The organism is Afipia sp. GW823-FHT06G09 (genome assembly GCF_058794875.1).
In genome coordinates this window covers 171731-228826 of record NZ_JBXAHF010000005.1, presented here as the reverse complement: position 1 = coordinate 228826, position 57096 = coordinate 171731, and the positions used below count along the sequence as shown (strand labels likewise).

Sequence of the window (57096 nt, the reverse complement as noted above, 5' to 3'; positions counted from 1 at the left end):
GTTTCTGGTCCCAACATCAGGCCGCATCCGGCTGGAAGGGGCCGATGTGACGACGGAGCAGCCAGCTGCGCTTGCTCGCCTTGGTCTTGTACGTTCATTCCAGATATCAGCGGTTTTTCCGCATCTTTCGGTCAGCGAGAACATCGCAATCGCACTTCAGCAGAGGTTTGTATCGCCCTCGAAATTCTGGCGGGGCGGACTCCGGCCCGACGACATGTCCGAGCGCATTTGCGGTCTGCTCGGTCAAGTTGATCTGAGTGCGTTCGCGCAAACCCGCGCTGGAGACCTGGCTTACGGCCGTAAGCGGGCGCTCGAACTCGCGACGACGCTAGCGACCGAACCGAAGGTCATGCTTCTCGACGAGCCTACTCAGGGACTGGGACATGAGGATGTTGAGCGCGTCACGGACCTCATCAAGCAAGCGGCGATTGGCCGCACGGTCGTCATGGTCGAGCACAACATGAAGATGGTTGCACGAATTGCCGACAGGATCAGCGTGCTGCGCCGTGGTGAAATCATTGCGGAAGGACCTTACCACGAGGTGTCCAGAAATCCGCAGGTGATCGAATCCTACCTAGGCTCACGTTCGCGTACGGCGGGAAAAGCGTCATGAGTGGAGACATGAAAGGACCGGCTGCTGGCGAAATTCTTGCTATAGACAAGCTACAGGCTTGGTACGGCGAGTCGCATGTTCTTCACGGTATGTCGTTTTCCCTGCAGCGCGGCGAGGTAGTTGCACTTCTCGGCCGCAACGGGAGCGGTCGCACGACAACGCTACGCGCAATCGTCGGGTTGATCGACAAGCGGCAGGGATCAATCCGAATCGGCGGCAAGGACACCATTCGTCTCGCGCCTCACATGATTGCCCGCATGGGCGTCGGTTACTGTCCTGAAGAGCGCGGCATCTTCGCCAGTCTGTCTTGTGAAGAAAACTTGCTGTTACCGCCCAAGCAGTCCGAGGGCGGTATGCCCCTCGATGAAATCTACTCTTTGCTTCCCAATCTTGCCGAACGCCGGAGCACACCTGGAACAAGGCTTTCAGGAGGCGAGCAGCAGATGCTGGCGATCGCGCGAATCTTACGCACCGGTGCCAGGCTATTGCTGCTCGACGAGATATCCGAGGGGCTTGCCCCGGTGATCGTTGATCGCCTTTTCGATCTTATCACCGAACTGAAGTCTCGCGGTTACACGATCCTTCTCGTTGAGCAGAACAAGTATTTCGCCGCGCCGCTCGCGGACAGATTTCTGGTCGTGGAGCACGGCGACATCACGATGCGGTTAACTGCGGCCGAGCTTGAAGCGAAGGCCGAGCTCGTTGATCGAAGCCTGGGGGTTTGAGAATCGCGATGTTTGACATTCCCGCACAAGTTCTGCTCGGTCAGATCACGATTGGTCTCGTGAACGGCTCCTTCTACGCGATTCTGAGCCTCGGTCTCGCGTTGATCTTTGGATTGCTCAACATCATCAACTTTGCTCACGGCGCGCTCTATATGCTCGGCGCATTTGGCGTCTATCTCGCTATGCAAAAGTTTGGCATCAACTACTGGTGGTCATTGTTTCTCGTGCCAATCGTAATTGGCGGGTTTGGAGTGTTGATCGAGCGACTTCTGCTGCGTCGGTTGGCTGGCCTCGATCATCTCTACGGCCTGTTGTTTACGTTCGGACTTGCGCTAGTGCTTGAAGGGATTTTTCGCGACATCTATGGCTCTGCGGGCCTTCCTTATCAAACACCTCAGGCGCTGCGCGGGCTGGTCGACCTCGGCTTCATGAGAATGCCGATCTATCGGATATGGATTGTCGGTGTTTCTCTGTTTGTCTGCCTTGTTATCTGGTTCCTCATCGAGAAAACGAGGCTTGGATCGTATTTGCGCGCAGGCACAGAGAATGCGCGGCTGGTACAGGCTCTCGGGATAAACGTCCCATTGATGGTGACTTTCGTCTATGCGCTTGGCGCAGCGTTGGCGGCTTTCGCCGGCGTGCTGGCTGCGCCGATCTATCAAGTCCAGCCGCTGATGGGGTCGAACATCCTGATCATCACGTTTGCGGTGGTGGTCATTGGCGGGCTGGGATCGACAGCCGGTGCGATTGCGACAGGACTCGCGCTCGGCGTGATCGAAGGTCTCTCGAAGGTATTCTATCCGGAAGTGTCATCGACAATCGTGTTCATTGTCATGGCGCTTGTTCTGCTTGTCAGGCCTGCCGGGCTGTTTGGGCGTGAAGCGTGAGCATCATGAACATGAAATCGTCGACCATTCTGCTCCTTGGTCTGGCCGCTATCGGCATCCTTGCGCCATTTGCGGGCCTGTATGCGCAGTTTCTGATGAAGTGCGTGGCGTTCGCGCTATTCGCGGTGGCATTCAATTTCTTTACGGGAAATGTGGGGCTTCTCTCGATCGGTCATGCCGCTTTCTTTGGCTTTGGTGCGTATGCGGCGGGTTACGTAACCAAATCCTGGGGCTTCACGCCGGAGCTTGCGCTGGGAGTTAGCCTTATCATTGGCGTTGTGCTCGGTGCAGTCATGGGCGGAATGGCCATTCGGAGGCAAGGGATCTACTTTGCCATGATCACGCTGGCGCTTGCGCAGATGATCTATTTCATTTGCGTACAAGCGCCTTTTACCGGTGCGGAAGATGGTCTTCAGCGGATTCCGCGACGCGCCCTGTTCGGACTGTTCGATCTTTCAAATGACCACGCAATGTATGCGTTCTCACTCGTGGTGATGCTTCTTGCAGTCTGGGGATTTCAGCGGATCATGGAAGCACCCTTCGGGCAGGTGCTTCTTGCCATTCGCGATAACGAGCCGCGGGCCATTTCACTGGGCTACGATGTTCAGAGTTATAAACTATCGGCATTCACGATGTCCGCAGCGGTCGCAGGTCTTGCGGGCGGCCTGAAGGCCCTGACCCTGGGGTTTGCGGGGCTGCCTGATGCACATTGGACCCAGTCTGGAAACGTCATCCTGATGTGTCTGCTCGGCGGATTGGGAACGCCTCTTGGGCCTATCGTCGGCGCGATCCTGGTTGTGACCCTCGAAAGCAAGCTCGCCAGCCTCGGTGTGGTTCAAGTGGGACCTCTTGCAGTCGACCTCTCGAGCAAAGTCCCGATCGTCATCGGACTGATTTTCATGATCTGCGTCATGCTTTTCCGGCGCGGGATCGTTGGAGAAATCAGTGCGACTTTCGCAGCCGCGAAGATCAACCGGGTTTCGCAGGAGAATGCTGAAAACGCATTCAACCGAGTTGACATCGCCTCTAAAAATTAGTCTAGTTATGCAAGTTACTATTCTGAGATGAAGAAGCCCATAACGCCTCGCCACTCGGAGCGGTCATTTCAGCGAGCTGGTCTCTGGTAGAGCGGCGATCTTCGCGAACGTAAAACGGAGCTTGCGGTGCAAGGGTTTGTTTTTCAGTCAACAAAATCAATCCTGGTCGAGCCGGGGAGTTCGTCGCGTATCGGCGAACTCGCCAAGGGCCTTGGATGCAAGTCCGTGCTTCTGGTCACTGATGCTGGTGTCAAGTCGGCGGGGCTGCTGCAGGCTGGTTTGCACGGGCTGGAACAGCAGGGAGTTGCAGTTACGCTATTCACGGATGTTGAGGCCGATCCTCCGGTTCATGTAATCGATGCTGCGGTCAAGGCTGCAATCGAAGCGGAGGTCGACGGTGTCGTTTCAATCGGCGGCGGTAGTTCAATGGACGTCGCCAAGCTGGTTGCATTGTTGGCGGTTGGGAAGGAAAAGCTCGCGGATATCTACGGCGTCGGCATGGCCAAAGGTCCGCGTTTGCCTCTGGTGCTTGCACCTACTACTGCTGGCACCGGTTCGGAGGTGACGCCGATTTCAATCGTGACCACCGGTGAAGGGGAAAAGAAGGGTGTCGTATCTCCCATCTTGTTGCCCGACTGGGCGGTCCTGGATGCGGAGTTGACGCTCGGATTGCCTCCAGCGGTAACAGCCGCTACCGGCATTGACGCGATGGTTCACGCTATCGAAGCCTACACCAGCAAGCGGCTGAAGAATCCGCTGTCCGATGCATTGGCCCGCGAAGCCCTCAGGCTTCTTGGGGCCAATATCTATGAGGTTTGCCGTAACGGGACTAATCGCGACGCGCGCCACAATATGCTCCTCGGCTCGATGCTCGCCGGAATGGCATTTGCGAACGCGCCGGTGGCGGCTGTGCATGCGTTGGCTTATCCGGTTGGTGCGCGATTCCACGTCCCGCACGGGCTGTCGAACTCCTTGGTGTTGCCGCAGGTTATCCAATTCAATGCGAGCTCCGCGGAGGCTTACTACGGCGAGCTCGGTGCTATTCTGACGCCGCAGGCGACCGGAGGCGCGCCCGATCGGACAAGGGCGCTTGTAAAAATGCTATCCAATCTTCCGGTCGAACTCGGGCTCCCCACGCGTCTGCGCGATGTCGGAATCGCGCAGACGGATGTGGCAATGCTTGCCGACGATGCGATGAAGCAGACGCGCCTTCTGGTCAACAACCCTCGCAAAGTCACCCACGCTGATGCGCTCGCGATCTATGAGGCATCGTTATGACGGCGCGAGCCAGGCCTGAATTACGTAGCGGGTATGTTCACTTTCAGGTCATGACGACGCGTTGGATGGACAACGATGTCTATCGCCACATGAACAACACGACGTACTATTCGTTCTTCGACACGCTTGTCTGCCAGTATCTTATCGAAAGGGGAGCGCTCGATATCGAGAAGAGTTCGGTGATTGGCCTTGTCGCTGAAACCACCTGCCGTTTCTTCAAGTCGATTGCTTTTCCTTCGAAGATCAATGCCGGTCTTCGCGTCGGGCATCAGGGCAACAGCAGTATTCGCTACGAAATCGGCCTCTTCAAGGACGACGAGAGCGTTGCATCTGCTCAAGGACATTTCGTGCACGTCTATGTCGATCGCGCGAACAGCAGGCCTGTCACCTTGCCGGAGGCTGTGAGGCTGGCGGTTGCACCGTTGCTCATTGCCGGCGTGCATTCGGCGGTCGCCGAATAGCTGAGGGCGTTGAAGGAGTAATCGCATGGAAATGTCGGGACAAACGACTCTGAATGCTTCACAGGCCGATGTCTGGGCGGCGCTTAACGACCCCGGTATTCTTAAGCAGGCCATCCCGGGTTGCGAGGCGCTTGATATGACGTCGGAAACGGACTTCTCGGCATCGGTTGTCCTGAAGGTGGGGCCAATCAAGGCCAAGTTTCTCGGCCGCGTCACGCTGTCCGATATCATCCCGCCGGAAGGCTATACCATCACGGGTCAGGGGCAGGGTGGCATTGCCGGCTTTGCCGAGGGAGGTGCCACTGTCAGACTCAAAGCGCTGGATTCAACCCATACTGTCCTTCACTATGAAGTCCAGGCAAAGGTTGGTGGCAAGATCGCGCAGCTTGGCGCGCGGCTGATTGATTCGACAGCGAAGAAGCTTGCCGGACAATTCTTCGATCGGTTTGGGGAACTGGTTAGCAGCAACCCGGAAGAGTCCAGGAACGAAGCAAGCAAGGGAAGCCGGGCAGCAGTCTAGATCGCCCGCGGGAGAGAGACGTTGGCAAACATCGAGGTCACGATTGATAACGCGGTTGCCGTGGTTAGGTTGAACAGGCCGGCTGAACGCAATGCCATGACGCTTGCGATGTGGCGCGACGTGGCTCGAATTTTCAGTGAACTCGGTCGCGCCCCAACCGTGCGAGCGATTGTCCTTACAGGGGCTGGCGGCAACTTTAGTGTGGGCGCGGACGTCTCGGAGTTCGCCGCTGTTCGTTCGAACGCCGAAAGCAGCGCCGCGTATGAAGTCGCCGTCGATGCGTCGTCGGATGCTATCGCGGGTGTGCCAAAGCCGGTGATCGCGGTTATCGAAGGTTATTGTCTTGGCGGTGGATGTCACCTGTCGATGGCGTGTGACTTCCGATTTACGCATTCTGATGCGTCGATAGGTATTCCGGCGGCAAAGCTGTCGATCGTTTACGGTATTCGCAGTACACAGCGCCTCTTGTCGCTGGTCGGACTCACCAATGCGAAGCGCATTCTCTACAGCGCCGAGCGGTTTGGAGCAGCTGAAGCTGAGAAGATGGGTTTCTCGGATCGCGTATCGGACAACCCGATGCGTGATGCCAAGGTCTTTGCGGCTAGCATCGCCATGTTGGCTCCTTTGTCGGTGGCCGGAGCGAAGTTGATCCTGACAGATCTGACAATGGGGCAAGGCGCACTGGAGACGAAGGCTGCACAAAGCTTTATCGATCAAGTTTCCGCGAGCGAGGACTACGAAGAAGGTCGCAGAGCCTTCGCTGAGAAACGTCCAGCGATATTCAAGGGGCGCTGAGCAGATGAAGCCCGCCGCCTTCGATTATGTCGTCGCCGATAGCGTGGAAGCTGCAGTGTCCGCACTTGCAGCTGCGGACGGGGACGGCAAGATTATCGCTGGCGGTCAAAGTCTTGTGCCGATGCTCAACTTCCGTTTGCTTCGGCCTTCGGTGCTGGTCGATATCAATCGAATTACCGGTCTTGCAGGCGTCGAGGATTGTGGGGAGTCGATTAGAGTCGGCGCCTTGACGCGTCACGTCACGCTCGAAACATCGCCCATTGTTGCCGAACATTTTCCCGTGTTGCATGAAGCGATGACCTTTGTCGCTCACCTCGCTATCCGCAACCGTGGCACGATTGGCGGTAGCCTGTCTCATGCAGATCCGGCCGCCGAGTTGCCAATGATGTCATTATTACTCAATGCAAGGCTGGGTATCACATCAAGCACCGGTCGACGGACCGTCGATCCGGTCGATTTCTTTCTCGGCGCGCTGACTACGGATTTGGCTGACGATGATCTTTTGACTGACATCGAGTTTCCGAAATTGCCGCCGAAAACTGGCTGGGGATTCGAGGAAGTGGCCCGGCGATCCGGCGACTTCGCGCTCGCCTGTGTCGCAGCGACGATTTCACTGGTCGATGATACGGCAGGAGAAGTACGGATCGGGATGATGGGGATTGGTGAGACAGCAATGCGGGCGTCCGATGCCGAGGGTCTTCTTGCCGGCCAAAAATTGTCCGACGAATTGCTGGACGAAGCCGTGGCCTTGATCCGGGCGGCCGTCGAACCTAACACGGACCTGCACGCATCATCGGATTATCGGCGTCATCTCGTTGGTGTGCTGGCGCGTCGCGCGCTTATGTCGGCATGGCAACGCGCCGGGAGGGCGGTTGCATGACCATTTCTCGCAGTATCACGGTGACGGTGAACGGCGTTGTGCACGAGAGGAGCGTCGAGCCGCGCCTCCTGCTGGCGGATTTTTTGCGAAGTACGCTCGCACTGACCGGAACCCATGTCGGATGCGAACATGGAGTCTGCGGTGCGTGCACGATCATTGTAAACGGCGACAGTGTCCGATCATGTCTCCTGCTGGCGGTTCAGGTGGATGGTTGCGAGGTCGAAACCGTCGAAGGCCTCGGGACCATTCATAACATGGGTGCGATCCAAAACGCATTTCAGGAGCATCACGCCCTGCAGTGCGGCTTCTGTACGCCGGGTATGCTGATGACGGCAAAGGATTTGATCGCCAAGCATCCTCTTGCGACGGAGAAAGATATTCGCGAAGGCCTGTCAGGAAATCTTTGCCGTTGCACCGGCTATGAGAACATCGTTCGTGCTGTGCGCTCGGCGTCAGTTGCGCTGAAGGAGAAGACGTCATGAAGATGCATGTTTTGTCTGGTGGTCGTCTTCGAATGAAAAGGAGCACCTATTTTCCGGATGCTGATCGTAGCGAAATGATTGATCTGCCGGTGTCCTGCATGCTGATGCGGCACGTCCAGGGGAATGTACTATTTGATACAGGATGTCATCCGCAAGTGGCTGAGAACCCTGTGGCGCGGCTGGGCGGGCTCGCGAAATTCATGACACCTATCATGCCGCCCGGTGAACACGTCCTCAGTGGTCTTAAGTCTGTCGGGCTGGGGGCCGACGATGTCGATGTTGTGGTTTGCTCGCACTTTCATACCGACCACTGCGGCTGCAATGAATTCTTCAAGAAAGCCACGATCTTTGTTCACGCCCTTGAGCTTGAAGCGGCGAAGGCCCCGGATGCGGTGAGTAACGGCTATCTTGCGGTTGACTGGGATCATCCGATCCCTCTGAACGTCATTGACAAGCAAACGGATATTTTTGGCGACGGAAAGATCACCTTGATTCCGCTGCCAGGGCATACGCCAGGGACGGTCGGCGCGTTGGTCAAGCTCGACCGGAGCGGCGAGTTTCTGTTGACTTCGGATGCGGTGAGTATTCGCGCCAATCTCGATACGGATGCCGTCCCGCGTAATACCAAAAATCCCGAATTATTTTTGAGATCATTCGCCGAAATCCGCAAGATCGAATCCGGAGGCGCAACCGTCATATGTAGTCACGATAGCGCGCAGTGGAATCAACTGCGCAAGGGACCTGACGCGTATGACTGACAAGGTTCGGACCTTCAGAAAGGACATGCGAGACGTCGAGGATCTTGCGGCGCGACCGAAGATGGTCGGTGCACGCGTGAAGCGCACGGAAGATCCGCGTCTTCTGACGGGGAATGGTAGCTACGTCGACGACCGGCAGTCGGCGAGAATGCTTCACGTCGCGTTTCGGCGAAGCGATCATTCTCACGCTCGTATTCGCTCAATCGACTGCGAGGCAGCCCTTCGGTCGCCAGGCGTAATTGCCGTATTTACCGGTGCGGACTTAGAGGGGAAGATCAAGCCGCTTCTCGCAACGTCCCGCATGGCGAATTATCACGCCACTCCGCTGGTCGCGCTTGCTCAGGGAAAGGTTCGCTACGTCGGGGAGCCTGTCGTCGCGGTGGTCGCCGAGAGTAGGTATCTCGCGGAGGATGCTATCGAGCTGGTCGAGATCGATTTCGAGGCTCTTCCGATCGTGATAGACCCCGAATCTGCTGCTCAGTCAGATGCGCCGCTGCTGCATGAAAGTATCGGCACGAACGTTTTGCTTTCTCGTGAATTCAAGCGCGGCGATGTCGATGCGGAGATGGAGAAAGCGGCTGTTCGCGTGTCAGGTCGCTTTCGGATGCGGCGAAAGACACCGCTCGCAATGGAAAATCGCTCGTACGTCGCCGAGTATTCGGCCGGGCAGGACGCCATCACTCTCTATTCGGCGACGCAGATTCCAGGAATTATCCGGGATGCGTTGTCGGAAGCGCTCGACACGCCAGGCAATCGGCTGCGCGTTATTGCACCGGACGTTGGTGGCGGATTTGGCGGTAAGGCATCGCTTTATCCTGAAGAGCTCTTCGTCACCTTCGCAGCGCGCCATCTAGCTTGCGCGGTAAAATGGACAAGCGATCGTCTCGAAGATCTTGCTGCGACAAGTCAGGGTTTCGACGAGATCATGGAGGCCGAGCTCGGCTTCGACCAAGATGGCCTTGCGGTTGCGTTGCGTGCTGACGTTATCGGCGATGTCGGGGCGTATTCGATTTACCCATGGACGGCTGTGCTTGAGCCGGTTCAGGTGGTGAGCTTCTTGCCTGGGCCATACAAGATCCAGCACTATCGTGGCCGTGTGCGGGGAGTGGCAACCTCGAAGCCGCCGATGGGGCCATATCGCGGCGTCGGCCGTCCTGCATCGACATTCGTGACCGAACGCCTGATGGATATGGCCGCGCGCAAATTGGGCGTTGATCCGAAATCCCTTCGGCTGAAAAACATGATTCAGCCTGACGAGTTTCCGCATAGGATCGGCTCCGGTATTGTCTGGGATCAATGCAGCTTTACAGAGTGTCTCGAGGCAGCTTGCGAGACGATCGGCTACGTCGCGTTGCGTGAGCGTCAGGTAAAAGCGCGGGCCGAAGGCCGATGGTTCGGCATCGGTATGGCATGCTACGCCGAATTGACAGGCATTGGCTCGCGTATTTCTGTTGCGCCGGGCATGCCGATCAATACGGGAACTGAAACAGCCAAGATACTGATCGATTCCACCGGCGCTGTGACCGTTGCTGTTGGCACGGCAGCTCACGGGCAGGGGCATGAAACGACGTTTGCCCAAGTCGTGGCTGAGCACCTTGGAGCGCGGCTGCAGGATATTCTCGTCGTTCATGGCGACAGCGCCGCTGTTCCGAATGCAACAGGCTCTTATGCAAGCCGTAGTGCGGTACTTGCTGGTGGTGCCGCGACGCTCGCAGCGCAGGACGTCAAGAAGAAGGTGCTGCGCGCCGCATCGCATCTCCTGGAAACCTCGGCAGCAGACCTGACGGTCGAGGACGGAAGGATTGTCGTTGCAGGTACCGACCGGGCCATGACATTTCGCGAGTTGGCGCGTGCGGTCTATTCAGAAATGGGACGTATTCCCAGCAATCAACGCGAAGAATTGTCGTCCACGAAAACCTATGACCCGGTGTTCGGGACGGCCGCTACGGCAGCTCACATTGCTGTGCTGGAAATCGATCCTGAGACTTATCAGGTGAAGCTGGAGCGATTCCTCGTTGCTGAGGATTGCGGGAAACTCATTAACCCGATGATTGTTGATGGTCAGGTGCATGGCGGCGTCGCGCAGGGCATCGGTGCAGCGCTTTATGAGGAAGTGATCTACAACGACGAAGGCCAGAATGTAACCGCCAGTCTCGTTGATTATGTCGTTCCCTCGGCCAGCGAAATTCCGTCGATTACTGTCGTTCATATCGAGGCTGAGTCCAAAACCACGCTGGGCGGGTTCCGCGGGATGGGCGAAGGCGGAACGATTGGAGCGCCGGCGGCGGTGGCCAATGCCATTTCGGACGCGCTGGCTCCACTCAGTATCGATGTCTTTGAACTTCCGGTGACGCCGGAGAGGCTGTTTCGCCTGATCGAAAACGCAAAAGCAAACTCTTGAGGAGCAAGAAAAATGGACATGCAGTTGAAGGGGAAGGTGGCGCTTGTCACCGGCGGCGCGCGTGATGTGGGGCGCGAGATCGCACTCAGTCTCGCTGCGGAAGGCGCTACGGTCGCAGTAAATTATAATGGATCGCGCAGCGGCGCCGAAGCTGTGGTCGCCGAGATCGAGAAGCGGGGCGGACGAGCCAAGGCATACAAGGCCGATGTCGCGAGTTTCGACGAGGTCAACGCCATGGTTGCCTCGATCGCATCGGATTTTAGCGGGCTGAATATCGTCGTTAACAACGCCGGCGTCGCGCTTCGAAATCGTTTCGTCGAAACCACTCCGGAGGAGTGGCAAAAACAGATCAACATCTGTCTGTATGGAGCGATCCATGTTTCAAAAGCTGCTGCGCCACATCTTGAGAAAGCCGGCGACGGCCGAATCATTGCGCTGGTTGGCGACTCGTCGCGCGTTGGAGAATCAGGTCTAGCCATCGTGGCCGCCGCGCGCGCCGGTGTAATTGCGCTAATGAAGTCGCTCGCTCGCGAATTCGGACGCTTCGGGACGACCGCAAACACGATCTCTCTGGGCCTGATTGAAACCCCTCATGACATCGAATGGGTCAATGCCAATCGTGATAAGCTGACCAAACTTTATCCATTGCGCCGTCTCGGCTTTCCCTCGGATATCGCGCCGATGGTGACGCTGTTGTCGTCAAAGCATGGCGGATGGATCACCGGACAGACCGTTAGCATCAGCGGCGGGTTCAGTATGGTTTGACGAAGCGATACGGGAGAGCGGATATGCTGCAAACCGATTTAATTGCACCGGTTGCGGTGCTGCTTCAGCGCCACGCGACGGCGCGCGGGTCAAAGATTGCCTATTGTGATGCTTCGTCGAAGGTAACTTATGCCGAACTCGCAATGCGCACCGGAAATCTTGCCGGGCACTTTGCTGACAACGGGATTCGAGCTGGCGACAAGGTTGCGATTTTCCTGCCAAACTCGGTGGCCTGGATCGAGAGCTGTTTCGCGATTAATCGCGCCGGCGCAATTAGTGTGCCGATCAGCTATGACGCTACCGAATCCGAGATCTTGTATCGATTACAGGACTCGGACTGCTCAGTAGTCATCACCACGGACCAGCAAGCTGGATTAATTGCGAGATTGCGGCAGCAGGTCCCGGCTCTCAGAGTTTGCATCCTTGTTGATCGTGATTCTAAGGGTGGTGATGGATTACGTTACGAAGAACTGGCGAGCTCAGCGCCAAAATCGAAACCGCGAGATCCGGATACAATCGAGCAACCTGCCTTTATTATTTATACGTCCGGCACGACCGGTAGAGCCAAGGGGGTGGTTCTTTCGGTTCACAGCATGCTGTGGGTGACAGCGGCATGCTGGGCGCCCGTCGCAGGCCTTTCCGAGAAAGACGTCGTTCTTTCGCCGCTGCCGTTGTTCCACTCGTATGCGCTGAATCTGTCGGTTCTCAGCATTCTTGCGGTCGGCGCAACCGAGTACATCATGGACAAGTACTCGACCACCGAAGCGGTGCGTCTGTTGAAGACAGGCGAGTTTACCCTGTTTCCGGGCGTGCCGACGATGTTTCATTACTTCCTCGAGGCGACCAAGGCGGAGCCGGATCTCAGGATTCCGAACCTGCGGCTCAGCATGTCGGCCGGGGCGATCATGCCTGCGACGCTCAATCGGGAGTTCGAATCCCGTTTCGGTGTGAAGCTGCTGGATGGTTACGGAATTACCGAAACATCGACCATGGTAACGATGAACTGGCAGACCGGAGCTCGGGTGATGGGATCTTGCGGCTTGCCGCTCGCAGGTCTCGCGGTACGAATTGTTTCACCGGCAACCGGAGAGGATGTCGCAATTGGCGACGAAGGCGAGCTGATTGTACGCGGCCCCAACCTCATGAGTGGCTATCACAACAAGCCGCAGGAGACCGCATCGGCGTTGCGAAAGGGCTGGTATCATACCGGAGATCTTGCAAAAAGCGATCGCGACGGGTTTCTTACCATCACCGGGCGGCTGAAGGAGTTGATCATTCGTGGCGGTCAGAACATTGCGCCTGCCGAAATCGAGGAAGTGGTCAATACGATCGAAAATGTGGTCGACAGCGCTGTTGTCGGTATTCCTCACGAGCATTTGGGCGAGGTCCCGGCATTGTTCGTTGTTGCCCGCTCCGGAACGGATGTAGGAACAAAAGATATCCTCGACCATTGCCGAGGACATCTGTCGTCGTACAAGGTTCCACTTTCGGTGCATTTCGTAGATGAGATTCCGCGGACAGGGTCGGGTAAGATTATCCGATTCAAGCTGCGTGAAACGCTCGTTCCCCCGGTTAACAAGGCATCCTGACCATGACTTCGAAACTGACGCTGAAAGACCCTTCTCTTTTGCGCGACACCTGCTTCGTTGGCGGGGAGTGGATTCCTGCTGACAGCGGCGGGACGATCAAGGTCGACAATCCGGCGAACGGCGATCTGGTTGGGTCGGTCCCCAATATGGGTGCCGGAGAGACGAAGCGGGCGATTGAATTTGCAAACGCTGCGCTACCGGCATGGCGTGCGAATACGGCGAAGGAGCGTTCCGCGATTTTGCGCAAATGGTTCGACCTGATGATCGCCCATCAGGAAGACCTTGCGGCCATCATGACCGCAGAGCAGGGCAAGCCCCTTGCCGAAAGCCGTGGAGAGATCGCCTACGCGGCGAGTTTCATCGAATGGTTCGCGGAGGAGGGAAAGCGCGTTTACGGTGACACGATTCCGCCGTTCACGGCGGATCGCCGGATTGTGGTGCTGAAGCAGCCGATCGGGGTATGCGCCGCGATTACGCCCTGGAATTTCCCGGCCGCGATGATCACCCGCAAGGCCGGACCGGCGCTTGCCGCCGGCTGTACCATGGTGGTGAAACCTGCCAGCCAGACGCCGCTCTCCGCGCTGGCTCTGGCGGTACTGGCCGAGAGAGCCGGCGTGCCGAAGGGCGTGTTCTCCGTGGTGACAGGCTCGGCTTCTGCGATCGGCGGCGAGATGACTTCCAATCCGATCGTGCGCAAGGTCACCTTCACCGGCTCGACCGAGATTGGCAAGAAACTGATGGAGCAGAGCGCTTCAACGGTGAAGCGAACGTCGATGGAACTTGGTGGCAATGCTCCATTCATTGTATTCGATGATGCGGATATCGACGCTGCCGTAAAGGGGGCGATGGCTTCGAAGTATCGCAATGCCGGACAGACCTGTGTCTGTGTCAATCGCATATTCGCGCAGGACGGAATCTACGACGCGTTTGTCGAGAAATTGTCCCAGGCCGTGCGTGGCTTGAAGGTCGGCGATGGCTTCGGCGAGGGCGTCACCATCGGGCCGCTGATCAACATGGCTGCGGTCGAGAAGGTCGAAGAGCATATCGCTGATGCGACCGGAAAAGGCGCCAAGGTGGCGGTCGGCGGCAAGCGTCATGCTCTCGGCCGAACGTTTTACGAGCCGACAGTGCTGACAGGCACCACGCCGGACATGCTGATCTTCCGTGAGGAGACGTTCGGTCCCGTCGCGCCGGTCTTCCGTTTCAAGACTGAGGAAGAGGCCATCCGTCTGGCCAATGACACTGAATTCGGACTTGCAGCCTATTTCTATGGCCGCGACATTGGCCGGGTGTGGCGTGTCGCGGAAGCGCTCGAATACGGCATGGTCGGCATCAATGAAGGTATTATCTCGACCGAGATCGCGCCGTTCGGCGGCGTCAAGGAAAGCGGCAACGGCCGCGAGGGCTCGAAGTACGGCATCGAGGACTATCTCGAAATCAAATACCTTTGCATGGGTGGAATATAGACGGCCCGGATCGATCCGCTTTCAAGGTCTAGGTACGGGCCTTGATTGCGCGCATGGCGTCGACAGCGGTCACGCTGCAGGTTAACAATTTCCCCAAATAAAGGTCTGCTTGGGCCATGGGGAGTTGGATGCCAGTTGTTCTTGATTCAGATGCCGCTGCTGTTCTCGCTGCCTTTCGTGAAGCCTGCCGTCCACCGTATGAAACGCTTTCTCCGGAGGAAGCCCGCCAGATGTATCTGGCCAGTCGTGTTGTTTCCAATCCCGAACCGCCCCGAATAGGATCAGCGGAATCGCTGATGATACCGGGGCCGGCCGGATTGATCCCAGCACGCCTCTACAAGCCCTTGGCGCTGAGGCAGGCAGACGGCTTATCGCCGTGTCTGGTCTTTTTCCACGGCGGAGGCTGGGTTATTGGCGACCTCGACTCTCACGACGTCGTTTGCCGTACGCTCGCCCATGAAGGTCAGCTTATCGTCATCTCGGTCGATTACCGGCTTGCGCCAGAGCATAAGTTTCCGGCGGCCGTGGACGATGCCATCGCAGCGACGGACTGGATTTCACAGAACGCTCGCGATCTGAAGATAGATGATGCACAGCTGATCGTTGGAGGCGATAGCGCCGGTGGCAATCTCGCTGCAGTCGTATCGATCAATGCAAGGGACGCGGGACCAAGGATTGCAGGCCAGGTGCTGATCTATCCTGCGACCGATTTTTCAATGAGACATCCCTCGCATAGCGAACCCGAAACGGACGCCTTGCTCACACATTCTGTCATCCGCTGGTTTCGCGATCACTATCTCAATAGTGCGGCGGACTGTGAGGATTGGCGAGCTTCTCCGGCGCGCGTAAAGCACCTCTCAGGTTTGCCCCCTGCCTTTATCCTGACGGCCGGCGCAGATCCCTTGCGCGACGAAGGCGATCAGTTCGCAAAACGCCTCAGCGAGGCGGGCGTGCCGGTCGTCCACCGGATGTATCCCGGTCAATTCCATGGCTTCATCACCATGGGCAAGCTGCTCCCCAAGGCAAATGACGCGCTGCGCAAAATCGGCGATTGGCTCAAGAGTTTAGGATAGCCGCCTTCATCGCGTGCGCATAGCAGCCCAGCGCAGGATTTGCGAATGGTGTCGTTACGGACGGAAATGAAGGTTCTCACCGGTAAAATCCCTCAAAGTCCCCGTCGTAAAGCAGGGGTACGATTCCAGCCTGCCACTGTTTGCAAACCTTATGACTTGCAAAATGAAAGTCATAATCTATCCTGAGCTGAGAGGAGCGGAAAATTCCGGCTCCGATGCATCAAGAGACAAACGGAGGAACTGTCGGTGAAACTCGCAACATACCGTCTGAATGACAAGGAGAGCGTCGCGATCGTCCATAATGGCGACGCGAGTCTATTTGACCTTGCAACAGCTTCCTCGCGCGCAGGGAATGCCAATCCCGCATTCAGCTCCATGATAGCGTTGATCGATGGTGGTGACGCTATGCTCGATCAGGCCAGAGCGTTGTTTGATCGCTATGGCAGCGACATGGATTTGTCGACTGCTGTTTCGGGTGCAGAAATTCTCGCGCCTCTACCAGAGCCGCGTCAGATGCGGGACGGTATGTCGTTTCCGCTGCATATCCGTCAATCGCCTCGCGGCCAACTGAAACTGAAAGCGCGGGCAGAAGGCGATAAGGCCGAACTAGCCCGCCTGGAGGCCGAGCCGTTACCTGAGCTTCCTGAAATCTACCGTAAGCAACCAATCTATTACATCACCAACCGTTTCAGCGTGAAGGGCACCAATACGACTGTCAAATGGCCGCGATACAGTAAGGTCATGGATTACGAGCTTGAATTCGGCATCATTACCAAGGGCAAGGGTGCCAATATCTCGGCTGCCAAAGCTCATGATCACATTTTTGGCTATACGATCTTCAACGATTTCTCGGCGCGCGATGCTCAGCGCGTCGAAATGGAAGGCCGGCTCGGTCCAGCGAAAGGTAAAAGCTTTGACGGCGGCAATGTGCTTGGGCCGTGGATCGTCACCCCCGATGAAATCGGTGACCCCTACAAGCTGAACATGGAAGTTCGCGTCAATCGCGAGGTGCGTTCAAACGGTGTAAGCGACGGCATGCTATTCTCTTTTGAAGAAATCATCGAACACGTTACCCAGGACGAAACCCTGATGCCGGGTGAATTCATCGGCTCCGGTACGGTGGGCAACGGGTGTGGTCTGGAGCTTGGCTGGTTTCTCGAGCATGGCGACGAAATCGAGCTCGAAGTCGAGAGGATCGGCGTCCTCAAGAACCGAGTCGAGCGGCAAGATGGCTGATCTGCGTGAATATTGACTTGCAAATTGCAAGTCATGGGCTAGGCTTCCTCCCGTAACGATATTGGCGCGAAATGAATGCGCCTGCAGAACGGGAGGCGTACTTTGTCCGAGGATGCACTGGTTACGCGCGAGCAGCGCGGCAATATCTCAATCCTGACGATGGTTTACCGGCCTTATAATCTCTTGGGGCCCAAGCTCATCAATGCCATCGTGGAGAAGGTTGAGGAGGCGCAGAAAGATGGAAGTCGTGCGATTGTGATCCGCAGCGGATTGCGGCATTTCTCGGCCGGCGCCGATCTCGATATTTTCGACAAGCGGGTCGCGGAGGGTAGCGGCGATCAGGCGAACGAAAACCGCCGCCTGACTGGCGTGGAATTCCTTCGCTTCATGGAATTGCTGCCCATCCCGCTGATCGCAAGCGTACATGGCGTCTGCCTCGGCGGCGGACTGGAGCTGGCCTTAAGCTGCGATTACATCGTTGCTGCGTCGTCGGCGAAGATCGGTTCAGTGGAAGCCACGCTTGGTCTTCACCCGCTACTGGGTGGTATCCAGCGCCAGGTTCAGCGCATTGGCGCGCAGCGCGCCAAGGAAATGTCAATGCTGGCGCGGCGGTATGATGCCCCGACCCTTGAAAAGTGGGGACTGATCAACCTCACCGTTCCGGAAGAGTCGCTGGAGAGCGCGACGATGTCGGTTGCGGAAGAATTCGCGCAGGGGCCGACGTTGGCTCACGCGGCGACCAAGCAGCTTGTGCATATCGCGGTCAACGAAGGCGTTGATGCCGCTGACGAGGCCATGGCGCGCATTCAGGCGCCGATCTGGTCATCCGAAGACCTCAAGACCGGGCTCGCTTCGTTCCGTAAGAACGGCCCGGGTCTCGCCAAGTTCGCGGGGCGCTGACATGAGCGGTCCTCTGAGTGGAATTCGTATCGTCGACTTTTCCCGTGTGCTGGCCGGCCCCCTGTGCGCGCGTACATTGCAAGACCTTGGTGCCGAGGTCATCAAGATCGAACCGCCGAGCCCGGACGTGTCGCGCTTTGCGTTTCCGTCGACTGACGGAATGTCAGGGTATTACGCCCAGCAGAATGCCGGAAAGCGCAACGTCAGTATCAATCTGAATTTGCCGGGCGCTTATGAACTGGCACTGAAACTGTGCGACACAGCGGACATCGTGGTGGAGAATTTCCGCGCAGGGACGCTCGGATTTTTCGGCCTCGATTATGAAACGCTGTCTAAACGTAATCCGCGGCTGATTTACGCGTCCATCACGGGATACGGCCAGAGCGGCCCGTGGCGCAGCCGCATGGCTTACGCACCGACAGTGCAGGCCGAGGCAGGGTTCACCCACAACAGCGTCCGCCACTACGGCGAAGCGCTCGCCGAACCGCGGACCGACAGCCTGTCGCATGCTGACGTTTACACTGGTTTGCAGGCGGTGATTGCGATTCTTGCCGCGCTCAACAGCCGCCAGAAGACCGGGCGAGGTCAGTACATCGATGTCGCTATGGCGGCGACGCTGCTAGCGATTAATGAACGAGCCCATCTTGATATGTCGGATGACGACATCGGAGCGGAGCCGGCGATTCTGGGTGCTACTGACTGTTCGTTCTTCACGGGTCCGAACGGTGAACATTTCACGGTAGCAACGAGCATTGTCGGCAGCCGCACGTTTCCGTCGTGGCTGCGTGCCATGCGCCGTGTTGATCTGATGGATGATCCTCGCTTCTCGTCGGCGGCAGCTCGCCGCCTGAATTTCGGCGCGCTGCATCAGATCATTCAGTCGTGGATGCTGACTTTTCCCGATATGGCGACACTTGATGCCCAGTTTGACGAAGCCAAAATCGCGATGGGAGAAATTCGCTCGACCAAGGATCTCATCAAATCGGAGTGGAGTGAATACTGGGGGGCTGTTCAACATGTGCCGGACCGCAGCGGTGGCGAATACCGTTTACCCGGTCGGCCGTGGCATTTCTCCGGCGACGAGCTGACGCCAATTGGAGCACCTGCTTTTCAGGGTGAGCATAACTACGCGGTGTTCAGTGAGCTCGGAGTTCCCGAAGCCGAGTTGAAGCGTCTGGCTGAGACGGGTGTGCTTGTTTCACACCCTCGGGCGTCGCAGCCGGAGCCGTCTGTGAAAGCCGGGGAATCCGGCTAGGCGACCTGATCATTAATGTCTTGAAACTCGATCGTCGGCCGCGTGTCCGCGCGGCTGAAGCGCACAATTGTGTCTGGAGGACGTCGAAATGCGCATGATGACAGTCATGGCATATGTTGCAGCGGCCGCAGTATTGGCCTGGGGCAACGCCAGCGCGGCCGAGAAGAAATATGATACAGGCGCGACTGACAGCGAGATCAAGATTGGCAATACCATGCCCTACAGCGGGCAGGGTTCTGCCTGGAGTCTACTGGGCAAGGCTGAGGCGGCATATTTCGAGAAGGTGAATGCCGAGGGCGGTGTGAACGGCCGCAAGATCAGATTTATCAGTTATGACGATGCTTACAGCCCGCCCAAGACGGTGGAGCAAACCCGCAGGCTGGTCGAGAATGATGAGGTTCTGCTGCTGTTCAGCATGTTCGGCGTTCCGACCAACACGGCCATCCATAAATATGTCAATGCGAAGAAAGTGCCCCATCTCTTTGTCGGCGGTGGCGGATCGAAATGGAACGATCCAAAAAACTTTCCATGGACAACCGGATTCCAGCCGTCGTTTCTGACGGAGGGCAGGGTTTACGGTCAATATGTTGCGGCCAATCACCCGGGTGGAAAGATCGCGGTCCTCTACCAGAATGACGATTACGGCAAGGACATCCTGAACGGACTGAAGCAGGGTCTAGGCGCGAAAGCCTCGATGATCGTGGCGGAGACGAGCTATGAAGTTTCGGTCCCGACGGTCGACTCCCAGGTCGTCGCGCTAAAGGCCAGTGGCGCCGATATCTTCATGAACTTTACCGGCCCGAAATTCGCAGCCCAAGCGATCCGGAAGATTGCGGAACTGGGATGGAAGCCGGTCCATATTCTCAACATCCCTTCAGCTTCGATCGGCAGCGTCATCAAACCTGCGGGATTTGATGTGTCACAAGGCATTGTCAGTGGCGGGTTCCTCAAGGACGCTACGGATCCGGCGATGGCCGGAGATCCGGGCGTCAAGGCCTATCTCGCCTTTCTGGAAAAATACTATCCGGGGGCAGATGTGACCGCGACAGGCAACACCCAAGGTTATGTCATGGCGCAGACGATGGTGCAGGTCTTGAAACAGGCGGGCGATGATCTCACCCGTGACAATGTTATGCGTCAGGCTTCAAATATCCGGAATTTTGAGATCGACATGCTGATGCCGGGGATCAGAGTCAACACCAGTCCGGATGATCTGGCCCCCATAAAATCCATGCAGCTTCGACGTCTGGTGGGCGAGCGCTGGCAGCCGTTCGGCACGATTATAGATGCTGCTTCCGGCCCTTGACCGGACAATGGCTGGGACCACAGGGTTCAAACCCTACTAAAAGCGGGCAGGAGGGCGCTGGACAGGCGAATGGCGGGCTCCATATTGTGAGGAGCAAGATTCGAGAATTGGAAGACAGCAAATGGCTGATGTGAAGCGAAGCCGAATTGCCAACAGGGAATGTTCGGTGGCGCGCGCCATGGAAGCATTGGGAGACAGGTGGTCGATCCTGCTGCTGCGCGAGGCCTATTATGGCGTCAAGCGTTTCGATGAATTCCAGTACTATGTCGGCATAGCACCAAACATTCTCAGTACTCGCCTGAAGAAACTCGTGGATGCCGGGATCATGACCCGTGTTCCTCTGCCTGAACACGCCGGCCGATATGAATATGTCTTGACGGAGAAGGGCCGGGATTTCTTTCCGACCTATCTGGCGCTCAAAAAATGGGGGGATGACTGGCTGGCTGAGCCCGCGGGGCCGCAGGTCGTTTTCCATGACCGTTCTAATGGGCAGGAAATCCAGTACCCCGAATTGTTGACTGCGCAGGGCAAACCGCTCAGCCTTGAAGATATCGAGATTGTTGCCGGTTCCGGCGCCGTGCCGTTCAACCGGAAGAGATTTGGTGCGGTCGCCATTCGCCCCGATATTGGCGGGGGCAAAGCAGGTGCAAAGGCTCGTGCATCCTCATCGAGACGGAAGAGCAAATAAGACTGCAACCTGGTTGAGCGCCTGGATCTGCGATCATGGCACCGCGATCAGAGATGTCAGTGCTCTTGCAACCTCTGTTTTGACGAGGTGCTGGCGATATTGCGCTGACGCATAATGATCGGACAGACATGGTGCTTGCTCGCTTGCAAGCCGCGCCGTCATTTCGATGGTCTCGCGGAGGAGGGCCTTGCCGATCAGGTAGCCGGTCGCGGCTTCGGCCGCAAAAGCGTGACCGGCAGCACCTGTGACACCGATGGAAGCCTCCGAGACGACACCATCCGCCAGAGATACACCGACGGCTACGCCGATAACGGCATAGCCGCTCGCAGGGTGCCGGATCTTGCGATACCTGAACCGGGTCCCGGCGTTGGGACGGGGGATATGGATCGCTACCAGGACTTCGTCGACTTCCAGAGCAGTCGTGAAGATGTCGAGGAAGAAATCCCTCGCGCCGATGCGCCGGGAGCCGCCGGGACCCGTGATCTCCAATTCCGCCTTCAGAGCGGTGACAACGGCCGGCCAGTCGGCCGCCGGGTCGGCATTCGCCAACGATCCGCCGATGGTTCCGCAATTGCGCACTTGCGGATCGGCGATGATATCAGCGGCTTGGCGGAAGATAGGCAGCACGCCGTACAGCTCATTGGACGCCAGGAGTTCAGCATGTGTGGTCAGCGCTCCGATCCTGACCCAGTCTCCGATCTCGATCCCCTTCAATTCCTTGAGGTTGCGGATATCGACCAGCAACGCAGGTGATGCAAGGCGCAGTTTCAGCGTCGGGATCAGTGTATGGCCGCCAGCCACGAGCTTGGTGCTGTCAGGGTCTTGCTGCAGCAGGTCAACTGCTTCGCGAAGCGAAGTCGCTCGAACGTAGTCGAATGAGGCCGGGATCATTGGCTTACTCCTGCGCGTGCGCGTTGAACTGCGGACCAGATACGCGGCGGCGTCATCGGCATATCCAGATGTGGGATTTCGAACGGCGATAGTGCGTCGAGCACTGCGTGCACCATGCATGGTGGTGCCGCAATGGATCCGCTTTCGCCGATGCCTTTGACACCGATCGGATTGGTGGGAGACGGCGTTTCCTGGAAGGACGTCCGGATATTTGGAACATGTTCCGCGCGCGGAACTGCATAATCGAGCAATGAACCGGTCATCAATTGCCCGGTATCAGGATCGTAACTGACCTCTTCGTACAGAGCCTGAGCGATGCCCTGCACAACGCCGCCATGAATTTGTCCAGCTGCGAGCAGGGGATTGATGATCGTGCCGACATCGTCCACCGCGACATAATCGAGGATATCGACCATGCCGGTTTCAGGATCGACTTCGATATAGGCCATATGGATTCCAGAAGGCGACCCCATGCCAGCCGGATCGTAAAACGTCGTTTCGTCAAGACCCGGCTCCATGCCGTCAGGCAACTTGTGACCGACATAGGCCATGCGGGCGATCTTGCCGAAGCTGAGTGGTGCGATATCTGTACCCGGCACGCTAAATTCCCCGGCCCGGTACGAAACGTCCTTTTCATCCACCTCCAGCATGCTTGCTGCGATCTTTCTGGCTTTGGCGACGATCCGTTGTGATGTGACGTGAACGCTCGATCCGCCGACTGCCATGGAGCGGGAATTGAAAGTGCCGTGGCCGGCCTGAACCTGCCGCGTATCGCCCTGCACGATGTCGATGCTTTCGATCGGAATCTGAAGAACGTCTGCCGCGATCTGGGCAAGTGACGTGTTGTGGCCGTGGCCCTGGCTCATGGAGCCGGAGAAGATCGTAGCGCGCCCGCTCGAGTCGATGCTTACACGGGCGCTTTCCCAGCCTCCGCGATTGAATCCCATCAGTGACAGGCGGCGCGATGGGGCCATGCCGCACATATGAGTGTAAGCGGCGACGCCGATGCCGCGATAACGGCCTTCACTGCGCAACTGATCGCGTTCGGCGATCCGCTCGTCGTATTTGAACGCCTCCAGAGCTTTTGCCAGCAAGCCCTGGTAGTTGCCACTGTCGTAAATAACTGCTGGCCCGTTATAGGGGCGATGCGGAAAGTCGGCGCGCTGAATGAAATTCCGTTTGCGCACTTCGACCTGATCGAGCTTCAGATGACGTGCGACCGCGTCGATGGCGCGCTCCGCGATGTATCCGCCTTCGGGGCGGCCATAGCCGCGGTAGGCATCGACCGGAACGGTATTGGTGACAACGACCCGGGAGAATGCCTCGTAGTTGTCGATCTTGTACGTGCCCGTGCCGAAGTTGACCGTATTCACGGTCGGGCCGCCGGACGCCATGTTCGACAGGTAGGCGCCGACGTTGCCCAGCGTTTCAACTCTCAGTCCGAGAATCTTTCCATCGTTGCGGAATGCAACCTCGATGGTCTCGGTATGTGCACGCCCGTGGTTGGTGGATTGATGGCTCTCCGAGCGGGACTCCCACCATTTCACAGGCACGCCGAGCTGGCGCGCAAGATAAGGGCAGAGCAGTTCCTCGGGATAAAGATGCATCTTTGCGCCGAACCCGCCGCCGATGTCGGGCGCGACGATCCGGAGCTGGTGCTCAGGAATGCGGACAGTATCGGCGATCCAGCGCCTGTGCATGTGAGGGACCTGACTCTGGATGTTGACGGTCAGTGTTCCATCGACGTTCGGCTCCGCAAGGATCGAGCGCGTCTCCATGCAGGTGGGTATCAGGCGGTTGTTGATCACACGAAGCTTGATTACGTGGTCCGCTTCGCTGGCGGCCTTCTTGTAGTCACCACCGCCAATCTTGTAGAGCGTCGTAATGTTCTTCGGTACGTTGTCATGAAGCTGCGGCGCACCCTCGCGGATGGCGGCCTCTTCATCGATGACGGCAGGGAGCGTCTCGTAATCAACTTCGATCAATCCGACAGCGTCGTGAGCCAGGGCCTGCGTTTCGGCGACGACGACCGCAACGCATTCACCGACGAAGCGGACGCGATCCACCGCAACAACCGGACGATCTGGGACCTTGGTCCCCGGAATGACCCAGTTGGGTTCCATCGAGCCCATTTTTCCGACGAGGTCGGCACCGGACAAAACAAGATGAACACCTGGCGCGCTCCGAGCCGTAGACAGGTCAACATGCTTGATGATGGCATGGGCATGCGGCGAGCGGAGAATCGCCATGTGGAGCATGCCCGGCGACTTCATGTCGTCCGTATAGCGCCCCTTGCCGGTAATGAACTTGAAGTCTTCGCGTCGCCGAAGCGGCTGACCCATGTACTTGGTGGCGGCTGCTTCAGTCATGATGATGTGCTCCCGCTGCAAGCGATTCAACTGCCCGCACGATGTTGTGGTAGCCGGTGCAGCGGCAAATGTTGCCGGTGAGGTTGTGGCGGATTTCGTCTTCCGTGGGATTCGGGTGTTGCTTGAGCAACTGGCGGACGCTCATGATCATTCCCGGCGTGCAGAAACCGCATTGCAGGGCGTGATGTTCGTGAAACGCTGCTTGAATGGGGTGCAGTGCGCCGCCAGCCGGTGCTAGGCCCTCGATCGTCGTGATGGACGACCCATCGGCCATCACAGCGAGAACGGTACAGGATTTGACCGCTTGTCCATCGATATCGACGGTGCATGCGCCGCACTGCGAGGTGTCGCAGCCGACATGCGTGCCGGTCAGATTCAGATCGTCCCGAAGCAGATGGACCAGCAGCTTGCGCGCCTCCACCGAGGCGGTCTGGCGTATGCCGTTGACGGTTAACGTCACCGTGTGGTGTTTTTCGTTGGCCTCTAGCACTTGTTCCTCCGATATACGGTGTTGCCGTCCGACGGCCGTTTGATTGGGCGGATACCGCCGCAGCCTCAGGAGAAGCTGATGTTCGCTATATCGATAGCGACGGCGACAGGAGCAGGGACCGCAGTGCCATCCGGGTTGCGGCGCAGCGCGCGCCGCTTGGTCGCGATCTTGATGCCGTCGAACGTCTTGTAGTCCTCGACATAGTGAGCCGTGGGAATGTTGCTTGCGACCTCTGCTCCGTAGTCCAGCCGGCAGACCAGACCGTCGCCATTGATATGAAAGATCTGTTCGGAGCAGTGGGTGGCGACGGTGTGGGGGAAAGTCACTTTGAGTCTGCGGCGAACTTCGCCATTTTCATTCCAAGGATCGATTTCTTCGGTTTTGAACCCCGGTAATGCGAACATGAAAGGCGTGCAGAGATAATTCCACATTGCGTAGCCGCTGAAGTACGCGAGATGGAGGGCGTCCCAGGGTGTTTCCGGCTTGTGGCCTTCGAACGCCGAGCGTGGATCGTGTCGTTCCTCCAGCACTTGCCCGTCGAGGGTCTCAACGGCTGTATGATCTGGCCGATAGATGCTGCGTTTGTTCGGGTCTGTGAACGGGCGATAGCTGGTCGATTGCGACTTGGTATCGATGGTGACATGGACGTCCTTGAGGGCATCCGGCCAGCCCTTTCTTGCCCAGAGCAAGCCAGTGATGGACATATCGCCGTCGATGGCCTTCACTTTATTCCAACGATCGATGCCTCCGTGTGCATCGATCACAAGGTCGCGAAGCTTGCTCATGGTTGCCGTCCCTAAACCGCTTTTTGTGATGTCGTTGTTTTCGCGCTGTCCCAGTCCGGTCCCGAGAAGACTGGACGGTCAGTTACTCTAATGATAAGAGTTACTAGGAGGCAAGTACTTTTATGAAGTCAAAAGGCTTTGAGGGAATGGCGTGCTCGATCGCCGGCGTATTGGCCGCGATCGGCGATCGATGGGCCGTGCTGATTTTGCGCGACCTCTCATTCGGTCTGAGCAAGTATGAGGATTTGCGCCGCTCGACCGGAGTGACCAACGCAACGCTGTCCGACCGTCTCAAGCATCTCGAAGAAAACGCGTTGATTGAGCGCCGCCGCTATCAGGTGAACCCCGAGCGCTACGAATACATTCTGACTCGAAAGGGCAGGGACACGATCCTGCTGACGCAGGCGCTGGTTCAGGTGGGGGACAAGTGGGGTGCCTCCGGGAGGGGCGGGCCGCCGCTCAAGTTTACCAATCGAAAGACCGGCGGGCCCGTGAAGCTTGCGATGGTTGATCAGGACACAGGCGAAACCGTTCAACTGAACGACTTGCAGCCGCAACCGGGTCCTGGGGCGGACGATCTCGTCCGGTGGCGCCTGACCTATCTGCGCAGCTAAGCAGGTGCCTTTTCGAGCCAGGGCCGCGGAATGGAATCGCCCAGTTTGGACGGTGTTGGATCGTGCATTCGTAGCCGGATAAAATCTGTGCACTGCTAAATGCGAGCATAAAAAATATGCATATCATCATCTTTGTATGCAATCGCCTTGCAGCGCAATTAGCGCGGCTTCTTTCGCTCTTCCTATAATCCGGCGCGGATTCAATAGTTTAGCGGTGTTTTAAGACCTTCTTAAGATCTGGCATGAAGCTTGCGAAGTCATCTCCGGCGAAGTCTCAACGCGTTGGAGAACATCATGAAGCGTCGCGATTTTCTGAAGACGGTCACCGGAGCGGCGGCAGGTGCGGCGATACCGGGGCCGGCGATCTGGTCGGCTGCCAAGGCGGACGCACGATCTGAAACGCTGCTGATCGTTTCCGAAAGCGGGCCCAACAATCTGGATATCCACGGTGTCGGCACGAACGTGCCTGGATACGAAGTGTCCTGGAATTGCTATGACCGCCTCATCAGCCACGAAATGAAAACCGGCGCCAACGGCGTTCCGTACTATGACCGCGACAAGTTCAAGCCTGAACTGGCCGAGGACATGAATGTCGGCGACATGTCGGTCACATTCAAACTGAAGAAAAAGGCGACGTTTCACGACGGGACGCCGGTGACGGCGAAGGATGTGAAATGGTCTCTCGACCGCGCCGTGAGCGTCGGTGGTTTCCCGACCTTCCAGATGAGCGCAGGTTCGCTCACCAAGCCGGAGCAGTTCGTCATCGTCGACGACAACACGGTGCGCGTGGACTTCGCCAAGAAGGATCGCCTGACCATCCCTGATCTCGCTGTGATCGTCCCCTGCATCGTGAATTCGGAGCTGGTGAAGAAAAGCGCGACGGAGAAAGATCCTTGGGGTCTCGAATACACCAAGCAGAATACCGCGGGCTCCGGCGCTTATCAGGTAAAAAGCTGGACCGCCGGCACCGAAGTGGTGATGGAGCGCAATGAGAACTGGGTCGGCGGCCCGATGCCGAAGATCAAGCGCGTTATCTGGCGCATGGTTCCGCAGGCCGGCAACAGACGCGCGCTGCTGGAGCGCGGCGATGCCGATATCTCGTACGATCTGCCCAACAAGGATTTTGTTGAACTGAAAGATTCCGGCAAGCTCAACATTGTTTCGACGCCATACTCAAACGGCGTTCAGTATATCGGCATGAACGTCACCCAGCCACCGTTCGACAATCCGAAGGTACGCCAGGCCGTCGCCTATGCGCTGCCTTACCAGAAAATCATGGATGCAGTGCTGTTTGGTCTCGCCAAGCCGATGTTTGGTGGCACCGGCGGCACCGAGGTGGCATGGCCGCAGCCGCACAAGTTCAACACCGATATTGCAAAAGCCAAGGCGCTCCTTGCAGAGGCCGGCTATCCGAATGGCTTTGAGACCACGCTGTCGTTCGATCTTGGTTTTGCCGGTGTTAACGAGCCGCTTTGCATTCTGGTTCAGGAAAGTCTCGGCCAGATCGGCATCAAGACCACCATCAACAAGATTCCGGGCGCCAACTGGCGCACCGAACTGAACAAGAAGGTGCTACCGCTCTACACCAATGTGTTTTCCGGCTGGCTCGATTATCCCGAGTACTTCTTCATCTGGTGCTACAGCGGGAAGAATTCGATCTTCAATACGATGAGTTACAAGTCGCCGGAGATGGACAAGTACATCAATGGCGCAGTCGATGCCGCCGCGATCGGCGACACGCCCACCTACGACAAGGATGTAAGGGGCTTTGTCGATCTCGCCTACGCGGACATTCCGCGCATTCCGCTGTATCAGCCCTACGTCAATGTCGCGATGCAGAAGAATATCTCTGGTTATCAGTATTGGTTCCACCGCCGTCTCGATTATCGCGCACTTGTAAAAGCGTAACGGTCAGGGGTGGGGGCTTCCATGCTCGGTATGATTGGAAAAAGGCTGGCATTTGCGATCCCGAGCCTCATCGGGGTCGTGATTGTCACGTTTCTTCTGACTCGCGCATTGCCGGGAGATCCGGCGGCTTACTTCGCGGGACCTGCTGCAACCAAAGAAGCCATCGAGCAGATTCGTAAAAAGCTGGGCCTCGACAAGCCGCTGATCGAGCAGTTCGTGCGCTACACCGTCGATTTGTCGAAGGGTGACTTCGGTAATTCGCTGACGACCGGTCAGCCGGTTGCGACGGAAATCCGCAATCGATTGCCGGCATCCGCCGAATTGACGCTGACCGGGCTTTTGATTGCTATTTCGATCGCGATTCCGCTGGGTATTCTGGCTGCGACGCGGCCAGGCTCCTGGATCGACCATCTTTGTCGTGTTCTGACAACCGCCGGTGTATCGCTGCCGGTGTTCTTTACCGGGCTGGTGTTGGTCTACGTCTTCTATTTCAAGCTTGGCTGGTCGCCGGCGCCGCTCGGGCGTCTGGACGTGTTCGCAAGCGCTCCGCCTGCCGTCACCAGATTTTACCTGATCGACAGCTTGCTCGCGCAAAACATTGAGACGTTCCGTTCGGCGCTGAGCCAGTTGATCCTGCCGGCGGCAACGCTTGCAATTTTCTCGCTGGCGCCGATTGCGCGTATGACCCGCGCCTCGATGCTGGCGGTTCTGGCTTCTGACTTTGTCCGTACCGCACGTGCAAGCGGATTGTCGCCGTCCAAGGTCATCGTCACCTATGCGTTCCGCAACGCGATGTTGCCGGTCATTACAACGCTGAGCATGGTTTTCTCGTTTCTGCTCGGCGCGAATGTGCTGGTTGAGAAAGTGTTCGCGTGGCCTGGCATCGGCTCCTATGCCGTCGAAGCGCTGATCTCGTCCGATTTCGCGCCGGTGCAGGGATTCGTGCTGACGATGGCGGTGATGTACGTCCTGCTCAATCTGGTTATCGACATTCTCTATGGCGTCATCGATCCGCGTGTGAGGTTGGAAGGATGAGCACTGTCGCACCCGTTGCCGAAATTGCATCAACAGCGCAGGCCTCAGGTTTTAAGGCAACGCTCCAGCACGCGCGATACATTCTGGGTGAGAACCTCGTCACGGCGTTCGCCTTCGGACTTCTTGTTCTGATTGTCTTTGCGGCGGTGTTCGGTCCCTCGATCGTGCCTTACGATCCGCTGGCCAGCAATACGGCCCAGGCGTTGAAACCGCCCTCGGCGGCACACTGGTTCGGCACCGACCAACTTGGGCGCGACATCCTGAGCCGGGTAATTGTTGCGACCCGGCTCGACTTCTTCATTGCAGCCGCCTCGGTCGTGCTGGTGTTCTTTATGGGTGGCATTGCCGGCATTGCTGCGGGTTACTTCGGCGGCTGGACCGACCGCATTGTCGGACGCATCGCGGACACGATTATGGCGTTTCCGTTGTTCGTGCTGGCGATGGGTATCGTCGCCGCGCTCGGCAACACTGTACAAAATATCATTATTGCTACCGCCATCGTGAATTTCCCGCTGTATGTTCGTGTGGCGCGTGCTGAGGCCAATGTTCGTCGCGATGCCGGTTTCGTGCAGGCGGCTAGATTGTCGGGCAACAGCGAGTACCGCATTCTGCTGGGGCATATCCTGCCCAACATCATGCCGATCATGATCGTGCAGATGTCGCTGACCATGGGCTACGCGATCCTTAATGCGGCGGGCCTTTCGTTCATTGGTCTTGGTGTTCGTCCGCCGACGGCGGAGTGGGGAATTATGGTCGCGGAAGGGGCGACCTTCATGGTCTCCGGAGAATGGTGGATCGCCTTCTTCCCCGGGCTGGCGTTGATGATCGCGGTGTTTTGCTTCAACCTGCTCGGCGACGGGCTCCGCGACATCGTCGATCCGCAGCGGAGGACATGACGGATGACCGCGATGCCGTTGCTCGACGTCAATAATCTCACCGTGGAGTTTGCGACCCGGCGCGGAATTGTCCGTGCCATCCAGCAGGTCAATGTCACCGTCGCCAAGGGTGAGACGTTGGGTATCGTCGGTGAGTCCGGCTCGGGAAAGTCGGTGACGTCCTACGCCGTGATGCGCATTCTTGATCGCGCGGGAAAGATTGCGGACGGCTCCATCATGTTTTCCGGAATCGACGTCAAGAATGCATCCGAGACGGAAATGCGCGATCTGCGTGGTCGCGAAATGTCGATGATTTTCCAGAATCCCCGTGCTGCACTCAATCCGATCCGGAAGGTCGGCGATCAGATCGAAGACGTGCTGCGTCAGCATGTGCAGTCGACGTCCAATGACCGCGGAGAAAAGGCGATTGAGGCACTGGAGCAGGTGAAAATCGCACGCCCGCGCGAGCGCTATCATGCCTATCCATTTGAGCTGTCCGGCGGCATGTGTCAGCGCGTCGTCATCGCTCTTGCATTGGCATGCAATCCTCAGCTTCTGATCGCTGACGAGCCGACCACAGGCCTTGATGTTACCACCCAGAAGGCGGTGATGGACCTGATCGTGGAACTGACGAAGAGCCGGGGCATGTCCACCATTCTGATCACGCACGATCTGGGGCTTGCGGCGGCCTATTGCGACCGCGTGGTGGTGATGGAAAGGGGCAACGTGGTCGAGACCGCGTTGTCGAAGGACATTTTCGCCAATCCGGAGCATCCCTATACACGTAAACTGATGCGAGCGACGCCAAGGCTGGGTGTTTCTTTGCGGGATTTGCTCTCCGACGAAGAAAAGGCGGCTTTGCCGGCGACGGCAGATGTTGCGTCTGCGGGGGAGGCAGACACAACGCCGCTGCTGGTTGTTGAGAAACTCGTCAAGGAGTATCCGCGTCAGGGTGTGTCAAAGACATTGTCTTCACTGTTTGGCCGCAAGCCGCCGGTCGAACCGGAGCAGTTCCGGGCCGTGGATGGCATCAGCTTTTCGGTCAGTCGCGGTGAAAGCGTCGGTCTTGTTGGGGAATCCGGTTGCGGGAAATCCACCACGTCGATGATGGTGATGCGGTTGCTTGGGCAGACATCAGGACGAATTGTGTTCGATGGTGAAGACATCGGTGGAATTCTCCCTAACGCCTTTGCGCGACTGCCGCTACGTAAGCGGATTCAGATGGTGTTTCAGGACCCAACCGACAGCCTCAATCCGCGGTTCACGGCAGCGCGGGCCATTGCCGATCCAATCATGCAGCTGGGGGACATCAAGGGCGCAGCCGCTTTACGCGCGCGCTGCGAGGAATTGGCACGTCAGGTGGGCTTGCCGCTGTCGCTTTTGGATCGTTTTCCACACCAGATGTCTGGTGGCCAGAAGGCGCGTGTCGGAATTGCGCGGGCCATTGCACTGAAGCCGGACCTCATTATTCTGGATGAACCCACAGCGGCGCTCGATGTATCGGTGCAGGCGGTGGTGTTGAACCTGCTGCAGGATCTCAAGCAGTCGATGGGCATGAGTTATCTGTTCGTATCCCACGATTTAAACGTGGTCCGGCTCTTGTGTGATCGCGTCATCGTGATGCGAAGCGGACGAATTGTCGAGCAGGGCGCGACCGATACGGTGCTCGACGCACCGCAGGACGTCTATACACGCGAGCTGTTGTCGGCAATCCCGCATCCGCCTCTTCCTGTACATTGAAAATCGCGGAAACATGCATGTCACCGAGTGATTCATTGGATGCCTACATAGATGCCGCTGCAACGCTCCTTGGCTTGCCGATCGACGCTGCATGGAAACCTGTTGTCCGCGCGAACCTGGATGTCTCGCTGAAGATGGCGCACATGGTTCAGGAGTTTCCGCTGCCCGATGAAATCGAGCCAGCGAGCATTTATGAAGCCTGACGCTGCTTTGATCACTGACATGGACTGGGCATCGGCATCGGAGATTGCTGAGGCTGTTTCCTCCCGTAGAATATCGGCGATAGAAGTCATCAACGGGGCGCTGTCACGCATTGCGGCGCGCGACGCGAAGCTGAATTCGTTCACCGATGTGGTTGCCGCCCGCGCGCGTGCCACGGCGAGCAAGATCGACCAAGCGATTGCAGATGGAGGCCAGGTCGGGCCGCTTGCGGGCGTACCGTTTGCGGTGAAGAATCTTTTCGATATTGAAGGTCTTCCGACTCGCGCTGGATCGAAGATCAACCGTGATCGTGCCCCCTCAAGCCGTGATGCGACATTGATCGAGCGCCTGGAGGCCGCGGGCGCGGTTCTGGTTGGCGCACTCAATATGGGCGAGTACGCCTACGACTTCACCGGAGAGAATGTCCACGATGGTCCTTCGCGGAATCCGCATGATCTGGCGCGGATATCCGGGGGCTCGTCAGGTGGCTCTGGTAGCGCCGTTGGGGGCGGACTTGTGCCGCTGGCGCTTGGCTCCGATACCAATGGATCAATTCGCGTGCCCTCGTCATTCTGCGGTATCTTCGGCCTGAAACCGACCTACGGCAGGCTGTCGCGTGCGCGGTCGTTTCCGTTTGTTGCAAGCTTCGATCATCTGGGGCCATTTGCGCGAACAACCCGGGATCTGGCGCTTGCTTACGATGTGATGCAGGGACCGGATCCCGACGACGCGGCGTGCGTGGGACGCCCGGTAGAACCTGTGACGCCGCTGCTATCGCAGGGGATAGGCGATTTTCGCGTTGCCGTTGCGGGAGGTTATTTCAAAACGTCCCTTACGCCCGAGGCAAGGGAGGCAATGGCGCGGGTCGCAAAGGCCTTGTCCGTCACAAGGGAAATTGAAATTCCGGAAGCCGCGCGAGCCCGCGCTGCAGCCTACGTCATTACGACGAGTGAGGGCGCATCGTTGCACCTTGACCGGCTGAGGAGCCGCCCGCAGGATTTCGATCCTGCGGTGAGAGACCGGCTCCTCGCCGGGGCAATGATACCGTCGGTATACGTGGACCGGGCACAGAAATTTCGCCGTTGGTACCGGGCGAAAGTCATGGAATTGTTCAAGATTGTCGATGTGATTCTGGCGCCGTCGACACCTTGCGTCGCGCCCAAGATCGGTCAGACGACCTTCGTCCTGGATGGAGTCGAGATGCTGGCTCGGCCGAATATCGGAATTCACACACAACCTATTTCGTTTATCGGTCTGCCGGTGGCAGCGGTACCGCTTCCGCTTGAGCCGATGCCGATCGGCGTTCAGATCATTGCTGCCCCGTGGCGAGAGGATGTCGCCCTGCGCGTGGCCTATGCTCTGGAGCAGGCTGGTGTCGTGCAGACGTCACGCCCCGGGGAATTTTGAGGATGGCGACTGAGGTCAATTTGCCAGATGTCGTCGCCGAAGTGACAGAAGCTTTCGCACGTTACGAGAAAGCGCTGACCTCCAACGATGTCGCAACGCTCGATTCTTTGTTCCGGGAGGACACCAGTACCATTCGTTACGGTATCGGTGAGAACCTTTATGGTTATGCGGCGATTGCGGCATTTCGCGCGGCGCGAAACCCTGCGGGGCTGATGCGCGAGCTGTCAAAAACCGTCATCACAACCTATGGCCGCGACACGGCGGTCGCTTCAACGCTATTCCATCGCAGGTCTGCGCCGGGCAAGGTCGGGAGGCAGATGCAGACATGGATGCGTTTCGCAGAAGGCTGGCGGATTGTCGCCGCCCATGTGAGTGTGATCGATGCGCCGGATGAGAAGTCATGATCTTTGAGGCGGAAATGCCGCAAGGTTCGAGCGGTGACGCGCCGGGAGTTGGCGAGCCGAACTCGCCTTTTACACGCGGAGCGGCAACCGCAGGAAAGCGCACCCTTGCCGAGGAGTTGCGGTTGCAACTGGCCGACGATATCGTGCGGGGTGCGCTGGAGCCTGGATCCGCGCTCGATGAATCCGAGATCGCGAGACGTTTCAATGTTTCGCGGACACCTGTTCGCGAGGCACTGCGGCAGTTGGTGGCCAGCGGTCTTGTCAATTCACGCGCTCACCGCGGTGCGGTGGTGGCGAGACCGACCATCGAACAGCTCAACAGCATGTTCGAGGCGATGGCTGAACTAGAAGCATTGTGCGCCGGGCTTGCCGCCGAGCGGATGCCGATTACGCAGCGTAATGAACTGGAAGCGCTGCATGAGCGGCTGCGGCTTTTGAGTTACGATGGGAATCCGCAGTTGTTCCATGAAGCGAATGAGGCATTTCACAACGCAATCTATGCTGGCTCCCAGAATGGGTATGTCGCCGAGATGACCTTGGCGACGCGTGTTCGGGTTCAGCCGTTCAGGCGGGCGCAGTTCCGTAATCTTGGCCGCCTTGCGAAATCCTATGTCGAGCACGACCGGGTCGTTGTCGCTATCATGCGCGGCGACAAGGCGGGGGCCGCGAACGCGATGCGCGATCACATTGAGACTGTTCGTGAGGAATACGAAGTTTACGCGGTATCGCTGTAGAATTTGAAATCCGCGCGTCGCGGCAGTCTACTTTTTGGTCCCGCCGCCCGTCAGTCCGCCGAACATTTTGAACATATCTCCGATCTGTTCGGGATTGAACGACATCCAGTTGCGAAGGATCGCGTCGGGCGACATGCTGCCAACGCTGGCAAGCAGCTTTTCCTCGACCTCCTTCATGGCTTTTTCCTGCATCGGCTGAATATTCGGAAGTCCAAGGAATTCGCGGGCTTCCTGCGGCGTGCAGTCGATATTGACCGTGATTTTCATAAATCTGTCCCCCGGCAGGTGACCACGTCATTTGGATCCCGGCCTTGCGCTTAATCTACACGCGAAGATATCGAAATGGAAATTGACCGCGCCGCTACACGTGAACTGCGCTGCGGACGCGGCCGGCGTTTCCGAAAACTCTCAAGTAACGGGCTATCTCGGATGGATTTCCGGTCGCCTTTTCCGGGTTATCCGAAAGCTTCACCGCTGGCTTTCCGTTAACAGCTGTCACCTTGCAGACAAGTGAGATCGGATCGAGATCGGCGGTGCCGTCCGGCGCACAACCGACAAAGTCGTTGGTGAGATTTGTGCCCCAGCCGAAACTGGTCCTGACGCGTCCGGCAAAGTATCGATGTGTTTCCTCAATCGATCCGACATCCATCCCGTCCGAGAAGATGAGAAGCTTCTCTTTCGGGTCGCGCCCTTTTTCCTTCCACCATTTGATGATCTCCTCGCCCGCTGCGATGGGTGGGGCACTGTCGGGACGAAAGCCGGTCCAGTCTGCCACCCAGTCCGGAGCGTCGCGTAGAAAGGCTTTCGTGCCAAAGGCATCGGGCAGGGCGATGAGAAGGTTTCCGTCGTAGGTATGGCGCCATTGATCGAGAATTAGATAGGGCGCCCAGCGTAGTTCGTCGTCATCTTTCGCGAGAGCAGCCGCGACCATCGGCAATTCGTGCGCATTTGTACCGATGGCTTCGAGGTCATTGTCCATCGCCAGCAGCACGTTGGATGTTCCGGTGAACGCTGGTCCCAGTCCTTCCTTGACGGCTTCGACGCACCAGCGCTGCCAGAGGAAACCATGCCGCCGCCGCGTTCCGAAGTCCGACAGCCGCAGGCCATCCAGTTTGCGCAGACGCTCGACCTTGGTCCAGAGTTTCGCCTTGGCGCGCGCGTAAAGCACATCGAGAACGAAGCGCCCCTGTCCCTTCATGGCTTGCCGCGAGCGTAATTCATTGATGATGGCGAGCGCGGGAATCTCCCACATCGTGGTGTGCGTCCACGGTCCATGGAAGTGCAGTTCGTACTGGCCGTCGACCGTATGGAGTTCATATTCAGGCAGCTGGAATGTCGCCAGCCAACTGATAAAATCCGGCGAGAACATCTGCGTCTTGCCGTAGAAGGTATTACCTGCAAGCCAGATCAGCTCTTTCTTGGTAAAGCGCACCGTGCGGGCGTGATCCAGTTGAGCGCGAAGTTCGCCCTCGTCGATCACTTCACCGAGCCGGACGTGGTGGGTGCGGTTGATGACCGAAAACGTCACATGCTCGTCCGGGTAGAATTCCCGGATCATCTGAAGCATCAGCAGCTTGTAGAAGTCGGTATCGAGCAGACTGCGGACGATCGGGTCGAGCCGCCAGCCGTGATTGTAGGTTCGCGAAGCGATATCTGTAATGGCCATGCCGGGATCATATCCGGCTCCCTCGCGGGCAGCCAGCCACTGGGTGCTATTTTATGGCCTGCCTCCACGGCGAACCCGGCTAATCGCCGTGGCCACGTCGGTCCAGGGCGCCTTGTCTGGGGCGAACTGTTGCCTGAGGTATGAAACCAGCTCCATGACCTGTTGGTCATTGAGGCTGTTTTTGAATGCCGGCATGTAGCCGAGATCGCTGGATACCGGCTGGTCGATGCCATGGAGAATGATCTGAATGAGGTTATCCGGCGCGTCGCTGTGCAGGTTGGTGTTCAGGGCCAGCGATGGTCTGCTGCCGAACAGAACCGGGCCACCAACTTGATGGCACACAGCGCAGGCGCCGTCATAGATTCGTGAGCCTGTCGCGGACGCCGAAGCCGCTTTCACGCTTGTTGCCGTTTCCAGCCGATTTGCCAAGGCATCCTGAGCCGACGGAGAAATTGTCGTGTTGTTGAAGGAGGCGAGATAGACCGCCATGGCGCGGATGTCGGCGTCGGGCACGGACGCAAGATCTCTTACGATGGGCGCCATCGGTCCGGCGGCAACACCATGGAAACGGGATATGCCTGTTCGCAGATAAGCGAAGAATTCGTCTTCGCTCCAGGGAATCGGCGCATGAGACAGGTTGGTTAGCGGTGGTGCTTCCCAGCCTTCCGCAACCCCGCCGGCCAGGTAGGCTTTGGCATTTCTCTCCGCGCCCAAGGCGTTGCGCGGCGTGTGGCAAGCGCCGCAGTGACCCAGGCTTTCGACCAGATAGGCTCCGCGATTCCACACAGGCGAGCGGGTAGGGTCGGGCGCGAAGACGTCCGGCTTATGAAACAGTGCATTCCAACCTGCCAGCAGAGGGCGGAGATTGAAGGGAAACGCCAGCGTGCTTTCCCGATTGACGGCCCGGACCGGCGCCTGTGCCATCAGGTAGGCGTAGAGCGCCTGCAAGTCGGCATCGGTTGCTCTGGCGAAGTGATTATAGGGAAACGCGGGATAGAGCTGTCGGCCATCGCGGTGAATGCCCTCGCGCATTGATCGTTCGAAGGCTGGATAGGACCATGCGCCGATTCCAGTTTCGGGGTCGGGAGTGATGTTGGTGCTATAGATGATGCCGAATGGTGTTTCGAGCGCGCGTCCACCGGCATTGACGACACCATTGGCCTCCGTGTGGCACACCGCGCAATTGCCGAGCGCGGCGAGTTGCTGGCCCCGGGCAATGGTCGCCGCCGAATAGGTCGATTTATCCGGCGGGGCAATTGGCGCAATTGATCGCCACGGCAGCGCCGCTGCAGCAATGCCGAGAACCGCGGCACATGTTGCGAGGATGCCTGCAGCCACATTACGCCGTTTGCGGAACGGATCGCTGTGAGTTTGGGTTGGCTGTTCCTGCGGTTTAGACGTTGGTCTTGGCAACGCAGCTGGTATCGGCTCTTGGGCGCGCAGCCCGGCGAGGATGCGCTCCGGGGTAAACGGCAGCTCGCGAAACCGCACCCCGGTTGCGTCGAAGATCGCGTTGGCTATGGCTGCCGCGCTGGGGACAGAAGCGGATTCCCCGACGCCAAGCGGCGGCTGATCTTGGCGTGGCAGCATCAGCACATCGATCTTGGGGACATCTGGAAACTTGATGATCGGGTAGGTGCCCCATTCCCGGCTGGCCACCGCAGTCCGATCAAACGAAACTTCTTCCATCAGCGCCCGGCTGGTCGACTGGATGACGTTGCCGTGGATCTGGTGGCGCACGCCATCCGGGTTGATCATCAGCCCGGAATCTTGCCCCGCAACCACGCGCGTCACACTCACGTCACCGGTTGACTTGTTGACCGCCACGTCCGCGATCCAGGCCGACCACGCCGCACCGTAGCCGGGGAATTTGCTGTGGACGTAAAGCGCGTAAGCGAAGCCGCGTCCGCGGACAACATCGCCTTCGGTTTCCGGTTCTTGCCAGACCGGGCGGGGAGTCCACCCGGCGCGCTCAGCGACAGCGTTGACAAGATCGACGGCGCGGGGGTCCTTCAGATAGCGCAATCGATATTCAATGGGATCGACGCCGGCCTCGGTTGCGAGTTCATCGATGTAGGACTCGTGCGCGAATGTATTCGGCAGCGCCGATACGCCGCGAAACCAGGATGCTCGCACGATCGGCGGCATATCATGCGCGACCACACGGATTGCGTCGTAGTCATAGGGCGGAATCGCGGTCCGATCGCCCATCTCGAACACCGCCGGCACCGGAGGAACAGTTCCGGTCAGTAACAGCGCCAGCGTCGGCGCGCCGTTCGAAGGGTACCGCGTTGTGAAGTCGTAGGCGGCGACACTGCCGTCGGCGTGCAGTCCGCCGTTGACCTCCATCAGTTGCGCTGTGCCTTTCGGCTCCCACGCGTGTTCCTGCTCGCGTGTCAGTTGCACGCGAACCGGGCGGCCCACTGCACGCGATAGCAGTACAGCATCGGCGGACACGTCGTCAGCGCAGTTGCGGCCATAGCAACCCGCAGCCTCCATGCGGATCACATCAATTTGGGATTCCGGCAGTGCAAGAAGCAGTGCAAGGTCGGTGCGCAGAATGTGCGGATTTTGTGTGCCGGACCAGACCCGCACGACGCCGTCCTGTATGTCGGCAACCGAGCAGGATGGTCCAATCGAACCATGCATCTGATACGGCCAAACATAGGTTCGTTTGAGCGGCTTGTCCGCGGACGCGATGGCAGCATCGACATCGCCCTTATCGACTAACGTGCGCGGTGCGCTTGGATTGGCGCGGAGCGCGGTTTCAATATCTTGGAGATTTGGCAGCGTGGGCGTCGGTTTCCAGGTGACTTTTAGCTGGGTAGCTGCCTTGATCGCGTTTTCTTCACGCTCGGCGACGATCCCGACGAAGTCGCCGATCTGCACCACCGATACAATTCCGGGGATATCGCGAACCGACGATTCATCAACGGCTATCAGGCTGGTGCCGACAAAATTTCCCGCGTCGACCCCGGCATACGGCGGGCGGACCACTCGGCCGTGCAGCATGCCCGGGACCCGCACGTCATGTACATAAACCAGCTCCCCTGTCGCTTTGGCAGGAAGGTCGACGCGCGGTGTCGACTGCCCGACGATCTTGTAGGCATCGACTGATTTGACCGGGACGTCGTCGGCGAGTTCTAGTCGGAAGCTTTCGCCGGCGATAAGTTCGCCGTAACTGACGCTGCGGTTGTCGTGGCCGCGGATCAGGCCATCCTCCACCGACAAATCGTGGACCGGCAGATCGAGCTTCTCTGCGGCGCGCGCCAGCAGAAAGTGGCGGGCCTGCGCAGCGGCCTTGCGCAACGGCACGGCCGTGATCTGAATGGTCTCACTGGCGATAGTCGCGCCCTGGTTGGGCACAACCGATGTATCGCCCAATACAACGACCACGCGCGCGAACGAGACGTCGAGCTCTTCCGCGACGATTTGACCGAGGGCGGTACGGATGCCGGTCCCAAGGTCGACGTGGCCATTGAATGCGGTAACAGTCCCTTCTGCGGTTACCTTAATGAAAGTCTCGAAAGCTGCTTCATTGCTGCCCGAAGAAGCCGAGCGCACGACGGACAGCGTTCCCGAGAGTGAGGGCTGGCGGTCCATCGGGGAATCCGCCGCCATTATTGTTGTTCCTCGACAGCATGACCGGCGGCGCGCATCACAGCGCGCAGGATTTCGATGTGTGCACCACATCGGCACAGGTTGTATTGCAATGTATTCAGCACTTCGGATTCGGAGGGATGCGGATTCTGCATAAGCAGAGCCTTCGTCGCCATAATCATGCCGTTGAGACAGTAGCCGCACTGCGCGGCCTGTTCCTCGATAAACGCCTTCTGTACCGGATCAGGATTATCTCGCGAACCAAGACCCTCGAGTGTGAGGATGTCTCGCTGCGCACATCCGCTGACGGGAATGACGCAAGAGCGTGCCGCCACCCCATCAATGATAACCGTACACGCGCCGCATTCCCCAAGCCCGCAGCCGAATTTCGGTCCGTTCAGTTCGAGGTCGTTACGCAGCACGTAGAGAAGGGCAGTGTCCGGCGCCGCCTCGACATCTCGAACGCTCCCGTTGACGTTCAGGCGGATCGTTGTTTGCATCATGCTCATCGTCACGGTCCGGTCTGTTGCGCTGCAAACTCCGGCAACGCGTGCCACAACGATACCGTTTGTATACAAACGTGCAAGCCAAGTGAGAGAACAGAAAATGCCGCTGTCTCGCGGGTATGATGCATTGCACGATTTGTGATCACCAACGGTAGGCAATTGAGTTTTTATTCGGCAGTCCGGGATTTCGCACGCGGCGGCGCTTGACAGGTTTCTGGTCTGCGCGCACCATCGTTCGTATACGAACAAAATGCCGGATGTGGACGGACGGAATTTTATCCTCGCGGCGTCAGCGCTGCTCGTCAGTTCAGTTTGGCTCGGACTCGAGTTTGGTCATGCTGACTGAAACAAACGCCGTCACTACCGGCAGTTCGGACAAGATCCGCTGCGATGCATGTCCGGTGATGTGCTACATCAAGCCGGGCGCTGCAGGGGCGTGTGATCGGTATGCCAACAACAATGGCGAACTTGTTCGTGTCGATCCGCATGTGGTGCTGGAACGCACGGTGTCCCATGGCGGGCGGCTCGTTCCGTTTCAGACCGGTGGCGATTGGGATGGCAAGATCGTTCACGAGCCGGGTGTCTTTGTGACGGCGATCGGCGCTGGCACAACCTATCCGGACTACAAGCCCGCGCCGTTTATTGTTTCTTCCGAGGTCGATGGCGTCGATATGGTCACAGTGGTGACCGAGGGCATCTTCAGCTATTGCGGCGTCAAGGTGAAGATCGACACCGACCGTTATCTCGGCCCTGAAACCGCGACAGTGCGCGTACAGGGCGAGGCGGTGGGGCATGTCACGACCGGCGAGTACGGTTCGCAGATGCTGTCGCTCGGCGGTGTTCACCACTTGACGGGCGGTTCCAAGAAGGAAGGCCGGGTTACCTGTGACGCGCTGATGGATTTGTCCAACGGCAAGCCTGTCGAGATGACGATCGACGGTGGTGCAACTGTTGTGGTGCAAGCCGGCTACCCGCCAATCGTCAATGGTGTTCCGGAAGAGCGGATGAGGGTTGGCTGCGGTTCGGCGACCATCGGGATGTTCGCGAAGCAGTGGCACGGCAAGGTCGATGAAGTTGTCGTGGTGGACGATCACATCACCGGCGTGCTGTCGGAACATCAGGCTGGCAAGTTGCTCGATATTCCCGAGACCGGGATCAAACTGAAGGGGCGGCGCTCGACGCCCGGACGCTATTTTCAGGTCGCTGAACCCGGTATTGGCTGGGGCGGTACGAATATTTCCGATCCCTTGTCGGTACTCGGTCCGTTTGATCCCAAGACCGCACGACCCGGTCTGCGGATAATGATGGTGAGTACGACCGGCGAGCATGCTGCGTATTTCGAGCTCGATGAGGCGCTGAAGCCGGTCGAGAAGGAAATGCCTGCCGATCTCAAGCTGTCCGTCGAGCGGATTCAGGAGAATTGTGAGCCCGCGCTGTGCACCGTGCTGTTCATGGGCGGCGCTGGCGGCTCGCTCCGGGCGGGCGTGACGGACAACCCGGTCCGGCTGACACGGTCGGTCAAGGACGCGTTGACGTCGGTGACCTGTGGCGGCGCGCCGGTCTATGTTTGGCCAGGTGGGGGCATCACATTCATGGTTGATGTGACGCTGATGCCGGAAGGAGCCTTCGGCTATGTGCCGACACCCGCGCTGGTCGCGCCGATCGAGTTCACCCTGCGATTGTCGGACTACGCAGCACTCGGTGGTCACATGGATCATGTGCGGCCATTGGCGTCATTGAAGAACAATACGGAAGTCCGCCAGTTGCCGAAACAACTTTCCGAGCCGAGATCGCGCAAATGAAACGCCTCCCACAAATCGGATGGCTCGCGGACGGTAGGCGGATTCACCTGCATGACGGCCCGATCGATCTGATTGTGGAGGCGCGTGGAACTGCGGCGAACGTCAGTGCCGCGTACCAGGCTGCCCTAGACCGTTTCACCGGTCTTCTTGACGAACTCTGTGGCGAATTATCGGAACTGCGTAAGCAGGCACAGCCTCCAGCCAGTTTGCTGAGGGGAGATGTCGCGCGCCGGATGTATGATGCGGTTGCTCCATTCGCGGCCGATCATTTTGTTACGCCGATGGCCGCCGTCGCCGGCGCCGTCGCCGAGGAAATTCTCGGGGCGATGGTGAAGGCCGCTGATCTCGATCGTGCCTATGTCAACAACGGCGGCGACATTGCGCTGCATCTCGGCAATGGCCAGCATTTCACGATTGGCCTCGTCGATCGACCTGACAAACCGAATCTGACCGGGAAAACTCGGATTGCAGCGGAGGATAAGACGCGCGGCATCGCAACCAGCGGATGGCGTGGCCGCAGCTTTTCGCTGGGGATTGCCGACGCAGTGACGGTTCTGGCGCAAACGGCCGCGCAGGCCGATGCTGCGGCGACCATTATCGCCAATGCGGTTGATTTGCCGGAGCATCCCGCCATCGTCCGGTGCCCGGCAAACGAAATTCAGCCCGATAGCGATCTCGGTGCTCGTTTGGTCACTCGCGAGGTCGGTGAACTGTCATTGAACGACATTGCGGCAGCGCTGGATTTCGGGGCCGATACCGCCTTTTTACTCTTGGAAGCCGAATTGATCGATGGCGCGGCGTTGCATCTGCAAGGCGAAACACGCGTTGTTGCACTGAAGAATATCGATGGTGTTGCGCGGCGACCTCCGCCGTATGTAGCCGCCCGAACCGGAACTGAAAGTGTGCCGTATGTCTGAGGTCGTGATCCGAAAGCGCGCCACCGTGATTGAGGAGATTTTCCACGAAGGCGGGAAGCCGGCGGCGCAGCCGTTACGCCGTGGGGCTATGCTGTGCGTGATCCGCAATCCGTTCGCCGGACGTTATGTCGAGGATATCGCAGGATTCATGGATGATTTGACGCCGCTCGGTGTTGCAATGGCGTGTTCCTTGCTCAAGGCGCTTGGCGGAGACCCGAACGCGATACAAGGCTATGGCAAAGGTGCGGTTGTTGGTGCGTTGGGTGAACTCGAGCATGGCGCATTGTGGCATGTGCCCGGCGGCTACGCGATGCGCGAGATTCTTGGCGAGGCCAAGGCCATTGTACCGTCCGCCAAGAAGGTTGGCGGTCCGGGTGCGCGGCTCGATGTTCCGGTGACGCATATCAACGCGTCGTATGTACGGTCACATTTCGATGCCATGGAAGTCGGTATCCCTGACGCGCCACGTGCCGACGAGTTGCTTCTCGCACTGGTCATGACCACGGGCTCGCGCATTCACGCCAGGGTCGGCGGTCTCAAGGCAAATGAGATCAAGGGAGAGGATGGGCTACGATGAGCGCCGTCATTCGCAAGATCGTCACGGTGGTCGAGGAGACGCTGATGGAGGGCGGGCGCGATGTCTCGCCGCCGACCCGTCGCGCTGCCGCTGTCGCCGTCATCGACAATCCGTTTGCTGGCAAGTTTGTCGATGACCTGTCGCCATTGATCTCGATTGGCGAGGAACTTGGCGAACTGCTCGCCTTAAAGGCCGTTGCAGCGCTCGGTATCGAAGGTGGCAAAGCGCAAAGCTACGGCAAGGCGGCGGCCGTCGGCGAGAATGGCGAACTGGAGCACGCGGCAGCGATCTTGCATCCGAAGATGGGAGCGCCGGTGCGCAAGGTATTAGGCAAGGGGGCTGCGCTGATTCCATCCTCCAAAAAGCGCGGCGGATTGGGAACGGTGCTCGACATTCCCCTTGGCCACAAGGATGCGGCGTTCGTGCGGAGTCATTTCGACGGGATGGAAGTGCAGATCAATGATGCACCCCGGGCGAACGAAATCATGGTGGCGGTTGCCGTGACCGACAGTGGGCGGCCGTTGCCGCGAGTCGGCGGTCTGACCATTGGAGAGATCAAGGGCGAGGACGGATTGCGCTAGCGGTCTGTTTGCGCTTGATGCGAAAGAAAGACCGAACCGCTCCACCGGGATAAGGAGCGGACGGGAAGTGAACGGGACGCGGGTCCTGGCAACAATGGAGGTTGGGATGCAACGAAGAAAACGTCTTTTCGGCAGTCTGTCCGGGTTTGCGCTTGCCGCGAGTCTCGGTTTGGCTGGCTCGGCACTGGCGACAACTGCCATGGCGCAGAGCGGCGAAATCAAGATCGGCGAAATCAACAGTTACTCGCTGCTACCTGCTTTCACCGAGCCCTATCGCAAGGGCTGGCAGCTCGCTGTCGAGGAAATCAACGCCGCGGGCGGTATCAACGGCAAGAAGCTCGTTGTCGTGTCCAAGGACGATAGCGGCAAACCGGCCGATGCTCAGACTGCCGCCAACGAACTGGTTTCGAATGAGAACGTGGTGATGCTGACTGGCACGTTCCTGTCCAACATTGGTCTCGCGGTGAGCGATTTCGCCAAGCAGAAAAAGGTGTTCTTCCTTGCGGCGGAACCTCTGACCGACGCGATCACCTGGTCGAAGGGAAATCGTTACACATTCCGCCTGCGCCCATCGAACTACATGCAGGCTGCGATGCTGGTGGAGGAAGCGGCAAAGTTGCCCGCCAAGCGCTGGGCGACCATCGCACCCAACTACGAGTATGGTCAGTCGGCGGTTGCGGTCTTCAAGAAGCTGCTGTCCGAGAAACGGCCCGACATTCAGTGGGTAGATGAACAGTGGCCGCCGCAGGGCAAGATCGATGCAGGTCCGATCGTTCAGGCGCTTGCGAATTCCAATCCTGAAGCCATCCTCAATGTGACTTTCGGCGCGGATCTCGTCAAATTCGTCCGCGAGGGCAACACGCGCGGTCTGTTCAAGGACCGGGCGGTGGTGAGCTTCCTCACCGGTGAGCCGGAATATCTCGACCCGCTGAAGGAAGAAACACCGTCAGGTTGGATTGTCACCGGCTATCCCTGGTACAGCATCAAGACGCCGGAGCACGATGCCTTCCTGAAGGCGTATCAGGGTAAGTTCAACGATTATCCGAGACTTGGCTCCATCGTCGGTTATCAGACGATCAAGGCTGCGGCGGCAATTCTCATCAAGGCGAATTCGACCGATCCCGAGAAGATGATCGCTGCGGCGGAGGGATTGTCGATGCCGTCTCCGTTCGGTCAGATCACCTTCCGCAAGATCGATCATCAATCCACCCTCGGCGCCTATGTCGGCAAGACAGCGCTCAAGGACGGCAAGGGCGTGATGGTGGATAGCGCTTATCGCAAGGGCGAGGATTTCCTGCCGAGCGATGCGGAAGTCGGGAAGTTACGTCCAAAAGACTGAGTCTAGCGACCGCGGGCGCGCGATGCGCCCGCGGCATTTTCCAGCCGTGGATCGCATATGAGCTTCTACTTTGTTCAATTCCTGACCGGCCTTGCGAGCGCGGCGTCGCTGTTTCTGGTTGCCTCGGGACTGTCGATTATTTTCGGCGTCACCCGGATAGTTAATTTTGCGCACGGCGCATTCTACATGTTGGGCGCGTATGTCGCGTTTACCCTGACAGAGCGGCTGTCCGGCGCGCTCGGTTTCTGGGGTGGCATTGTCGTTGCGGCGCTGGTCGTTGCGGTCCTGGGCGTGCTGGTCGAAATGGTGTTGCTGCGGCGGATCTATAAGTCGCCGGAACTCTTTCAGCTTCTTGCCACCTTTGGCCTGACATTGATGGTCCAGGATATCGTGGTTCTGATCTGGGGCCCGGATGACCTTGTGGGCCGCCGCGCTCCCGGCTTCCGGGGCGCTGTCGACTTCTTCGGGCAGAATATCCCTTCCTATGATCTGTTCCTGATCGGGCTCGGCCCCGCCGTTCTGGGTGCACTGTGGCTGCTGTTCCGCCGCACGCGCTGGGGCGTTCTGGTCCGCGCGGCGACGCAGGATCGCGACATGGTGGCCGCGCTGGGTGTCAATCAGAAGTGGTTGTTCACCAGCGTCTTTGCGCTTGGTGTGTTTCTGGCCGCGCTTGGCGGCGCGCTGCAAATTCCGCGCGACGCCGTTCATCATGCGATGGATCTGCGGATCATCGTGGATGTTTTCGTCGTGGTCGTGATTGGTGGCCTCGGCAGCATCACCGGTGCATTCGTCGCGGCCGTGCTGGTTTCCGAGCTCAATGCGTTCGGCATTCTGATATTCCCGAAGATCTCGATTATTCTCGTATTCCTCGTGATGGCGGCGGTCCTGATCGTTCGGCCCTGGGGTCTGTTTGGCAAACCCGAAGCAGTCGCGCGGAAGACGCCAGGCCTCACCGTTCGGCCATGGCGGCCGCTGACCATGAACGAACGTCTCGCGGTGCTGGCCGTACTGATTGTTGCGGCAGCGCTTCCGGTGTTCGGCGGCAACTACGCCCTTACGGTCGGTGCGGAGATCGCGATCTACGTGATCTTCGCAGCGAGCCTGCACTTCCTGATGTCGGTCGGCGGACTCGCATCGTTCGGGCATGCGGCGTATTTCGGTCTCGGAGCCTATGGTATTGCCTTCTTCGCCAAGGCTGTGGGCCTGCCGATGATCGTGTGTCTGCTGCTGGGGCCTCTGTTTGGACTGATCGGAGCCGCCATTTTCGGATTTTTCGCAGTTCAGCTTTCAGGCGTCTATTTCGCGATGCTGACGCTGGCCTTCGCCCAGATCGTCTGGTCGATCGCGTTCCAGTGGGTTGGGGTGACAGGCGGAGACAACGGAATTCTGGGTGTCTGGCCTGATGCATGGGCGGCGGGGCCGGTTCATTTTTATTGGCTGTCGCTCGGCATCGCGACGTTTGCGGTGGTGCTGCTTCGCATCATCGTGTTTTCGCCGTTCGGTTATGCGTTGCGTGCGACCCGCGATTCCGCTTTGCGCAGCGAAGCCATCGGTATCGATGGCAAGCGTATTCAATGGACTGCGTTTGTGATTGCGGGCACCGTCGCCGGTATCGGCGGTGCATTGTTTGCATACCTCAAGGGCAGCGTATTTCCCGACAGCCTGGGCATCTCGCTGTCGGTCGATGCATTGGTGATGGTGCTCCTGGGCGGTGTCGAGACGGTCTCCGGTGCAGTGGTGGGTGCGATTGTCTTCAAGGCACTGAACATCTGGCTGGTCAGTCAGACGGATTGGTCCAAGCTCGTGCTTGGCGCGGTCATTGTGCTGATCGTGGTCGCGTTTCCGAAGGGTATCGTCGGTATGCTGGAAACAGTTCGAGCGCGGCGTCACTCACGTGCATCGAAACCTGCCATTCTGGCGTCAAGAATCGAGAGCGCCGAATGAGTGCTGCACCTAAACTTCTGTCAGTCGAAGACTTGACCAAATCGTATGGCGGCGTTCATGCGGTGCGCGGCGTGTCGTTTTCCCTTGCGGCCGGCGAAATTCTTGCGCTGATCGGACCCAACGGAGCCGGCAAAAGCACATGCTTTGACATGCTCAATGGCCAGAATGTTCCGGACAGTGGCCGTATCAATTTGTTGGGTAATGACACGACTGGAAAGAAGCCGCGTGCGATCTGGCGGCTTGGCGTCGGCCGCACATTCCAGATCACCGCGACGTTCCCCACCATGACGGTGCGCGAGAACGTCCAGGTTCCGCTGATCTCTTACAACGCGCAGCTCTTCAACATGTGGCGTTCCACGCCAGGCTTTGAGTGCGCCGAAGCAAACCGGCTGCTCGACCTTGTCGGCATGAGCGGCTACGCAGAGCGCCCGTGCGGCGAACTTGCGTATGGCGACCTCAAGCGCCTCGAACTCGCGATCGCACTCGCCAATCAGCCCAAACTCCTTTTGATGGATGAACCGACGGCCGGCATGGCGCCACGCGAGCGCGTCGAACTGATGCGGCTGACCGCGCGCATCGCCCGCGAGAAATCCATCGGTGTTCTTTTCACCGAGCACGACATGGATGTGGTGTTCGAGCACGCCGATCGCATCCTTGTACTCAATCGGGGCTCACTGATCGCGGAGGGGACGCCAGAGGAAGTTCGGCGAAATCCCCAGGTCCGAGCGATCTATCTCGGCGAGGGGCTGGTTTACGATGCGCGTCACCGGGAGGGAACGTCCGCATGAAGCTCTCGGTTCAGGGACTCAACAGCTACTACGGCCCGGCTCACATCCTGTTCGATGTCGCCCTTGAGGTCGGCGATGGAGAGGTCGTGGCGCTTCTGGGCCGCAACGGAGCGGGGAAGTCGACTACGTTCCGGTCGATCGTCGGCTTGGTCGAACAGCGTGAAGGTCAGATCGTGTTCGAGGGAAAGGATGTTTCGGCTCAACCGACCCATGCCATTGTGCGTGGGGGGCTCGGTTATGTGCCGGAGGAGCGCCGTATATTCACCGATCTCACGGTGGAAGAGAATCTGGAGGTTGGCCGTCAACCGCCGCGCCAGAATGCTCCACAGTGGACCCGCGAAAAGCTGTTCACGCTGTTTCCGAATCTCGGCGAGATGCGCGGCCGAATGGGTGGACGCATGAGCGGCGGCGAACAGCAGATGCTGACCATTGCCCGGACTTTGATGGGAAATCCGTCCCTGGTCCTGCTTGACGAGCCCTCGGAAGGATTGTCGCCGAAGATCGTCGAGCAGATGGTAGGCGCCATTCTCGCGATGAAGAAAGAGGGCGTCAGCATCGTTGTGTCCGAACAGAATCTTCATTTCGCCAACCTGATTTCCGACCGCGCCTATATCATCGAGCGTGGGCGAATCTGCTTCAGCGGCACCATGAGCGAACTTGAGGCGCGTCCCGACATTCGCGACGCCCATCTGGCGGTGTGACGATCGCAGCAGTCACGAGGTCTACCAGATGAAGGCAAGATATTAGGGGAATGGGAATGGCCAAGGCCGCTCAGAACAAGATTGCCGCGCCGACCAAGGGTGCTCCTCCGAGGAGAAGTCCGAAAAAGCAGCCCTATGTGCTTGAGGATCAGATCGGCTTCGTGTTGCGTCAGGTCTGGCAGCGTCACGCGGCGATCTTCGCAAGGGAAATCGGCATCAACCTTACGCCGACGCAATGGGCAGCATTAGCGAAGCTGACCGAGACCGGGCCGTGCTCGCAGAACCAGCTCGGCCGCCTTACCGCAATGGACGTTGCGACCATCAAAGGTGTGATCGATCGACTGACTGCCCGTGGGCTAACAGAAACCAGCTCGGACCCGCAGGATGGCCGCCGGCTTCTTGTCAGCCTGACACGAGCGGGACAGGCGATGGCGGAGAAAGCTGCTCCAAACGCCCTGGCGATCTCGAAAGAAACGCTCGCGCCGCTCGATGCCAGGGAGCGCGAAATCTTTGTCACACTGCTGAACAAGCTGCGATGATGTCCCGCTGACTAGTGTGCGACGATCTCCGGCACTTTTGTTGCAGGCGGTGTGTTGCGGCTGCGATGCGTACGGACCATGCCATCGATTATCGTCATGCCGATGCCGGGCAGATCGCCAAGCTGAACGCTGTCCAGAATGTTCTTGCCGGCGGAATGCTGGGCCTTGTCCATGATAACGAAGTCTGCGGCGCGCCCAACTTCAATCATGCCGCAGTCGAGCGCGCGCATCCGCGCGGTGTTGCCGGTGGCAAAACAGAATGCGATTTCCGCCGGTACATCGCCAAGTGACGACAGCAGCGATACCATGCGCAGAATGCCGAGTGGCTGCACGCCTGAACCTGCGGGAGCGTCCGTGCCGAGAATGACACGGTTCAGCTCCTTCATCTCGCGGGCTATGCGCAGGGTGTAAAGGGCTGAGCGTTCGTTGCCATTATGAACCAGTTCAAGGCCCCGCTTGCAGCCTTCGCAGATGCATCGGATCTGGCTGTCGGGGAGGGCTGTATGGCCGCCGTTGATGTGGCCGACAACGTCGGTGTCGGCTTCAAGCACCACGTCTGCGTCAATCAGGCCGGATCCGGGAATCGACGGACCACCGGTGTGGATCGTGCTTTGAATGCCGTATTTGCGTGCCCATGCCACCATCTTCCGCGCAGTCGGGCCATCCTTGACGCCGCCGAGACCGACTTCTCCGAGCAGCCTGACGCCGGCTGCCGCCAACTCCTTGAAATCCTCTTCCGTCATCCCGGGTTCGATTACTGGTGCACCGGCATGAACCTTGACGCCGCCGGGGCGCAGATTGTCGAACGCACGCTGAGCGAAGATCGCCATCGCCTTGACGCCAACCACGTCGCGCGGACGGCCAGGCATGTGAACCTCGCCGGCCGAGATCATGGTGGTGACGCCGCCGTTTAGAAAGCTGTCGATCCAGCCGATCTGGTTCTGCCGCGGGGTCCAGTCACCGGCGACAGGGTGGACGTGGCTGTCGATCAGGCCGGGGGTGACCGTCGTTCCGTTGGCGTCGATGACAGTGGTCGCGCCCTCGGCGTCGATGTCCTTGGCCCGCCCGATCGCGGTAATCTTGCCGTTCTCCGCGACGATGGTGTCGGCGTCCAGGATCGGCTGCTCCATGGCTCCGCTTAGGATCAGACCGATATTCCTGATCACCAGTTTGGTCGGGCCGGTGGTGTCCTGGGGCGCGTCGTTGGCCATGGATTCTTCCCTTCTGTGCAATGCTTTTTCAGCGGGTCGGCTCCAACTTGAGCGCGGCTTGACGGCGGTATCAAGCTGGATTATTCATTAGTACACAAATGAATTGGCGAGGCAATCTGTCTCCGCGTTTCTGATTTTGCCCCGTCGTTGCCCCGTACACCGGATCAAGCGAAATGAGCAATTTCAATCAGGAAAGCGTCCTCAGCGTTCATCACTGGACCGACACGCTGTTCAGTTTCACGACGACGCGCGATCCATCATTCCGATTCCGCAACGGCGAATTCACAATGATCGGCCTGAAGGTCGGTGAGAAGCCGCTGCTGCGCGCCTATAGCGTGGCGAGCGCCAATTACGAGGACCGGCTGGAGTTTTTTTCTATCAAGGTGCCGGACGGTCCGCTGACCTCGCGGCTTCAGCATCTGAAGGAAGGCGATCAGATAATTGTTGGGCGCAAGCCCACCGGTACGCTGGTGATCGACAATCTCAAGAGTGGCCGGAATCTCTATCTGGTTGGCACCGGCACGGGGCTTGCGCCATTCCTTAGCGTCATCAAGGACCCGGAAACCTACGATCGCTTCGAGAAGGTGGTGCTGCTGCACGGTTGCCGCCGTGTCGCCGAGCTTGCATATGGCGAGATGATCACCGAACGGCTGCCCAAGGACGATCTGATTGGCGAGCTGGTCCGCAACCAATTGATCTACTATCCCACGGTGACGCGCGATCCGTTTCGCAATCGCGGCCGGATCACCGATCTGATGACGTCGGGCAAGTTGTTCAGCGATGCCGGGCTCGCTCCGCTGGAGGCCGCACACGACCGTGTCATGATCTGCGGCAGCCCGGCGCTGCTTCAGGACACGCGGACGTTACTGCTCGACAAGGGATTCACCGAAGGCAATCACGGCGAACCCGGCGAATTTGTCGTCGAAAAGGCATTCGTCGAGCGCTGATGAGGGCATTTTTGCGGCGTTTAGACGGGCATTGGTCTCGCCAAGACTGCTGATTTATCGGATTATCCCGTCCCAAGACGCGTAGCGTAGGGACGTTGTATGGCGATTTCTGAAAACGACAGGCGCGATGCGTACCTGTCCCGGATTCAGGTCCCCGCCCTGGATGTGCACGGCTTCGCAACGATGCTGCGCCGGAGGGCGGCGTTTATCGGCGCGGTAGCCGCCATTTGTGCTGCGATCAGCCTTGCCTGGATACTGCTATCGGCTCCCAAATATGTTGCGTCCGGGCAACTTGTGCTCGACCTGCCTGCGCAAGCTGCAGCCGGCCAGCCGGTCAGTCCAGACACTGTCAGGGTTGGCATGGACAACCAGATCAGCGCCCTGACGTCGCGCAGCGTCCTCGAGAGAGTTGTCGCAAAAGAGAAGCTCGATACCGATCCGCTTTTTGGCGGCAGGTCGAAGGGGATTCTCTTCGCGCTTCTTGCCGGTGTTGGAGTTGCTCCCCCCGCTGAGCCGCATTCCATGGCATTGCGACAGTTGAATCGTGCGGTTAGCACCGCCCGCAATCCAGACTCGAATGCAGTGACCGTCAAGGTCGTTACGCCGGATCGCGAAACCTCAGTGCGCATCGCCAACGCAGTGATGGACAGCTATGTGGAACAGGAGCGTGTTGGTGTGGAAGCGACGCCGGGCAACGTTGCGCCTCTCGGTGCACGACTGGAGACACTTCAGACGCGCTTGCGAGACGCCGAGCAGCGGTATGAGAGATATCGCAATGATAACCAGGCGATGGTGGCTGCGGGGCAATCCGGCGCCGAGAAACAGGTGAGCGAGATTGCAGAGCAGGTGGCTGCCGCCGAGGCCAAGGTTAACGGTCTGCGTTCGACGGTGAATCAGCTCCAGCGTGCCCGGAAAATCCTGGATGGCGGCGGAATACCGGATGCGATCAGGGGAGGGGCAATCGGGACGTTCAGAAGCCGTTATGTCGCGGCAAGACGACTGGAAATTGATCTGTCCGAAACGCTCGGGCCACGCCATCCCGACCGCGTGATCGCGAGGCTGCAGGCAGCCGAAGCCAGGCGGTTATTGGAAGGCGAAATTCAGGACGTGGCTCAGTCCGTCACAGCCGATCTGGAACGTGCCCGCGCGACGGTGACGCAACTGAAGAACCGTCTCGAAGCGTCAAAACAAAACCTGAGCAAAACGCACGACGCGAGCGCACGCCTCAAGGAGCTGGAGCGCGATGTCGAAGCAAACCGTGCGGCGTATCAGGCTATCCTGGCCAGATCTCAGCAGGTGCGACCGGACAACACCAGCCCCCGGATATTGAGCCGTGCAACAGCATCTCCGGAGTCAAGCCGTACATTTCCCATCGGGGTTCTATTCGTCAGCGTACTGCTCGGTCTGGGTTTGGGCGTAAGCCTGGCCTGGGTGCTTGAACTGGCGGACAAGCAAAATGAAACGGCTGCGCTGGGGTAGCCGCTATTTCTAGAAGATCTCTAAGTCTCGTCGCACGCCATTGGCAAATTCAAGGGAGATGCGCCGATTTGCGGAAAATCTGCGCTCGTCGCTGTGCCGATATGAAAGGTGTCATCCAACCTTCAAGCTAACCGGTCAAAAAGAACCCCTGAGTTTCATAAGGGGTATGAGATGAGCGACATTACATTAAGTTCCGGGATCGCCGACGGGCAACCCATCGAGCCGGCCTCCAGGCCGAATCTCGACAAGGGCTTCAATCCACTCACAATGATCCTGTTTTTTGGCATCCTCGCGGCGGGTGCAATATTCGTTGCCTACAGCATTTACGTCGATATCGACGCCACCGGCACCAAGGTCACGACCTATCTTCCCTACATTCTGCTATTTGTTGCGCTGCTGATTGCGCTCGGCTTCGAATTCGTCAACGGCTTCCACGACACTGCCAACGCCGTCGCAACGGTGATCTACACCCATTCGCTGCCGGCGGAATTCGCCGTGATGTGGTCCGGATTCTTCAATTTTCTCGGCGTTTTGCTCTCGAGCGGAGCGGTTGCTTTCGGCATCGTCTCGCTGCTGCCGGTTGAGCTCATTCTTCAGGTCGGAAGCAGTGCCGGTTTCGCCATGGTGTTCGCGCTCTTGATCGCGGCCATCGTCTGGAATCTCGGCACCTGGTACTTCGGTCTTCCGGCTTCCAGCTCCCACACGCTGATCGGCTCGATCATCGGTGTTGGTATCGCCAATGCGGTCATGCGTGGACGCGATGGTACCTCGGGTGTCGACTGGACCAAGGCCACGGAAATCGGTTACGCGCTGTTGCTCTCGCCGTTGTTCGGCTTCTGCATGGCGGCACTTCTGTTGCTGGTGTTGAAGTTCGTTATTCGCAATCCGGCGCTTTACGCTGCTCCGGAAGGCAACAAGCCACCGCCGCTGTGGATTCGCGGTATCCTCATCGCGACCTGCACCGGCGTCAGCTTCGCGCACGGCTCAAACGACGGTCAGAAGGGCATGGGCCTCATTATGCTGATCCTGATCGGCACTGTGCCGACCGCCTACGCGCTGAACCGCGCCTTGCCGGAATCGCAGGTCATCAAGTTTCAGCAGACGTCAGAAGCCGCGTCAAAGGTGATCGCTGCGAAGGGCGCCGGTCATAGCATCATCGGCGATCCCCGCCCGGTAGTGACTCAGTATGTTTCGCTGCACAAGATCAACGAAGGCACCTATCCGTCGCTGGCGGTTCTCGTGAAGGACGTCGGCGATCAGGTGCAGAAGTACGGCACGCTGAACAAGGTTCCTGCCGAGGCGGTGGGTAACACCCGCAACGACATGTACCTGACTTCGGAGGCGATCCGCTTCCTGATGAAGGACAAGGAAAACGATCTCAACAAGGAAGAGGTCGCAACCCTCAATGCCTATAAAGGCTCGCTCGACAGCGCCACGAAGTTCATCCCGACCTGGGTGAAAATCGCGGTCGCCATCGCGCTGGGTCTCGGCACCATGATCGGCTGGAAGCGTATCGTCATCACCGTCGGCGAGAAGATCGGCAAGACGCACCTGACCTACGCGCAGGGTGCATCTGCTGAACTCGTTGCTGCGGGGACGATCGGCGCGGCGGACATTTTCGGCCTTCCCGTCTCGACGACACACGTGCTGTCGTCTGGCGTCGCCGGAACAATGGCGGCCAACGGCTCGGGCTTGCAGATGGCCACTATCCGCAACCTGCTTATGGCCTGGGTGCTGACGCTGCCGGCGGCGATCTGCCTGTCGGCTGGTCTCTATGTGCTGTTCTCGCACCTGTTCTGATTAGCTTGCCGCAACGGCGGCAACATAAAAAGCCCGCGCAAGAGCGCGGGCTTTTTTTCCGTCCGGCGATGCGAGCGCGGAGGCTCAGTAATCCTTCTCGCGGTGCACGTCATGAACGACAAGGCCCATGCCGGCCTCCGGCATCGCCAGCCATTCGCGCCGCTTCAGTGTGCGGCGCGTATCCTCCAGACCGCTCAGCCAGTGCTCGCGCATCGAGGTGGCCGAGAATTCGTGGTCCTTGGAATCGCCCTCATAGGCCTTCTGCTGATAGATCATCTGCAGGATGGTGATTTCGGGCAGGTCCGCGAAGCGGTCGCGCAGTGCGCGCTCGTGATCGGTCAGCTTGTCTTCGGGGACCTTCAGCAGCGCCTTGTAGAAGTCGGTCTTCAGATTGTTCATGCGCTTGTAGACGTCGGTATTATAGCGCGTGCGGGACGAGTACATGATGTCCTTGTGCCTAGCCATGACCTCCTGAATATCGCGCGGCAGGGCTCCACGGGCATTGAACAGGTCAACCTGGAACACCAGGGAGTTCATCTTGTCTTCCTGATCGAGCAGATGCTGCAGCGGCGTATTTGAAACGATGCCGCCATCCCAGAAGTGATCGGTGCCGATCTTCACCATGGGCAGGGCAGGCGGCAACGCGCCGCTGGCCATCACGTGTTCAGGTTCGATGACTTCCTTCTTGTTGTCGAAGTACAAAAAATTTCCGGTCAGGACGTTCACCGCACCGACTGCGAAATGCATCTTGCGTGAATTGATCAAGTCGAAATCGACGAGTTCGAGCAGCGATGCCCGCAGCGGCGCAGTGTCATAATAGCTGGTTGCTGTCCTGGCCCCGGCCGGGCTGAACCATGGATTGACGTCGTGCGGCTTGAAGAAGCCCGGCTGGCCCATGGTCGTCGTCAGGAACGAGCTCGTCAGGTTGCGGGCCTTGCGATAGATGTCTCCGTCCGGCGTGTAGTGCCAGACCTTGCGGCTGGTGATGCGATCCCAAAACGTCCGCAGCCGTTCGAGACGTCGCTCCGGTGGGTTACCTGCAATAATGGCGGAATTGATCGCGCCGATCGACACGCCGCAAACCCAGTCTGGCTCCATGCCACTTTCGTGCAGGGCCTGATACACGCCGGCCTGATAAGCCCCGAGCGCGCCGCCACCCTGAAGAACGAGCGCCACACGATCGCAGCGATCGGGCCGCCAGTTCCTCGATCCCGAAATTTCGGATTTTGGTGTTCGCGCGTCCATGATTTTCCCCGTCGATGCGTGTCTCGAAGTCCGGTGCGAAGATTTCAGACGAGCGGTGACGCTGTCGTGACAGGTGGTCTTTTTGATCGCGGAATCCGCTGTCCGCGGATGGGCGTGCAGACGCAGGGTGTCACCAGACTGAAGGAATTTCCTCACGATCATGTCAAGGACCGACGTTAGCTGTTGACGGCGGCTGGACCGTGCACCGAAAAGGAATGATTCCATGCGCAGAGCAGATATTCTCAGGCTGCCCTCGATGCCTGCCGCCGGTCCGAGTTATCCGGCAGGGCCGTATCGCTTTGTCGACCGCGAATTTCTGGTCATCACCTATGAGACCGATCCTGGTCTGATCCGGGCCGGACTTCCCGAACCGTTAGAGCCGATCGACAGTCCGATCGTGCACTATGAGTGGATCAAGATGCCGGACTCGTCCGGCTTCGGCAGCTACACCGAGTCTGGCCTGGTCATTCCCGCGCGTCTGAACGGCGAAGAGGTCAACTTCGTCTCGCAGATGTATCTCGATGACGATCCGCCGATTGCAGCGGGGCGCGAGATCTGGGGATTCCCGAAGAAGTATGCACATCCGAAGCTCGAGGTCGTGAAGGATACGCTGACCGGTACGTTGGAGTATTCCGGTCAGCAGGTGGCGATGGGCACCATGGGGTACAAGCATGAGGCGATGGCGGGGAACGGCGAGATCACGCGCGCCGCGCTGTCCAAGACCCAGATCAATCTGAAGCTGATCCCCGGTGTCGATGGCCGCGCCGAAGTCTGCCAGCTCGTTGCGATCAACCTAACTGACATCAACGTCAAGGGCTCCTGGATCGGGCCCGGACGGCTGCATCTCATTCCGCATGTCAACGCACCGGTCGCCGATTTTCCGGTC

At 58.5% G+C, this 57096-nt stretch carries 53 protein-coding genes (2 of these 53 only partly in view); 43 read left to right on the top strand and 10 right to left on the bottom strand.

All coding sequences use genetic code 11. The annotated features are described in order from the left end of the window. From AC1Q67_RS22015 to AC1Q67_RS21915, 21 genes are all read left to right on the top strand, one after another. Positions 1-613: the 3' portion of an ABC transporter ATP-binding protein gene (locus tag AC1Q67_RS22015; protein ID WP_492237327.1), read on the top strand. It extends 182 nt beyond the left edge of the window; the window shows 613 of its 795 coding nt (coding positions 183-795); its start codon lies beyond the left edge, outside the window; its stop codon occupies positions 611-613. Next, positions 610-1338, top strand: coding sequence for an ABC transporter ATP-binding protein (locus AC1Q67_RS22010; protein WP_492237328.1), 729 nt, complete (start codon positions 610-612; stop codon positions 1336-1338). The genes AC1Q67_RS22015 and AC1Q67_RS22010 overlap by 4 nt, the downstream gene beginning before the upstream one ends. Before the next feature lie 8 nt (positions 1339-1346). Beyond that, a complete protein-coding gene (locus tag AC1Q67_RS22005; protein WP_492237329.1) occupies positions 1347-2225 on the top strand; it encodes a branched-chain amino acid ABC transporter permease in 879 nt (292 codons plus the stop codon). A gap of 5 nt (positions 2226-2230) precedes the next feature. Next, on the top strand, positions 2231-3262 hold the full coding sequence (locus AC1Q67_RS22000; protein ID WP_492237485.1) for a branched-chain amino acid ABC transporter permease: 1032 nt from the start codon (positions 2231-2233) through the stop codon (positions 3260-3262). A gap of 126 nt (positions 3263-3388) precedes the next feature. Continuing rightward, positions 3389-4540, top strand: coding sequence for an iron-containing alcohol dehydrogenase (locus tag AC1Q67_RS21995; protein ID WP_492237330.1), 1152 nt, complete (start codon positions 3389-3391; stop codon positions 4538-4540). Continuing rightward, complete coding sequence (locus AC1Q67_RS21990; RefSeq protein ID WP_492237331.1) at positions 4537-5001, top strand: acyl-CoA thioesterase; 465 nt, start codon at positions 4537-4539, stop codon at positions 4999-5001. Before AC1Q67_RS21995 ends, AC1Q67_RS21990 begins: the two co-directional genes overlap by 4 nt. A gap of 25 nt (positions 5002-5026) precedes the next feature. After that, positions 5027-5521, top strand: coding sequence for an SRPBCC family protein (locus AC1Q67_RS21985; protein WP_492237332.1), 495 nt, complete (start codon positions 5027-5029; stop codon positions 5519-5521). Between the two features lie 21 nt (positions 5522-5542). Next, on the top strand, positions 5543-6316 hold the full coding sequence (locus AC1Q67_RS21980; RefSeq protein ID WP_492237333.1) for an enoyl-CoA hydratase-related protein: 774 nt from the start codon (positions 5543-5545) through the stop codon (positions 6314-6316). 4 nt (positions 6317-6320) lie between these two features. Then, positions 6321-7196 (top strand): FAD binding domain-containing protein, encoded by an 876-nt coding sequence (locus AC1Q67_RS21975; RefSeq protein ID WP_492237334.1) that lies wholly within the window; start codon positions 6321-6323, stop codon positions 7194-7196. Next, positions 7193-7678, top strand: coding sequence for a (2Fe-2S)-binding protein (locus AC1Q67_RS21970; protein WP_492237335.1), 486 nt, complete (start codon positions 7193-7195; stop codon positions 7676-7678). Before AC1Q67_RS21975 ends, AC1Q67_RS21970 begins: the two co-directional genes overlap by 4 nt. Next, a complete protein-coding gene (locus AC1Q67_RS21965; RefSeq protein ID WP_492237336.1) occupies positions 7675-8436 on the top strand; it encodes an N-acyl homoserine lactonase family protein in 762 nt (253 codons plus the stop codon). The genes AC1Q67_RS21970 and AC1Q67_RS21965 overlap by 4 nt, the downstream gene beginning before the upstream one ends. 61 nt (positions 8437-8497) lie before the next feature. Next, positions 8498-10837 carry a xanthine dehydrogenase family protein molybdopterin-binding subunit gene (locus AC1Q67_RS21960; RefSeq protein WP_492237337.1) on the top strand — a complete coding sequence of 780 codons (2340 nt, stop codon included), beginning with the start codon at positions 8498-8500 and terminating at the stop codon, positions 10835-10837. 12 nt (positions 10838-10849) lie between these two features. After that, complete coding sequence (locus tag AC1Q67_RS21955; protein ID WP_492237338.1) at positions 10850-11602, top strand: SDR family NAD(P)-dependent oxidoreductase; 753 nt, start codon at positions 10850-10852, stop codon at positions 11600-11602. A 23-nt stretch (positions 11603-11625) separates the two neighbouring features. Beyond that, positions 11626-13191, top strand: a complete 1566-nt coding sequence (locus AC1Q67_RS21950) for a class I adenylate-forming enzyme family protein (protein ID WP_492237339.1) — start codon at positions 11626-11628, stop codon at positions 13189-13191. Between the two features lie 2 nt (positions 13192-13193). After that, positions 13194-14657 (top strand): NADP-dependent succinate-semialdehyde dehydrogenase, encoded by a 1464-nt coding sequence (gabD, locus tag AC1Q67_RS21945; protein WP_492237340.1) that lies wholly within the window; start codon positions 13194-13196, stop codon positions 14655-14657. Positions 14658-14785: 128 nt separating this feature from the next. Continuing rightward, complete coding sequence (lipP1, locus tag AC1Q67_RS21940; RefSeq protein ID WP_492237341.1) at positions 14786-15730, top strand: LipP1 family hormone-sensitive lipase; 945 nt, start codon at positions 14786-14788, stop codon at positions 15728-15730. A gap of 246 nt (positions 15731-15976) precedes the next feature. After that, positions 15977-16966: a fumarylacetoacetate hydrolase family protein gene (locus AC1Q67_RS21935; protein ID WP_024573683.1), complete on the top strand. Its 990-nt coding sequence runs from the start codon at positions 15977-15979 to the stop codon at positions 16964-16966. Between the two features lie 102 nt (positions 16967-17068). Further along, entirely contained in the window at positions 17069-17866 is a 798-nt protein-coding gene (locus tag AC1Q67_RS21930) for an enoyl-CoA hydratase/isomerase family protein (protein ID WP_024578255.1), read from the top strand. A 1-nt stretch (position 17867) separates the two neighbouring features. Then, entirely contained in the window at positions 17868-19121 is a 1254-nt protein-coding gene (locus AC1Q67_RS21925) for a CaiB/BaiF CoA transferase family protein (protein WP_024573685.1), read from the top strand. Positions 19122-19209: 88 nt separating this feature from the next. Further along, positions 19210-20427, top strand: coding sequence for an ABC transporter substrate-binding protein (locus AC1Q67_RS21920; protein ID WP_492237342.1), 1218 nt, complete (start codon positions 19210-19212; stop codon positions 20425-20427). Positions 20428-20548: 121 nt separating this feature from the next. Next, positions 20549-21115, top strand: a complete 567-nt coding sequence (locus AC1Q67_RS21915) for a winged helix-turn-helix transcriptional regulator (RefSeq protein WP_024573687.1) — start codon at positions 20549-20551, stop codon at positions 21113-21115. A gap of 33 nt (positions 21116-21148) precedes the next feature. Here AC1Q67_RS21915 and AC1Q67_RS21910 read toward each other — a convergent pair whose 3' ends face one another. From AC1Q67_RS21910 to AC1Q67_RS21895, 4 genes are all read right to left on the bottom strand, one after another. Beyond that, the gene (locus AC1Q67_RS21910) at positions 21149-22006 is read right to left on the bottom strand and encodes an FAD binding domain-containing protein (RefSeq protein ID WP_492237343.1); all 858 of its coding nucleotides are present in this window, start codon (positions 22004-22006) and stop codon (positions 21149-21151) included. Further along, complete coding sequence (locus AC1Q67_RS21905) at positions 22003-24375, bottom strand: xanthine dehydrogenase family protein molybdopterin-binding subunit (protein ID WP_492237344.1); 2373 nt, start codon at positions 24373-24375, stop codon at positions 22003-22005. Before AC1Q67_RS21905 ends, AC1Q67_RS21910 begins: the two co-directional genes overlap by 4 nt. Continuing rightward, positions 24368-24865: a (2Fe-2S)-binding protein gene (locus AC1Q67_RS21900; RefSeq protein ID WP_492237345.1), complete on the bottom strand. Its 498-nt coding sequence runs from the start codon at positions 24863-24865 to the stop codon at positions 24368-24370. The genes AC1Q67_RS21905 and AC1Q67_RS21900 overlap by 8 nt, the downstream gene beginning before the upstream one ends. 65 nt (positions 24866-24930) lie before the next feature. Then, positions 24931-25650, bottom strand: a complete 720-nt coding sequence (locus tag AC1Q67_RS21895; RefSeq protein WP_492237346.1) for a hypothetical protein — start codon at positions 25648-25650, stop codon at positions 24931-24933. Between the two features lie 122 nt (positions 25651-25772). Between AC1Q67_RS21895 and AC1Q67_RS21890 the strand changes: the two genes are divergently transcribed. The 9 genes from AC1Q67_RS21890 (at position 25773) to AC1Q67_RS21850 (ending at position 34568) form a co-directional block, all read left to right on the top strand. Then, positions 25773-26264, top strand: a complete 492-nt coding sequence (locus AC1Q67_RS21890) for a winged helix-turn-helix transcriptional regulator (RefSeq protein ID WP_492237347.1) — start codon at positions 25773-25775, stop codon at positions 26262-26264. Positions 26265-26558: 294 nt separating this feature from the next. Then, entirely contained in the window at positions 26559-28172 is a 1614-nt protein-coding gene (locus AC1Q67_RS21885; RefSeq protein ID WP_492237348.1) for an ABC transporter substrate-binding protein, read from the top strand. A gap of 21 nt (positions 28173-28193) precedes the next feature. After that, the gene (locus AC1Q67_RS21880; protein ID WP_492237349.1) at positions 28194-29207 is read left to right on the top strand and encodes an ABC transporter permease; all 1014 of its coding nucleotides are present in this window, start codon (positions 28194-28196) and stop codon (positions 29205-29207) included. Further along, positions 29204-30103, top strand: a complete 900-nt coding sequence (locus tag AC1Q67_RS21875; protein WP_024573695.1) for an ABC transporter permease — start codon at positions 29204-29206, stop codon at positions 30101-30103. Before AC1Q67_RS21880 ends, AC1Q67_RS21875 begins: the two co-directional genes overlap by 4 nt. A 3-nt stretch (positions 30104-30106) precedes the next feature. Beyond that, complete coding sequence (locus AC1Q67_RS21870) at positions 30107-31822, top strand: dipeptide ABC transporter ATP-binding protein (protein WP_492237350.1); 1716 nt, start codon at positions 30107-30109, stop codon at positions 31820-31822. A gap of 17 nt (positions 31823-31839) precedes the next feature. Next, entirely contained in the window at positions 31840-32025 is a 186-nt protein-coding gene (locus AC1Q67_RS21865; protein ID WP_492237351.1) for a DUF4089 domain-containing protein, read from the top strand. Then, positions 32015-33430, top strand: coding sequence for an AtzE family amidohydrolase (locus AC1Q67_RS21860; protein WP_492237352.1), 1416 nt, complete (start codon positions 32015-32017; stop codon positions 33428-33430). The genes AC1Q67_RS21865 and AC1Q67_RS21860 overlap by 11 nt, the downstream gene beginning before the upstream one ends. A gap of 2 nt (positions 33431-33432) precedes the next feature. Further along, on the top strand, positions 33433-33834 hold the full coding sequence (gene hpxZ, locus AC1Q67_RS21855) for an oxalurate catabolism protein HpxZ (protein ID WP_492237353.1): 402 nt from the start codon (positions 33433-33435) through the stop codon (positions 33832-33834). Next, the gene (locus tag AC1Q67_RS21850) at positions 33831-34568 is read left to right on the top strand and encodes a GntR family transcriptional regulator (protein WP_492237354.1); all 738 of its coding nucleotides are present in this window, start codon (positions 33831-33833) and stop codon (positions 34566-34568) included. The genes hpxZ and AC1Q67_RS21850 overlap by 4 nt, the downstream gene beginning before the upstream one ends. Before the next feature lie 27 nt (positions 34569-34595). Here the strand turns inward: AC1Q67_RS21850 and AC1Q67_RS21845 are convergent, their stop codons facing one another. The 4 genes from AC1Q67_RS21845 to AC1Q67_RS21830 form a co-directional block, all read right to left on the bottom strand. After that, positions 34596-34835: a DUF6489 family protein gene (locus AC1Q67_RS21845; RefSeq protein ID WP_024573701.1), complete on the bottom strand. Its 240-nt coding sequence runs from the start codon at positions 34833-34835 to the stop codon at positions 34596-34598. A 94-nt stretch (positions 34836-34929) separates the two neighbouring features. Beyond that, positions 34930-36234 carry a nicotinate phosphoribosyltransferase gene (gene pncB / locus AC1Q67_RS21840; protein ID WP_492237355.1) on the bottom strand — a complete coding sequence of 435 codons (1305 nt, stop codon included), beginning with the start codon at positions 36232-36234 and terminating at the stop codon, positions 34930-34932. 51 nt (positions 36235-36285) lie between these two features. Next, complete coding sequence (locus tag AC1Q67_RS21835) at positions 36286-39855, bottom strand: molybdopterin cofactor-binding domain-containing protein (protein WP_492237356.1); 3570 nt, start codon at positions 39853-39855, stop codon at positions 36286-36288. Then, positions 39855-40337: a (2Fe-2S)-binding protein gene (locus AC1Q67_RS21830; RefSeq protein ID WP_492237486.1), complete on the bottom strand. Its 483-nt coding sequence runs from the start codon at positions 40335-40337 to the stop codon at positions 39855-39857. Before AC1Q67_RS21830 ends, AC1Q67_RS21835 begins: the two co-directional genes overlap by 1 nt. A 338-nt stretch (positions 40338-40675) precedes the next feature. On the opposite strand from AC1Q67_RS21830, the gene AC1Q67_RS21825 reads away from it, so the two are divergent. The 9 genes from AC1Q67_RS21825 (at position 40676) to AC1Q67_RS21785 (ending at position 49528) form a co-directional block, all read left to right on the top strand. Further along, on the top strand, positions 40676-42142 hold the full coding sequence (locus AC1Q67_RS21825) for a 6-hydroxynicotinate reductase (protein ID WP_492237357.1): 1467 nt from the start codon (positions 40676-40678) through the stop codon (positions 42140-42142). Continuing rightward, positions 42139-43059, top strand: coding sequence for a UPF0280 family protein (locus tag AC1Q67_RS21820; protein WP_492237358.1), 921 nt, complete (start codon positions 42139-42141; stop codon positions 43057-43059). The genes AC1Q67_RS21825 and AC1Q67_RS21820 overlap by 4 nt, the downstream gene beginning before the upstream one ends. Beyond that, a complete protein-coding gene (locus tag AC1Q67_RS21815; RefSeq protein ID WP_492237359.1) occupies positions 43052-43636 on the top strand; it encodes an amino acid synthesis family protein in 585 nt (194 codons plus the stop codon). Before AC1Q67_RS21820 ends, AC1Q67_RS21815 begins: the two co-directional genes overlap by 8 nt. Further along, positions 43633-44217, top strand: a complete 585-nt coding sequence (locus AC1Q67_RS21810; protein WP_492237360.1) for an amino acid synthesis family protein — start codon at positions 43633-43635, stop codon at positions 44215-44217. The genes AC1Q67_RS21815 and AC1Q67_RS21810 overlap by 4 nt, the downstream gene beginning before the upstream one ends. Before the next feature lie 106 nt (positions 44218-44323). After that, positions 44324-45556, top strand: coding sequence for an ABC transporter substrate-binding protein (locus tag AC1Q67_RS21805; RefSeq protein WP_492237361.1), 1233 nt, complete (start codon positions 44324-44326; stop codon positions 45554-45556). Positions 45557-45613: 57 nt separating this feature from the next. After that, positions 45614-47500 (top strand): ABC transporter permease, encoded by a 1887-nt coding sequence (locus tag AC1Q67_RS21800; protein ID WP_024573710.1) that lies wholly within the window; start codon positions 45614-45616, stop codon positions 47498-47500. After that, positions 47497-48288: an ABC transporter ATP-binding protein gene (locus tag AC1Q67_RS21795; protein ID WP_492237362.1), complete on the top strand. Its 792-nt coding sequence runs from the start codon at positions 47497-47499 to the stop codon at positions 48286-48288. Before AC1Q67_RS21800 ends, AC1Q67_RS21795 begins: the two co-directional genes overlap by 4 nt. Further along, positions 48285-48989, top strand: a complete 705-nt coding sequence (locus AC1Q67_RS21790) for an ABC transporter ATP-binding protein (RefSeq protein ID WP_492237363.1) — start codon at positions 48285-48287, stop codon at positions 48987-48989. The genes AC1Q67_RS21795 and AC1Q67_RS21790 overlap by 4 nt, the downstream gene beginning before the upstream one ends. Before the next feature lie 56 nt (positions 48990-49045). Next, positions 49046-49528, top strand: a complete 483-nt coding sequence (locus tag AC1Q67_RS21785) for a MarR family winged helix-turn-helix transcriptional regulator (RefSeq protein WP_492237364.1) — start codon at positions 49046-49048, stop codon at positions 49526-49528. 11 nt (positions 49529-49539) lie between these two features. Here the strand turns inward: AC1Q67_RS21785 and AC1Q67_RS21780 are convergent, their stop codons facing one another. Next, positions 49540-50739 carry an amidohydrolase family protein gene (locus AC1Q67_RS21780; RefSeq protein ID WP_492237365.1) on the bottom strand — a complete coding sequence of 400 codons (1200 nt, stop codon included), beginning with the start codon at positions 50737-50739 and terminating at the stop codon, positions 49540-49542. A 173-nt stretch (positions 50740-50912) separates the two neighbouring features. Between AC1Q67_RS21780 and AC1Q67_RS21775 the strand changes: the two genes are divergently transcribed. The 3 genes from AC1Q67_RS21775 (at position 50913) to AC1Q67_RS21765 (ending at position 54965) form a co-directional block, all read left to right on the top strand. Then, on the top strand, positions 50913-51686 hold the full coding sequence (locus AC1Q67_RS21775) for a ferredoxin--NADP reductase (protein WP_492237366.1): 774 nt from the start codon (positions 50913-50915) through the stop codon (positions 51684-51686). Positions 51687-51785: 99 nt separating this feature from the next. Beyond that, positions 51786-53165 carry a GumC family protein gene (locus tag AC1Q67_RS21770; RefSeq protein ID WP_492237367.1) on the top strand — a complete coding sequence of 460 codons (1380 nt, stop codon included), beginning with the start codon at positions 51786-51788 and terminating at the stop codon, positions 53163-53165. A 171-nt stretch (positions 53166-53336) separates the two neighbouring features. After that, positions 53337-54965, top strand: a complete 1629-nt coding sequence (locus AC1Q67_RS21765) for an inorganic phosphate transporter (RefSeq protein WP_024573717.1) — start codon at positions 53337-53339, stop codon at positions 54963-54965. A gap of 84 nt (positions 54966-55049) precedes the next feature. On the opposite strand, the gene AC1Q67_RS21760 is transcribed toward AC1Q67_RS21765, so the two are convergent. Further along, positions 55050-56210, bottom strand: a complete 1161-nt coding sequence (locus AC1Q67_RS21760) for a patatin-like phospholipase family protein (protein ID WP_492237368.1) — start codon at positions 56208-56210, stop codon at positions 55050-55052. A gap of 223 nt (positions 56211-56433) precedes the next feature. On the opposite strand from AC1Q67_RS21760, the gene AC1Q67_RS21755 reads away from it, so the two are divergent. Further along, positions 56434-57096: the 5' portion of an acetoacetate decarboxylase gene (locus AC1Q67_RS21755; RefSeq protein WP_492237369.1), read on the top strand. It continues 111 nt past the right edge of the window; 663 of the gene's 774 nt are visible here — the first part of the coding sequence; it begins with the start codon at positions 56434-56436; its stop codon lies beyond the right edge, outside the window.

Excerpts from the sequence above, each read along its gene's own strand:
- AC1Q67_RS21820 (WP_492237358.1), top strand. The coding sequence starts at position 42,139 with ATGAAACGCCTCCCACAAATCGGATGGCTCGCGGACGGTAGGCGGATT.
- AC1Q67_RS21825 (WP_492237357.1), top strand. The coding sequence starts at position 40,676 with ATGCTGACTGAAACAAACGCCGTCACTACCGGCAGTTCGGACAAGATC.
- AC1Q67_RS21960 (WP_492237337.1), top strand. The coding sequence starts at position 8,498 with ATGGTCGGTGCACGCGTGAAGCGCACGGAAGATCCGCGTCTTCTGACG.
- AC1Q67_RS21860 (WP_492237352.1), top strand. The coding sequence starts at position 32,015 with ATGAAGCCTGACGCTGCTTTGATCACTGACATGGACTGGGCATCGGCA.
- AC1Q67_RS21830 (WP_492237486.1), bottom strand. The coding sequence starts at position 40,337 with ATGATGCAAACAACGATCCGCCTGAACGTCAACGGGAGCGTTCGAGAT.
- AC1Q67_RS21760 (WP_492237368.1), bottom strand. The coding sequence starts at position 56,210 with ATGGACGCGCGAACACCAAAATCCGAAATTTCGGGATCGAGGAACTGG.
- AC1Q67_RS21975 (WP_492237334.1), top strand. The coding sequence starts at position 6,321 with ATGAAGCCCGCCGCCTTCGATTATGTCGTCGCCGATAGCGTGGAAGCT.
- AC1Q67_RS21800 (WP_024573710.1), top strand. The coding sequence starts at position 45,614 with ATGAGCTTCTACTTTGTTCAATTCCTGACCGGCCTTGCGAGCGCGGCG.
- AC1Q67_RS21885 (WP_492237348.1), top strand. The coding sequence starts at position 26,559 with ATGAAGCGTCGCGATTTTCTGAAGACGGTCACCGGAGCGGCGGCAGGT.
- AC1Q67_RS21965 (WP_492237336.1), top strand. The coding sequence starts at position 7,675 with ATGAAGATGCATGTTTTGTCTGGTGGTCGTCTTCGAATGAAAAGGAGC.
- AC1Q67_RS21780 (WP_492237365.1), bottom strand. The coding sequence starts at position 50,739 with ATGGCCAACGACGCGCCCCAGGACACCACCGGCCCGACCAAACTGGTG.
- AC1Q67_RS21910 (WP_492237343.1), bottom strand. The coding sequence starts at position 22,006 with ATGATCCCGGCCTCATTCGACTACGTTCGAGCGACTTCGCTTCGCGAA.
- AC1Q67_RS21925 (WP_024573685.1), top strand. The coding sequence starts at position 17,868 with ATGAGCGGTCCTCTGAGTGGAATTCGTATCGTCGACTTTTCCCGTGTG.
- AC1Q67_RS21915 (WP_024573687.1), top strand. The coding sequence starts at position 20,549 with ATGGCTGATGTGAAGCGAAGCCGAATTGCCAACAGGGAATGTTCGGTG.
- AC1Q67_RS21920 (WP_492237342.1), top strand. The coding sequence starts at position 19,210 with ATGCGCATGATGACAGTCATGGCATATGTTGCAGCGGCCGCAGTATTG.
- AC1Q67_RS21805 (WP_492237361.1), top strand. The coding sequence starts at position 44,324 with ATGCAACGAAGAAAACGTCTTTTCGGCAGTCTGTCCGGGTTTGCGCTT.
- AC1Q67_RS21875 (WP_024573695.1), top strand. The coding sequence starts at position 29,204 with ATGAGCACTGTCGCACCCGTTGCCGAAATTGCATCAACAGCGCAGGCC.
- AC1Q67_RS21770 (WP_492237367.1), top strand. The coding sequence starts at position 51,786 with ATGGCGATTTCTGAAAACGACAGGCGCGATGCGTACCTGTCCCGGATT.
- AC1Q67_RS21785 (WP_492237364.1), top strand. The coding sequence starts at position 49,046 with ATGGCCAAGGCCGCTCAGAACAAGATTGCCGCGCCGACCAAGGGTGCT.
- AC1Q67_RS21845 (WP_024573701.1), bottom strand. The coding sequence starts at position 34,835 with ATGAAAATCACGGTCAATATCGACTGCACGCCGCAGGAAGCCCGCGAA.
- AC1Q67_RS21815 (WP_492237359.1), top strand. The coding sequence starts at position 43,052 with ATGTCTGAGGTCGTGATCCGAAAGCGCGCCACCGTGATTGAGGAGATT.
- AC1Q67_RS21765 (WP_024573717.1), top strand. The coding sequence starts at position 53,337 with ATGAGCGACATTACATTAAGTTCCGGGATCGCCGACGGGCAACCCATC.
- gabD (WP_492237340.1), top strand. The coding sequence starts at position 13,194 with ATGACTTCGAAACTGACGCTGAAAGACCCTTCTCTTTTGCGCGACACC.
- AC1Q67_RS22005 (WP_492237329.1), top strand. The coding sequence starts at position 1,347 with ATGTTTGACATTCCCGCACAAGTTCTGCTCGGTCAGATCACGATTGGT.
- AC1Q67_RS21880 (WP_492237349.1), top strand. The coding sequence starts at position 28,194 with ATGCTCGGTATGATTGGAAAAAGGCTGGCATTTGCGATCCCGAGCCTC.
- AC1Q67_RS21895 (WP_492237346.1), bottom strand. The coding sequence starts at position 25,650 with ATGAGCAAGCTTCGCGACCTTGTGATCGATGCACACGGAGGCATCGAT.
- AC1Q67_RS21870 (WP_492237350.1), top strand. The coding sequence starts at position 30,107 with ATGACCGCGATGCCGTTGCTCGACGTCAATAATCTCACCGTGGAGTTT.
- AC1Q67_RS21850 (WP_492237354.1), top strand. The coding sequence starts at position 33,831 with ATGATCTTTGAGGCGGAAATGCCGCAAGGTTCGAGCGGTGACGCGCCG.
- pncB (WP_492237355.1), bottom strand. The coding sequence starts at position 36,234 with ATGGCCATTACAGATATCGCTTCGCGAACCTACAATCACGGCTGGCGG.
- lipP1 (WP_492237341.1), top strand. The coding sequence starts at position 14,786 with ATGCCAGTTGTTCTTGATTCAGATGCCGCTGCTGTTCTCGCTGCCTTT.
- AC1Q67_RS22000 (WP_492237485.1), top strand. The coding sequence starts at position 2,231 with ATGAACATGAAATCGTCGACCATTCTGCTCCTTGGTCTGGCCGCTATC.
- AC1Q67_RS21835 (WP_492237356.1), bottom strand. The coding sequence starts at position 39,855 with ATGGCGGCGGATTCCCCGATGGACCGCCAGCCCTCACTCTCGGGAACG.
- AC1Q67_RS21905 (WP_492237344.1), bottom strand. The coding sequence starts at position 24,375 with ATGACTGAAGCAGCCGCCACCAAGTACATGGGTCAGCCGCTTCGGCGA.
- AC1Q67_RS22010 (WP_492237328.1), top strand. The coding sequence starts at position 610 with ATGAGTGGAGACATGAAAGGACCGGCTGCTGGCGAAATTCTTGCTATA.
- hpxZ (WP_492237353.1), top strand. The coding sequence starts at position 33,433 with ATGGCGACTGAGGTCAATTTGCCAGATGTCGTCGCCGAAGTGACAGAA.
- AC1Q67_RS21955 (WP_492237338.1), top strand. The coding sequence starts at position 10,850 with ATGGACATGCAGTTGAAGGGGAAGGTGGCGCTTGTCACCGGCGGCGCG.
- AC1Q67_RS21970 (WP_492237335.1), top strand. The coding sequence starts at position 7,193 with ATGACCATTTCTCGCAGTATCACGGTGACGGTGAACGGCGTTGTGCAC.
- AC1Q67_RS21985 (WP_492237332.1), top strand. The coding sequence starts at position 5,027 with ATGGAAATGTCGGGACAAACGACTCTGAATGCTTCACAGGCCGATGTC.
- AC1Q67_RS21865 (WP_492237351.1), top strand. The coding sequence starts at position 31,840 with ATGTCACCGAGTGATTCATTGGATGCCTACATAGATGCCGCTGCAACG.
- AC1Q67_RS21950 (WP_492237339.1), top strand. The coding sequence starts at position 11,626 with ATGCTGCAAACCGATTTAATTGCACCGGTTGCGGTGCTGCTTCAGCGC.
- AC1Q67_RS21790 (WP_492237363.1), top strand. The coding sequence starts at position 48,285 with ATGAAGCTCTCGGTTCAGGGACTCAACAGCTACTACGGCCCGGCTCAC.
- AC1Q67_RS21810 (WP_492237360.1), top strand. The coding sequence starts at position 43,633 with ATGAGCGCCGTCATTCGCAAGATCGTCACGGTGGTCGAGGAGACGCTG.
- AC1Q67_RS21890 (WP_492237347.1), top strand. The coding sequence starts at position 25,773 with ATGAAGTCAAAAGGCTTTGAGGGAATGGCGTGCTCGATCGCCGGCGTA.
- AC1Q67_RS21775 (WP_492237366.1), top strand. The coding sequence starts at position 50,913 with ATGAGCAATTTCAATCAGGAAAGCGTCCTCAGCGTTCATCACTGGACC.
- AC1Q67_RS21795 (WP_492237362.1), top strand. The coding sequence starts at position 47,497 with ATGAGTGCTGCACCTAAACTTCTGTCAGTCGAAGACTTGACCAAATCG.
- AC1Q67_RS21990 (WP_492237331.1), top strand. The coding sequence starts at position 4,537 with ATGACGGCGCGAGCCAGGCCTGAATTACGTAGCGGGTATGTTCACTTT.